Source organism: Luteibacter sp. KNZ12-1A, from assembly GCF_056755675.1.
Genome location: NZ_JBPGXU010000023.1, coordinates 1 through 48034 on the forward strand (window position 1 = coordinate 1; position 48034 = coordinate 48034).

Consider the following 48034-nt stretch of genomic DNA (forward strand, 5'->3'; position numbering starts at 1 on the left):
AGATGTGTATAAGAGACAGCTCTTTAGAAGCTCAGCATGCCCCAGAAGCCCACTTCGTTCGTCTTGTAGTGGTACGGGGTGGCCAGCGGGCCGTCCAGCTGGTTGTGCTTGTAGACGAGGGCCAGCTTCAGGTTCTTCAACACGTCGTACGAGATACCGGCGTTGTAGTACTTGTCTTTCAGCTCGCGCTCGACGTCGGTCAGCGTCGTGTACTTGTAGCTCACGTGGTCGTAGCGAGCGAAGACGGCGAACTGGTCGTAGAAGTGCCAGTCGGCCCACACGGAGTAACCATCGGCCTTGTCCTTGACCGAGAGCGGAGTACCGGTGCCCTGGTACTTCAGGATGTCGTCCCAGTTCTCGGAGTGGAAGTACTCCACGCCGGCGCCCCAGGTCTTGTCGCGCCAGGCCACCATGGCGTCGCCACGGCTGGCGGTACGGGTCGGCACGCCGTCCTCGACGTCGTTGCCGCGCTTGCCGGAGTAACCGCCCACGGCGATGACCATCTGCTCGATCGGCGAGTAACCGAAGCGCGCTTCCGTGTCCACGCTCTTCGAACGGCTCAGGTTGCGATAGCCGCGGCCGTTGACGACCGACACCTGGTAGTTGATCGAGTTGTCGCCGGTGGTCGCGCCCAGGGCATGGACACCCCAGTCGGACGAGTTGCCGAACGCGCCGACGCCGCCGGCGGTCGCGGTCGAGCCGCTGCGGCCACCCTCGAACGAGCGGTCGGTGATGGTGTTCTCGACATAGCGGTAGCCGTACCACTTCTCGACGAACGGAATCCACGGCATGTCGGCCGCGCCGAAGCGGACGGTGAACAGCTGGTCGAACTTGCCCTGCACATAGGCCTTCTTCACGAAGAGGCTGGTCTGCGACAGCGTCGACTGGTAGTTGAAGTCGGTGGTCAGGTTGGCCGACCAGACGTCGTCGAACTTGTGGTCGACGGTCAGGTAGAAGCGCTTCACGTCGAAGCCGGTGCCGTTGACGGCGCCATGGCCGTCCTTGTGCTGGCTCGGCTGCGTGCCGAGCTTCTCGGTGTGGCTCATGTTCGACACGTCGAAGAACATCGTGCCGCCGACATGGGTGTTGTCGACCAGCTTGTTCAGCGCATCGAGCTTCTTGGAGAGGTCTTCGGTCGGCTTGGTGGCAGCGACCTGCACGTCGTTGACGGCCTTGGCCGTTTCGATCTGCGCGTCGGCCTGGGCTTCCTGCTTGCTCTCCAGCTCGGAGACCTTGGCCTGGAGCGCGGCGAGCTGCGCCTGCAGCTGCTGAAGGGTGGCGGCGTCGACCGTGACCCGGGCCGGCTGCTGCGACTTGGGCGTCGCGGCAAGGGCCGAGAAGCTGGTCACGCCCAGACCGGCAGCGATGGCCACCGTGAGCAACTTGGAACGCATGGGATTTCTCCGCTTAAGGATGGATGTGTGTGGAACCCCTGACCCCTCCTGAGACTTTTCTGTCCGAAAATCCTCAAAAGGGCCCAACGGCGCGAAGAATGAGCCGTCGCCTTTACCGTTCCATGCCTTTTTTGTTACAGATCCGAGACACGCGCACACTCCCTTAACGCCCAGGTCCACCAGGGCGCGTGCCGGCGCGGGTCCCGGGCTGATATCCTTTAAGGATGGATACGACGAGTAACAGCACCGCTTCGAGCATGGCCGGGCGGTTCAGGGGATTCCTGCCGGTCATCGTCGATGTCGAGACCGGCGGTTTCGATGCCGAACGCGACGCCCTGCTGGAAATCGCGGTGGTGCCCATCGCCATGGAGTCCTCGGGCTTCCTGGTGCCGCAGGCGGCGGTCTCGGCGAACGTGGAACCGTTCCCCGGCGCCAACATCGACCCGCGCTCGTTGGAAATCACGGGGATCGACCCGGACCATCCCTTTCGTGGTGCCCTGCCCGAGCGCCAGGCACTCGATCATGTGTTCAATGCGATACGCGACGCGGTAAAGGCCGCCGAATGCCAGCGGGCGGTGCTGGTGGGCCATAACGCCGCCTTCGACCTGGCCTTCCTCAACGCGGCCGTGCGCCGCACGGGCCACAAGCGCAACCCGTTCCATCCCTTCAGCTGCTTCGACACCGCCACCCTCGGTGGCCTCGCCTACGGGCAGACGGTGCTGAGCAAGGCGGTGCTGGCCGCGGGTCTCTCCTTCGACACCCGGGAGGCGCACTCGGCCATCTACGATGCGGAGCGCACGGCGGAGCTTTTCTGCGAAATCGTCAACCGCTGGCGTCGACTGGAGCTTGCCGAGCGCGAAATGGCGGCTTCGATCGCGGTCTGAGACGTTTCGTAAGTTCCTGAATATGACACCAAAAAGGCGGGTGTCATACCTTTGCAACATTCGGTACGTCTCATTGCAACACGGCAGGGCTGGAATACAGCCCCGGGCGGGCCTCGCCCGACACTCATTCACCCGAGGAAAGCTCCGTGTTCACACACAAACTCCGTATTGCAGCGCTCGTCGCCGCGTCCCTTTTCGGCATGTCCGCCCAGGCTACCGACATCACGGGCGCCGGCTCGAGCTTCGTCTACCCGGTCCTGTCGAAGTGGTCGGCGACGTATGCTGAGAACACCGGCAACAAGCTGAACTACCAGTCGGTCGGCTCGGGTGCGGGCATCGCCCAGATCAAGGAAGGCACGATCGATTTCGGCGCCTCCGACGCCCCGATGAGCGCGGAAGACCTGACCAAGTTCGGCCTCGGCCAGTTCCCGGTCGTCGTCGGCGGCATCGTGCCCATCGTCAACCTGCAGGGCATCGCCCCCGGCCAGATCAAGATCGACGGCAAGCTGCTCGCCGACATCTACCTGGGCAAGATCGCCCGCTGGAACGACCCGGCCGTCGCCGCGCTGAACCCCGGCGTGAAGATTCCCGACGTCAAGATCACCGTGGTGCATCGCTCGGACGGCTCGGGCACCTCGTTCAACTTCACCAACTACCTGTCCAAGGTCAGCCCGGAGTGGGCGTCGAAGGTGAAGTTCGGCACGGCCGTCGAGTGGCCGGCGGGCGTGGGCGGCAAGGGTAACGAGGGCGTCGCGCAGTACGTGCGCCAGATCCCGGGCTCGATCGGCTACGTGGAATACGCCTACGCCACCAAGAACAAGCTCTCCTACGCGCAGATGCAGAACGCCGCCGGCCAGTGGGTACAGCCGAACGCCGACAGCTTCGCCGCCGCGGCCGCCACGGCCGACTGGAAGAGCGCCAAGGACTTCAACCTGATCATGACCAACGCCCCGGGCGCGCAGGCGTGGCCGATCACGGCGACGACCTGGGTGATCATGTACAAGAAGGCCAAGAACGCCTCGCACGCCAAGGTCGCCTTCGACTTCTTCAAGTGGTCGCTGGAAAAGGGCCAGGCGCAGGCCGCCTCGCTCGATTACGTCGCCCTTCCGGCGCCGCTGGTGCAGCAGATCGAAGCCTACTGGGCTTCCGAGTTCAAGAACTGACCCGATCTCGACAGTCCGGCTGACACATAGCGGGCCCAGAGTATCGTCCAAGGGGTCGCCGTTCCGACAGGGGCGGCGACCCACACGTCTGCATAGGCCCGGGAACCCGAACCATCATGCATGCCACCGTCAGCAACGCCGTCCCGAACGCCGATCGCGCGATCGAGGCGGGCCGAAACGCAACCGACGCACGCAACGACCGGCTTTTCGGCTGGGTCCTGAAGGCCTGTGCGCTGCTCGTCCTGATCACCCTGATCGGCGCGGCACTGTCCACCCTCTGGCTCGGCCGCGATGCCTTCGCCACCTTCGGCTGGGGTTTCCTCACCAGCGACGCCTGGGATCCTGGCAACAACCAGTTCGGTGCCCTGGTGCCGGTGATCGGCACCATCACCACCGCCGTCATCGCCCTGGTGTTCGCCGTGCCGGTGAGTTTCGGCATCGCCCTCTTCCTTACCGAGATCGCGCCCGGCTGGTTGCGCGGTCCGGTCAGTTCGGCCATCGAACTGCTGGCCGGCATCCCTTCGATCATCTACGGCATGTGGGGCCTCTTCATCTTCGCCCCGTTCGTCGCCGAGCACATCAAGCCCTGGCTGATGAACAACTTCAGCGCCGATCCGCCGGACGGCCAGGTCTCGTGGCTGGTCCAGCACGTGCCATGGATCGCCAAGTTCTTCTCCAGCGAGTACCCGTTCTTCGGCGCGGGCGTGCTCACCGCGGGCCTGGTCCTGGCGGTGATGATCATCCCCTTCATCTCCTCCGTGATGCGCGAGGTATTCCAGACGGTGCCGACACGCCTGAAGGAGTCCGCTTATGCGCTGGGTTCGAGCACGTGGGAAGTGGTCTGGGACATCGTGGTGCCCTACACCCGCACCGCCGTGATCGGCGGCATCTTCCTCGGCCTGGGCCGCGCCCTCGGCGAGACCATGGCCGTGGCCTTCGTACTCGGCAATACCTTCAAGTTCACCCCGTCGATCCTCGAGACCGGCAGTTCCATCGCCTCGACCATCGCCAACCAGTTCGGCGAAGCCGAGGGCTTGCAGAAGTCGGCCCTGATGGCGCTGGCCTTCCTGCTCTTCGTGGTGACCTTCATCGTGCTGCTCATCGCGCGCCTCATGCTCCGCCGGCTCGCCACGAAGGAGGGCAGGTAATGTCCGCCTCGCTCTACACGAAGCGTCGCATCAAGAACATAGCGGCGATGGCCTTCAGCATCGTCGCCACGGCCATCGGCCTGTTGTTCCTGGCCTGGATCCTGTGGGAAACCCTCAGCCAGGGCATCGCGGGCCTGAAACCACAGCTCTTCACGAAGATCACGGCTTACCGCGAGGAAGGCGGCCTGGCCAATGCCATGGTCGGCAGCCTGATCCTCAACGTGCTCGGCATCCTGATCGCCACCCCCATCGGTGTCGCCGCCGGCACGTGGCTGGCGGAATATTCGCTGCGCTCGCGGCTCGGCCCGACCATCCGCTTCCTCAACGACATCCTGCTTTCGGCGCCGTCGATCGTGCTGGGCCTGTTCGTCTACACCGTGATCGTGCTGCCGTCGAAGTGGCTGACCAACGGTGACGTGACGTTCTCGGGTATCGCGGGTGGCATCGCGCTGGCCTTGATCGCCCTGCCCGTCATCGTCCGCACCACCGACGAGATGCTGCGCCTGGTACCGGGCACGCTGCGCGAAGCCGCGCTGTCGCTCGGCGTGCCGCAGTGGAAGCTGACGATGCAGATCCTGATCCGCGCCGCGCGCTCGGGTATCGTCACCGGTGTGCTCCTGGCCCTGGCCCGCATCAGTGGCGAAACCGCGCCGCTGCTGTTCACGGCCTTCGGCAACAACTTCATGACCTTCAACCCGATCGACAAGATGCCGAGCCTGCCGCAGATCATCTACGAATACACCAAGGACCCCAGCCCGGACATCAATACCCTGGCCTGGGCCGGTGCCTTCGTGCTGACCATGTTCGTGCTGGCGCTCAGCCTGATCGCCCGCTTCATCTTCTCGCGCTCCAAGGTGTCCCATGACTAACATGAACGAAGTCGCCTCCCAGCCGGGCTTCGGCACGTCGCCGCACGCCTCGGGCGTCGACCTTGGCCAGGTGCCGGCGAAGATGACCGTACGCGACGTGAACTTCCACTACGGTGATTTCCACGCGATCAAGAACATCGCCATGGACGTGCCGGAGAAGAAGGTCACCGCGATCATCGGGCCGTCCGGCTGCGGCAAGTCCACCCTGCTGCGCATCTTCAACCGCATCTACGCGATCTACCCGAACCTGCGCGCCAGCGGCGAGATCGTCCTGGACGGCGAGAACATCCTCGATCCGAAGTACTCGCTGAACCGCCTGCGCAGCAAGGTGGGCATGGTGTTCCAGAAGCCGGTGCCGTTCCCGATGACCATCTTCGAGAACGTCGCCTATGGCATCCGTCACCATGAAAAGCTCTCGCGCTCGGAGATGGAAAGCCGCGTGGAACAGGCCTTGCGCGGCGCGGCGCTGTGGGACGAGGTGAAGGACAAGCTCAAGCAGAGCGCCCTCGGTCTTTCCGGCGGCCAGCAGCAGCGCCTGTGCATCGCCCGCGGCATCGCGCTGAAGCCCGAAGTGCTGCTGCTCGACGAACCGACCTCGGCGCTGGACCCGATCGCCACCAGCCGCATCGAGCAGCTGGTGGAAGAGCTCAAGAAGGATTTCACGATCGTCATCGTGACGCACAACATGCAGCAGGCGGCACGCTGCTCGGACATGACGGCGTTCATGTACATGGGCGAGCTGATCGAATTCGACCGGACGGAGAAGATCTTCACCAAGCCGGACAAGAAGCAGACCGAAGACTACATCACCGGCCGTTTCGGCTAAGCGCCCCCTACTCCGAGGTCCCGCGATGAACAATCCGCACGAACACATCATCAAGAGCTACGACAGCGAGCTGAAGCGTCTCACCGGCGAGATCGTCAGGATGGGCGAACTGGCGCTTGCGCAGCTCGAAGCGGCCATCGACGTGGTCGAGCGCCGCGACGAGCGTGCCGCCCAGCGCGTGGTCGACAACGACGACGCCCTGGACGCTCTCGAGCAGGAAGTGAGTCAGGACGTGGTCCGCCTGCTCGCACTGCGTGCACCGATCGCCGGCGACCTGCGCAACGTCTTCGCGGCCCTGCGCATCGCCGCGGACATCGAGCGCATCGGCGACTATGCCGCCAACGTGGCCAAGCGCTCCATTCCACTCAGCCGCGTGGCGCCGATCACGGCGGCGGGTGGCCTGGCCAACCTCGCCGAACTCGCCGCCGACCAGCTGCGCAATGTGCTCAAGGCCTACGACGAGCAGGATGCCGAGGCGGCTTATGAGGTGTGGAAGTCGGATGCGGACCTCGACGAGGCCTACACGGTGGTGTTCCGCGCCCTTCTTACCTACATGATGGAAGACCCCCGCAACATCACGCCGTGCACGCATCTGTTGTTCATGGCCAAGAACATCGAGCGCATCGGCGACCACGCGACGAACATCGCCGAGAACGTCTGGTTCGTGGTCCACGGTGAACCGCTGGTGGCCCCGCGCACGAAGCGCGACACGACGGCGAGCCCGGATTTCGACAAGCCCTGAGGGCATCGCCGCTGAAGCGGCTCCCACATTAAGCGGCTCCCACACAAAGACGGCCTGTAGCCTGTCTGGCCCGTGTGGGAGCCGCTTCAGCGGCGACAGGATAGCCCTCTCCCCCCAGCGATCCAGCGATTCAACCCGCCGAAGTCAGCTTGAGCCCGAGAATCCCCACCACGATCAACCCGACGCACAGCAGCCGCGACGGCTGCGCCGATTCACCGAAGAGCACGATCCCCATCGTGACCGCGCCGACCGCGCCGATGCCGGTCCACACCGCATAAGCCGTGCCCAACGGCAGTTTCTTGGTGGCGAACGCCAGCAACACGATGCTTATCGTCATCGCCGTGCCGGTCAACACGCTTGGCACGAGGCGGGTGAAGCCTTCGGTGTATTTCAGGCCGACGGCCCAGGCGATCTCGAACAGACCGGCGAGTACAAGGATGGACCAATACATGGAAGCGACTCCGCACAGGCGGGGTCGTCCCCGCGGAGATGATGCGCATCGCGGGGCCGTCCCCGCATGCGGACCGGCATTGCGCCGATCCGTCGAACATTCTACACAGCCCGTGTAACCCCCCGCTGACCCGAGCTAGCGACACACTTCGTGCAATCCTTTGCTGACCGAGCTAGCGATACACTTTGTATAATCCTTGACCCAGGCTAGCGACCACCGGGTGGGAGCCGACCTTGTCGGCGATCCCGCGGCAGCGGGCCAGTTCGAGGCAAGCACCCATCGCCGACAAAGTCGGCTCCCACATGGGCCTGAGGCAAGCACCCGTCGCCGACAGGGTCGGCTCCCACCCATATCCCTCCTACCCATATCCCTCCTACCCATATCCCTCCGACCTAGATCTCTCCACCCGGATCCCTACCAGGATCTTCCCGCCAAGATCGTTACAGCATGGGTGCCGCGGCCGCTTTCTTCGCCTTCACGCCGCGCACGATGCCGTACACGCTGATCAGGAACCATGCCATCTCCTGCAGGAACGCGGAGAGATTGAACGTACCGAAGATCAGCGAAAGAAGAATGCCGAAGGCGCCCACCAGGTTCATCACCTGGTACGGGTAACCCTGGCCCGACAGCTTGTGCGCCTGGAGCAGGAAGAACGCCACCAACACCAGGGTGACACCGATCAGGCCAGCCCAGTCGTGCCAGAACAGATTCATCGCTTGCCTCCTCGCTGACGCAACGCTTCGAACAAGACGATACCCGTGGCCACCGAGACATTGAGGCTTTCCATGCCCCCGGGCATCGGGATCTTCGCGACGAAATCACAGGTGTCACGGGTGAGACGGCGCATGCCATCGCCCTCGCTGCCCATCACCAATGCCACCGGGCCCTTGAGGTCGATCTCGTAGATGGACTGGCTGGTATCGCCGTCCAGCCCCGTGATCCACACGCCGGCGTCCTTGAGCAGGCGCATCGCGCGGGCGAGATTGGTCGCGGCGATCACCGGCACGAGATCGGCGCCACCAGCCGACGCACGACGAACCGTCGGCGTGATGCCGACGGCGCGATCCTTCGGCACCACCACGGCGGTCACGTTCGCGGCCGCGGCGCTACGCAGGCAGGCACCGAGGTTATGCGGATCGGTGACCCCGTCGAGCACCAGCACCAAGGCTTCGGACCCTGCCGCGTCGAGCAACGCTGGGAGGTCGTTCTCCCCACGCAGCGGCGGCGTCTCATAACGGGCGATCACCCCCTGGTGGCGTGCTTCGCCACCGAGCTTCTCGAGTTGCTCCTTGCCCACCGGCTTCACCGGCAGGCCGAGCTTGCGCGCTTGCGCGGCGATCTCGTTCACGCGCGCGTTCTTCGAATTCTGCTCGATCAATACTTCACGGACACGATCCGGGTCGTTGGCTAGCGCGCCTTCGACCGGATTGATCCCGACGATCCACGACTCACTCATGCTTGCGGCTTGCTCCTGGGTCTACGTCGCGCGCTCTTGGCCGCGGTTTTCGCGGGTGCGCTCTTCACTGGCGCCACCTTGGCCGCCGTCCTGGTTCCGGATTGTTTCGTGGGCTGGGCGTTCTTCGGTCCACGACCCTTCGCCACGTCGTTGCGCGGCGCATCGCCCTTCCTGGATGCAGGCCCCTCGCTCCCCGCGCCCTGCCGCCCCCGATTACCACCGCTGGAACGAGCCCCATCCTTCGGCGGCACGGCATCGCGACCCTGGTGGGAAGCGCGCTTGCGCCCGACACCCGCACCCTCCGTCTCGCCAGCCGCCTGACGAGCAGGCCGCGGATGATGCTCCGCCACAGGCTCGGCGACAACCGGCGCCTTGGTCTTCTTGCCGAAGATCCGCCCCACCGCCTTCTTCGCGGCACGACCGAACGCCTTCCCGGCCTCCGCCATACCCGAGCGAGACGCCGGCGCGGGTGCGGCAACGACCGGCGGAGGCGGCTTCGGCAATGCGGCCAGACGCGCCACGAGACGGAAATCGATCTTGCGATCTTCCAGGCTCGCGCGCAGCACCTGCACGCTCACGTAATCGCCGAGGCGATAGCTGGCTCCCGTCCGCTCGCCGGACAGCAAATGACGGACCGGGTCGAACTTGTAGTAGTCGTTCGGCAACTGCGAGACATGGACGAGACCGGATACGCGCGACGCCGCCAGTTCGACGAACAAGCCGAACGACGTGACCCCGGTGATCGTGCCGGCGAATTCCTCACCGACATGCTTCTCCATCCAGGCGCACTTGAAGCGCTCGTCGACATCGCGCTCGGCTTCTTCCGCACGACGCTCGCGCTGCGAGCAATGCACGGCCATCGAGGCCATCTGGCCCTCGCTGTACGTGTAGTCGGCCGGCTTGCCCTTGGTCAGCGCGTAACGGATGGCGCGATGCACGAGCAGGTCGGGATAACGGCGGATCGGAGAAGTGAAATGCGCGTAGGCATCCAGCGCAAGGCCGAAGTGGCCCTGGTTCTCCGGGTGGTATACGGCCATGCTCTGCGCGCGCAGGAGCACCGACTGGATCAGTTCCGCTTCGGGACGATCGTGCACCTTCTTGAGCAAGGCGGAGAAGTCGGCGGGAGTGACCTCGTCGGCGGGCGGCATCTTCAGCTTGAACTCGCGCAGGAACTGCAGGAGATCGTCGTATTTCTCCGCCGGCGGCGACGCATGCACGCGATAGAGCGCCGGGATCTTCCGCTTCGAGAGATACCTCGCCGCCTGCACGTTCGCGGCGATCATGCATTCCTCGATCAGCTTGTGCGCGTCGTTGCGGTCGCTGGCACCCATGGAGACGACGTCACCCGACGGAGCCAGGCGGAACTTCACTTCGGGTGTCTCGAAGTCGATGGCGCCGCGGCGCTTGCGCGCTTTCGCCATCACCTTGTAGAGACGATGCAGGGTCTCCACCTGCGGAAGCACGTCCGCGATCTCGTCGCGCACATCGGCGTTGCGCTCGCCCACGGCCTGCCACACCTTGTTATAGGTGAGCCGAGCGTGCGAGTACATCACCGCGTCGTAGAACTTCGACCGGACGACCTCGCCTTCCTCGTCGATCTCCATGTCGCAGACCATGCACAGGCGGTCGACCTTGGGATTGAGCGAGCAGATGCCGTTGGACAATGTTTCCGGCAACATCGGCACGACGAAACCGGGGAAATAGGTGGACGTGCTGCGATCGTAGGCTTCGACGTCGAGCGGCGTACCCACGGGCACGTAATGCGACACGTCGGCGATGGCGACGATGAGGCGGAAGCCGCCGCCCTTCAGCGCTTCGGCATAGACGGCGTCGTCGAAGTCGCGGGCGTCCTCGCCGTCGATCGTGACCAGCGGCAGCTTGCGGATATCGACGCGGCCCTTGCGCTCCTCGGCGGTGACCTTGGGCTCCACTTCCTCCGCCTGGCGTACGACCTGGGCGGGCCATTCGTGCGGCAGGTCGTGGCTGGCGATCGCCATTTCCACCACCAGCGACGGCTCCAGGCGCTCGCCCAGCACGGCGCGGATCGTGCCCATGGGACCGCGGTGCGGTGTCGGCGGGTCGGTGATCTCGACCACCACGATCTCGCCGGAACGGGCACCGGCGTCGCGGCCAGCGGGGATCATGATGTTCTGGTGCAGGCGGCGGTCGTCGGGCTCCACCAGGGTCACGCCGTTCTCGACGACCACGCGGCCGACGAGGCGCGGCGAGCGCCGCTCCAGCACTTCCACGATGGCGCCCTGGCGGCGTCCACGGCGGTCGATGCCGACCACGCTGGCGAGCACGCGGTCGCCGTGCAGCACGCTGCGCATCTGCGACGGAGAGAGATAGAGGTCTTCCCCGCCCTCGTCCGGACGCAGGAAGCCGTAGCCCTCGGCATTGGCGATGACCCGGCCGGGAATCAGGCTGAGCTTCTCCGCGGGGGCATAGCTTCCGCGGCGGTTCCGCAGGAGCTGGCCGTCGCGGACCATGGCGCCCAGGCGGCGGTCCAGCGCGTTGATCTCGTAATCGGTGAACAGGCGGAGGGAACGGGCGATATCTTCGGCCATCAGCAGTTCGCCGCGCTCCTCCAGCAGGGCCAGGATGGCCTCGCGGCTGGGGATCGGCTGGTCGTAACGCTGGGCCTCCCGGTCGGCATGGGGATCGACCACGGCCGGCCTGGCCTTGGGTTTACGGGGGCCGCGGTCGGCTCCCGAACCTTTCTGTTTCTTCGTCACGTAAGGACCTTTGAAGGGGGACGTGGAATAGTTTCACATCCGGGGGGCGAAATCGTTGACAAGTTTCCTCGACCTACCTAATCTACGCGGCTCACGGGACAGCGAAGCTGTTTCGAGACACCTGCCCAGGTGGCGGAATTGGTAGACGCACTAGTTTCAGGTACTAGCGGGTAAAACCGTGGAGGTTCGAGTCCTCTCTTGGGCACCAATTATAGACGAAGCCCCGCAGCGATGCGGGGCTTCGTTGTTTCCGGGGTTCAGAAAGACGCTACAACCCCGTCCGGAGAATCTCGACGCGCCAGCGCTGATCCTCACCGACCCGTTGGAACGAAGCCCATTCGGGCCCGATCTGCAGTGGCCGGCCGCCAAGCGGAGCGGGCTGCACATCGATGCCGGGACGGGGGGAATTGGGATAGTTCGTCCATGGCTCGAGCGGAGAGCCGTAAGGATTCACGGGATAATCCTCGAAGCGTCCCGCCGGTGCGTGATAGTGCACCGCGCCTCCTTCGACATAGAGGCGGTAGTTGCCGTGGTCCACCAGCGAGTGGAGTCGATCCGCCCGCCATTGCCACTGTTTCTCATAGGTGATGTTCTCGCAGGTATCCGTGATCACGCTCCGGGTGGCGGGCTGCACGGAAAGGCAACGGAGCGAGCCGCGATTGACGTAGCGGCTGGAGGCATCCAGCCCCCACATCTGTCGCCGGTCGGTCGCGTTGCAGGGGGCCAGGCCCACGCTGCCCTGGTTGTCGCGCAGGCAAGCGCCCGAACCGGTGGCGCTACGGATCAGCACCGTGATCTCCGCGGAGAGGTACGGGTCGGACATGTCCAGTACGAAGTCGGCGAACACGGACCGTGTATCCACTCCCTTGTCGTGGCGCACGTTGGTGCGCTCCCACCACCACGTTTTCGTGTCGAGGTCGTAGCCCCCGGAGACGGTTACCTTGGCCATGCCCTCGTAGTCACCCGGGAGCTTCCATTGGGATAGCGTGTTGAACGCCGCGGCACGCATCATCGATGTCATCTTTTCCTCGGTCAGCTGGGGCAGGTCGGCACCCCAGCGCTTGACGAGGACATTCACCAGCTTTGGCGCGATCAAGGCCTCCCATGACACCGAACCGGGTCCACCGGGAGCGGACAGCACCGAATAATCCTTGAACGTCATGCTGAGGCTCGTTTGCCACTTGTGCTCGTAACCGAAGGAAAGATTGAACGGGACCTTCGAAGCGAGCACGTCGTCGGGCTTGCCTGTCGAACTCAGCTCTGTCCCGGTGGAACCGCCGATGGTGAAACCGCGATTCTCGGTATCGACCTGCGTGTATTCGGTGCGGCCGTCCGTCACGGGAAAGTGATCCAGATAGGTCGGCGTGACACCATCCGCCGCCAGGTTGTGCTGAAGGCGGTATTTCAATGGCAGGTAGGCGCCCCACAGGTTCTTCCTATCCCGGCCTCCATCGACAATGCCCGCGCGCCTCGGCTTCACCGAAACCTTCGATGTCAAGGTGACGAGCTTGAGATCGGTCGAGCGGGTACGGCTACGCACGATGTCGATGCCGGTACCGCCCGTTATCTCACCGGAGGGATCGACGAAGTTGACGTCGAAATGCCGGGCGGGCAGCACCGCCGCACCCTCGGCCACGTCCGGCTCCGCCGCCAGGCGGTACTGCCCGCCCTCGGCCGGATCAGGTTGCCGCCGCACACCGGCCATCATGGCCGAGAGAAGATTCGCCACGCCCGCCTCCTGCCCTTCCGGTGCGGCGAATACCTCCACCCCGCCATCCGCGTTCCGATGGAACAAGGCGTCGCCGGCCGTCGGCGCGATGCCGAACAGCGACGTGATCAGGGAAGGAGCCGCCGGCGCTTGCCCGTCGCTTCGCAACAGGACGGGAACGCCAGCATCGAACAATCGCTTCAACGACACGGCCTGGTCTTCGGCAAGTGGAAGAACGTCCGTGTCCAGGACCGCCAGCACGTCGCCGGGCGCCAGGGACGACAACCGGTCGATATCGTCCGACAGAAGGCTGGCGGCGGACATCGTCGCGGCGCCCCGGTTGTCCGGCCGCGAAGGGCCGACCGGCGAACCGAAAGCCACCAGCGTCGCCGATGACGGCAGGGCGGGATTTCCGTTCGCGTCCTTGGTGGAGGCGGCAAGCCGGGTCGAGACCGCCGTCAGGTCGGACGCGGCCGCGTGAAAGGCCAGACCGAAACCGATGGCCAGCGTGAGGGAACGGATAGCAAGAGTGGGGATTCTCATGGGGGACCTCCTTGTGCGTAGTCCGGTTTCGACGTTAGTCCCGTCTGGCCGCTACCCAGTGAGAGCATTCTCACTCCAGCTCACCTGCTCAACGGGAAGAAACGCACATTTACCCGCCGTTCTCCACACGATGAGCGAAGATGTCGACACGGCCACTCCGCTACGGCAGGAACTTCCGTGCGAATCGCCGCCGACACCCACAGGGACGCGGGGCATCGCCTACGCGGGCCCTGGACATCTGCCCGTTTCCTCCCGGCCTCATCCATCGACGGCCCTCTTCCCTGCCCTCCACCCCTGTATAATCGGTCGGGTAATGCACGGTGGGAGAAGCGGAAGGACCCGCTGCCGAAGGCGCAACGCCCGTAATCGCTCAGGCCCCAAAACCACCGCGCGGTCATCACTCTGGAGAGACCGGTTCGATCCGGCGCCGAAGGTGCAAGAGGCTCCGCCTCCAAACTCTCAGGCAAAAGGACAGAGGGGCGCCCCACGTGCCGGCACGGCGCGTTATTTCGGATGCCTCCAAGCCCATGAGCCATAAAACCTCTCCTTCGCTGCGCGACCTCGAGAACCACGGCGCCTTCATCGAGCGCCACATCGGCCCCAACGACACCGAGATCGCCGAGATGTTGCGCGTGGTCGGCCACGACACGCTCGACGCGCTCACCGACGCCATCGTTCCCGGTTCGATCAAGTCGCCTGCTCCGCTCGCCCTGCCCGCCGCGATCACCGAGGAAGAGGCGTTGGCGAAGATCCGCGCGATCGCCGACCGCAACACCGTCTTCCGCAGCTTCATCGGCCAGGGGTACTACGGCACGCTCACGCCGAACGTGATCCTGCGCAACGTGCTCGAGAACCCGGCGTGGTACACGGCGTACACGCCGTACCAGGCGGAGATCTCGCAGGGCCGCATGGAGGCCCTGATCAATTTCCAGACGATGGTCGCCGACCTCACCGGCATGGACATCTCCAACGCGTCGCTGCTCGACGAAGGCACCGCCGCGGCCGAGGCCATGGCGCTGGCCAAGCGCTCCGCCAAGTCGAAGTCGAACGTGTTCTTCGTCTCCCGGGACGTGCATCCGCAGACGCTCGAAGTGCTGCGCACCCGTGCCGATGGCATCGGCATCGAACTGCATGTGGGCGACGACGGCGAAGGCGCCACGGTGGACAGCTTCGGCGTGTTGCTGCAGTACCCGAACACCTTCGGCCGCATCAACGACTACAAGGCCCTGGCCGATGCGACGCACGCGCGTGGCGGCGTCGTCTGCGTCGCCACCGACCTGCTCGCGCTCACCCTGATCGCCGCGCCGGGCAGCTGGGGCGCGGACATCGTGGTGGGCAACACGCAGCGCTTCGGCGTGCCCTACGGCTTCGGTGGCCCCCACGCGGCCTACCTCGCCTGCCGTGACGCATACAAGCGCTCGATGCCGGGCCGCCTGATCGGCGTCTCCGTGGATACCGAGGGTAAGCCGGCCTATCGCCTCACCTTGCAGACGCGCGAGCAGCACATCCGTCGCGAGAAGGCCACGTCCAACATCTGCACCGCGCAGGTGCTGCTCGCCGTGATGGCCAGCATGTATGCCGTGTACCACGGTCCGGAAGGCCTGGTGCGCATCGCGCGCCGCACGCACCGCCTCGCGGCGATCCTCGCCACGGCGCTGCGCAACGCCGGTGTCGCCGTCGGCGGCGACTTCTTCGACACGCTGCATGTCACCGGTGTCGAGGCCGCGGCGATCCACGCCAAGGCCACCGCCGCTGGCATCAACCTGCGCGCCATCGACGCGTCCAGCGTCGGCATCAGCCTCGACGAGACCACCACCCGCGCGGATATCGTCTCGCTCGCCGGTGTCTTCGGCGCCAGCGTCGGCGACATCGACGCGCTCGACGCCGAGGTCCACGACGCCCTGCCGAAGGACCTGCTGCGCGAGGTCGACTTCCTCCAGCATCCGGTGTTCAACACGCATCACAGCGAGCACGAACTGCTGCGCTACCTGCGCGGCCTGGCCGACAAGGATCTCGCGCTCGACCGCACGATGATCCCGCTGGGCTCGTGCACCATGAAGCTCAACGCCACCGCCGAGATGATCCCGGTGACGTGGCCCGAGTTCGCGAACATCCATCCGCTGGCCCCGGCCGACCAGGCGCAGGGCTACAAGCAGCTGATCGACGAGCTGGAAGCGATGCTGGTGGAATGCACCGGCTACGATGCCGTCAGCCTGCAGCCGAACTCAGGCGCACAGGGTGAATACGCCGGCCTGCTCGCCATCCGCGCCTACCACCGCTCGCGCGGCGAAGGCCATCGCGACATCTGCCTCATCCCGGAATCGGCGCACGGTACCAATCCCGCGTCGGCGCAGATGTGCGGCATGACCGTCGTCGTCACCCGCTGCGACGCGAACGGCAACGTGGACGTCGACGACATCCGCGAGAAGGCCGAGAAGTACGCCGATCGTCTCGCCGCGATCATGATCACCTATCCCTCCACGCACGGCGTGTTCGAGGAAGACGTGGTCGCCATCTGCGAAGCGGTGCACAAGCACGGCGGCCAGGTCTATACCGACGGCGCCAACATGAACGCCCTGGTCGGTGTGGCCAAGCCGGGCAAGTGGGGCTCGGACGTCTCGCACCTCAACCTGCACAAGACCTTCTGCATTCCCCACGGCGGCGGCGGTCCGGGCGTCGGCCCGTGCGCGGTCAAGTCGCACCTCGCTCCCTTCCTGCCCCGCGCGTTCGGCGGCGAGGGTGAGGTCGGCATGGTCAGCGCGGCGACCTTCGGCTCTGCGTCGATCCTTCCGATCTCCTGGATGTACATCACGCTGATGGGCACGGAAGGCCTGCGCAAGGCGACCCAGGTCGCCCTGCTCAACGCCAACTACATCGCCAAGCGCCTCGCGCCGCACTTCAAGACGCTGTACACGGGCCGCAACGGCCTGGTGGCGCACGAGTGCATCCTCGACCTGCGTCCGCTCAAGGACGCCACCGGCGTGGGCGCGGAAGACGTCGCCAAGCGCCTGATCGACTTCGGCTTCCACGCCCCCACCCTGAGCTTCCCGGTCGCCGGCACGCTGATGGTGGAGCCGACCGAAAGCGAATCGCAGCACGAGCTCGACCGCTTCATCGACGCCATGATCCAGATCCGCGACGAGATCCGCGCGGTGGAGGACGGCCGCCTGGACCGCGAGGACAACCCGCTGCGCAACGCCCCGCACACGGCCACCATGGTCACGGGCAGCGAGTGGACCCACGCCTATCCGCGTGAACTTGCGGCCTTCCCGCTGCCGTCGCTGAAGCTGTCGAAGTACTGGCCGCCGGTGTCGCGCGTGGACAACGTCTATGGTGACAAGAACGTGATGTGCGCCTGCATCCCGATCGATGCGTACAAGGAAGACGTGGAGGCGTAAAACCGCCTCCTTGGGGAGCCGGCTTTGCCCTAAACTGCGCTCCTGGCGCCGCCCGGTTCGGGCGGCGCGATCTTCCAAGGTGACCACATGACCCAGGAAACGCCGCGCGACGATAGCCTGCTAGGCCTGCTGAGGGGTGTCGAGGACTTCAGCCACAAGGTCTTCCCCGAACGACAGCACCTGTTCGACGAGCTGGCCGAAGGCCAGAGCCCGCACACACTGTTCATCACCTGCGCCGACTCCCGCGTGGTGCCGGAGATGATCACCCAGACCCAGCCCGGCGAACTCTTCGTCTGCCGCAACATCGGCAACATCGTGCCCGGTTATGGCGAGATGCTCGGTGGCGTGTCCGCCGTGGTCGAATACGCGGTGATGGTGCTCGGCGTGCGCCACATCGTGATCTGCGGCCACACGGATTGCGGCGCCATGAAGGGCCTGCTCAATCCCGATTCCACCAAGGACCTGCCCACGGTCGAGGCATGGCTGCGCAACGCGCAGGCGGCCAAGAGCGCCGTGTTCGCGCGCAAGCTGGAAGGCGCCGAGGCCATGCAGGCGGTGATCGAGGAAAACGTGCGCCTGCAGCTCACCCACGTGCGCACGCACCCGGCGGTGGCCGCGGCCATGGCCAACGATGCGATCACGCTTCAAGGCTGGGTCTACGACATCGGCGACGGCACCATTTCGATACTCGACGAGGCGGCCAACCGTTTCCTCCCCCTGTCCGAAGCGATCAAGCGAGAGCACGGCGCGTGATCCTCCCGGGGCGAGCCCACCTCGGGCATATCCTGCGCTACGTCGGACGGCCGCTCATCTGGCTGCTGGCCTGGGATGTCGCGGTCACCGCCCTGTGGTATTTCATGCATCCTCGCTGGACGGCGGAATTCCCCGCCCTGCCCCTCACCCTCCTCGGTTCCGCCGTGGCGGTGTATCTCAGCTTCCGCAACACCACCGCCTATGCGCGTTGGTGGGAAGCGCGGACGCTGTGGGGCGCGATGGTCAACGCCTCGCGGACGCTGGGCCGCGAGGCGGTCACGCTGCTTGCCGACCGGACGGTCGCCGCGACGGTGGTGCACCGGCAGATCGCGTACGTGCACGCGCTACGCCTGCACCTGCGCCGGCAATCGCCGTGGGATGAGCTGGGCACGCGCCTTCCCGCCGAGGAAATCGCCTCGTTGCGCGGTGTCGCCAACGTGCCGAACGCCATCCACGCGCGCACGGCGACATTGATCGGCGAAGCGCGTCCCGAACCCATCCTGCTCGCGGCCATCGCACGCACCTTGTCCGACATTTCCAATGCGCAGGGCGGCATGGAACGGATCAAGAACACGCCACTGCCGCAGCAGTACGCCACGTATCCAGCCATCTTCACGCACGGATTCTGCCTGCTCCTTCCGCTGGGGCTGGTCGAGACACTGGGCCTGTACACGCCGCTCGGTTCCACCGTGGCCGGCTTCCTGTTCCTGGCCCTCCTGCAGATCGGCAACGACATGCAGAACCCCTTCGAGAACCTCGAGGACGACGTGCCGCTGACGACGCTCACCCGCGGCATCGAGATCGACCTGCGCGATTCCCTCGGCGAAGCGCATGGCCTGGAGCCGGTGAAGCCGGTCGACGGCATCCTCTGGTAAACCGTTCGAAGCATGACCGTTGGCACGGGACAACCGGTCGCCGAGCGATTTCAATCGAGATAAATCCCGGCTTCACGGAGGTCCACCCTTGCGCGCCTTTCGTCCGATCGTCCTCGCCTCCGCCCTCGTCCCCGCGTTGGCTGGCGCCGTTACCGGCCCAGCCGCCCTGGTGAACCCGCTGATAGGCACCACGAACGGAGGAAATGTCTTTCCGGGTGCGGTGGTTCCGTTCGGCATGCTCCAGTTCAGTCCGGAAGCCTCGCCCCTGCCGGGCAAGAAGGCGCCCATCGCGGCACCCGGCGGCTATGAGTACCGCGCCGATGCCATCCGTGGTTTCAGCCTCACCAATGTGGAAGGTTGGGGTTGCGCGGGTGGCTCGGGCGACGTGCCGATCATGCCGGTGACGGACGAGATCACCGTCTCGCCATCGACGGACTTCCGCCATGCGTACGCAGCGAAGTTCTCGCACGCGAACGAAACGGCGAAAGCGGGCCACTACCATGTGACGCTCGACAACGGCGTCGCCGTGGATCTTACCGCCGCGTTGCATTCGGGCGCGGCACGCTTCGCCTTCCCCGCCGGCAAGCCGGCGAACGTGCTCGTGCGCGCCTCCGATTCCGAGGTCGGCTCCGAGAAGGCGAGCGTCACCGTCGACAAGGCCGGAAAGCGCATCATGGGCGAAGTGACCAGCGGCAACTTCTGCGGTTACATCAACGAAGCCGATCGGCGCAGCTACTACACGCTCTACTTCGTCACCGAATTCGACCAGCCGTTCGCCTCGACAGGCACATGGCAAGACACGAGCGTGCAGAAGGGCGGCATGCACGCGGAAGGCGGTACCGGCTACGGCGAGAAAGGGTTCCCGGCGACGGGCAAGGGCTCCGGTGCGTGGGTCGGCTTCGCCAAGGGAACCGGCACGGTGAACGTTCGCGTCGGCATCTCGTATGTCAGCCTCGCCAACGCGCAGGCCAACCTCGATGCCGAGAATCCGAAGGGCACGACGTTCGAAGCCCTGCGCGACAAGGCCGTCGACGCCTGGAACGCGCGGCTCTCGCATATCGACATCGAAGGCGGCACACCGGATCAGCGCACGGTGTTCTACACCGCGCTGTATCACGCCTTGATGCATCCCAATGTCTTCAGCGACGTCAACGGCGAGTACCGCGGCTTCGACAACGCGGTGCATCGCGTCGCAGGAAATCAGAAGGCGCAGTACGCCAATTTCTCCGGCTGGGATGTCTATCGCTCGCAGCTACCACTGGTGGCGTGGCTGGAACCGAAGACCGCCAGCGACATCGCACAGAGCCTCTACAACCAGGCGCAGCAGAATAATGGCGTGTGGGATCGCTGGACGCATAACAACGGCGGCACGCATGTGATGAACGGCGATCCGTCCGCCGCCGCGATCGCCGGCATGCATGCCTTCGGTGCACGCGATTTCGACGTCAAGGGCGCTCTCGCCTCGCTGGTACACGCCGCCGACAATCCGACCGCTCTCGATACCTCGCACGATGGCTGCGAGGTCGAATGCGTGGGTCAGCGCCCCGGGCTCGACGCCTGGTTGAAGCTGCACTACATCCCCGTCGGCGCACCCGCCTGGGGGCCTGCCGCCGATACGCTGGAAACCGTCGCCGCCGAATTCGGCATCAGTGCGCTCGCGCAGCGCCTCGGCGACACCGCCACCTCAGCCCGCTTCCTCGAACGCGCGCAGTACTGGCGCAACCTCTTCGACCCGAAGGCGACGCCGGAAGGCGGCTATATCCGCAACCGCAACGCCGACGGCAGTTGGGCGCTGGTAAAGGACGACGACAAGGAAACCCCGCACGCGTTCACACCGTCCACGGAAGACGGCTTCGTCGAAGGCAGTGCCGCGCAATACGTGTGGATGGTGCCGTTCAACGTTGGCGGCCTGTTCGACGCCATGGGTGGACGGGACAAGGCGCGCAAGCGGCTCGACGCCTTCTTCTACCAGCCGGACGGCAGCTTCGCCGTGACCAGATCGGGGCCATTGCACGCCGAGTTGGACAACGAACCTTCCATCGGCACGCCCTGGCTCTACAACTACGCCGGACAGCCGTGGAAGACGCAGGAACTCGTCCGCCGCGTGCTCGATACGATCTGGCTCAACGCACCCAACGGCATTCCCGGCAACGACGATCTGGGCGAAATGTCCTCCTGGTACGTGTTCGCCGCGCTCGGCGTATACCCCTCGATTCCGGGTCGTGCGGAACTGGTGATCGGCAGCCCGCTGTTCACCCGCGCCGTCGTGCATCGCGAGAACGGCGACGTGACGATCGAAGCGCCGAACGCGGGCATCGGCAAGCCCTATGTCACCGCGCTGAAGGTGGACGGCAAGACGTCCACGCGCGCGTGGCTACCGGAGTCGTTCGCGCTGAAGGGCGGCAAGCTGGAATTCGACCTGTCGGACAAGCCGAACACCTCATGGGCGACGAAACCCGCGGACGCCCCACCCTCCTTCGACAAGCACTGACCGGCTGTTCGTGGGAGCCACTTCATTTGTAGAAGCCACTTCATTTGTGGGAGCCGCTTCAGCGGCGATCCCGCGGCAGCGGGCAAGGTCGGCGCGAGCACCCATCGCCGCTGAAGCGGCTCCCACATAAAAGGGCCCCATAAGAAAAGGCCCCACAAGAAAGAGGCCCCACAAGAGCCCGCACCTCGAGTCGAGGTGCAGGCTCTTCGTTTAGAGTGCACCGCGCCGCAGGCGCAACGCGTTACCCACTACCGATACGGAACTCAGGCTCATCGCCAGCGCGGCGATCATCGGTGACAACGTCACCCCCAGCAACGGATACAACACACCCGCCGCCACCGGCACGCCCACCGCGTTGTAGATGAACGCGAAGAACAGGTTCTGCCGGATGTTCTTCACGGTGGCTTCCGACAAGGCCCTCGCCCTTGCGATGCCGGCGAGGTCGCCTTTGAGCAAGGTCACCGACGCGCTCTGGATCGCGATGTCGCTGCCGTTGCCCATGCCGATGCCGATGTCCGCGGCGGCCAGTGCCGGCGCGTCGTTCACGCCGTCGCCCGCCATCGCCACCTTCAAGCCCTTCGCCTTGAACGAGGAAACGAGATGGGCCTTGTCCTCCGGTGACGCACCCGCATGCACCTCGTCGATCGGCAGTGACGCGGCCACGGCTCTCGCCGTGACTTCGTTGTCGCCGGTCAACATCACCAGCCGCACGCCCGCCGCGTGCAAGGCGTCCAATGCGGGCTTCGTCGAAGGCTTGATCGCGTCGGCAAGCGACAGCAGCGCTGCCAGGCGGCCATCGATGGCGAGGAACATCACCGTGGCACCTTTCGCGCGTGCTTTGCCAGCCGCTTCGTGCGCGGCACTGGCATCCACGCGCTCCTCTTCCATCAGCCGCGCATTGCCGATCGCGACATCGCGGCCGTTCACACGTCCACTCACGCCGCGTCCCACCGCCACCTGGAACCCGGAAACCGCGGGGATATCCAAGCCCTCGTCTTCGGCGGCGGCGACGATGGCGGCGGCCAGCGGATGTTCGCTCGGACGTTCCAGTGCCGCCGCAAGCGCCAGCGCTTCCGCACGATCGGGACCGAAGCTGCGCAGCTCGGTCAGCACCGGCCTGCCCTCCGTCAGCGTGCCGGTCTTGTCGAACACCAGCGTGTCGATATCGCGCAAGGTCTCGATCGCCGCCGCATCGCGGAAAAGCACGCCCGCCTGCGCACCGCGGCCACTGGCCACCATGATCGACATCGGCGTCGCCAGGCCCAGGGCGCAAGGACACGCGATGATCAGCACCGACACCGCCGCCACCAGCGCATGCGCCAGCGAGGGCTGCGGGCCCACCGCCCACCAGGCGGCGAAGGCGAGTATCGCCACGATCACCACCACGGGCACGAACCACTCGGCGACCTTGTCGGCCACGCGCTGCAAGGGCGCGCGCGAACGCTGCGCCTCGGCCACCATCGCGACGATGCGCGAAAGCACCGTGTCCGCGCCCACGTGATCCACGCGGATCGTCAATGCACCGTGCTGGTTCTGCGTACCGGCCGTGACCTTGTCGTGCATGCGTTTCGCCACCGGCATCGCTTCGCCGGTGAGCATGGATTCGTCGACATGGCTCTCGCCATCCAGCACGCTGCCGTCCGCCGGAACCTTTTCGCCCGGCCGCACCCGCACATGGTCGCCGACTCGCAGGCTGTCCAGCGGCACGTCTTCCTCGCGACCGTCGCCGGCCACCCGGCGCGCGGTTTTCGGCACCAGCCCGAGCAAGCCGCGCAAGGCCTCGCCGGTCTGGCGGCGTGCGCGAAGTTCCAGGAAATCGCCCAGTGTCACCAGCGTGACGATCACCGCGGCCGATTCGAAATACACGTCGACCATGCCGTGCGCGTTGCGCATGGTGGGCGGGAACAACGACGGGAAGAGAAGTGCCACGGCGCTGTACAACCACGCCACGCCCGTACCCAGCGCGATCAACGTGTACATGTTCGGCGACCACGGCACGAGCGAACGCCAGCCACGAACAAAGAACGGTGCGCCGCCCCACAGCACCACCACGGTCGCCAGCAAGGCCTCGCCCCAGCGCGCCAGCGACGACCAGGGTTCGGGCCACATCGTGCCGAAGAGATGCGGTCCCATCGCGACGAGGACCACCGGGACCGTCAAGGCCACCAGCAGTCCCAGGCGGCGGCCGAGAGAACGGACTTCACCGTCGTCGTCATCCAGTGTCGGCATCGCCGGTTCCAGCGCCATGCCGCACTTCGGGCAGGAACCCGGGCCGACCTGGCGTATCTCCGGATGCATCGGGCAGGTGTAGATGGTGCCCGGTGGCGCTACCGGTTCGGGCTCCTTCGGGCCAAGGTACTTGCCCGGTTCGGCGACGAACCGCTCGCGGCAGCGCGCGCCGCAGAAGTGGTAATCGTGGCCTTCATGCATGGCGTGGTGCGGCGTGGTCGCCGGGTCCACCGTCATGCCGCACACCGGGTCCTTCACCACGTCGACCTGTGCGCCGGCGTCGTGTGCACAGCAAGCGCGGCTCACGCGTTCGGCTCCGCCAGCGCCTTGAGGATCGGGCAATCCTCCGGCGCGCCATGCCCCGGACAGGCGTCCACCAGCTCGGCCAGGCCATCGCGCACACGCTGCAATTCCGCGATGCGCCCGTCGATCGCCCGCAAGCGGGCCGAGGCGCGCTCGCGCACGCCTTCCACGCCGCCATGCCGGTCGGCCGACAGGGCCAGCAGTTCGCGGATTTCCTCCAGGGTGAAGCCCAGGTCCTTGGCCCGGCGAATGAACCGCAACCGCGAAACGGCGCTCTGGTCGTATTCGCGGTATCCCGAGGGCCGTCGCCGGGGTTCGGGCAGGAGCCCTTCCCGCTCGTAGAACCGTATGGTGTCGATGGCGACGCCCGCGCTTTGCGCGATGCGGCCGATGGTGAGGGCGGTTTGAGTGTTCATGAGGCCAAGTCTAGACCCTTGATCTAGGTCTAGAGTCAAGAGACTGTAAGTGGCGACGCTTCCGCGTTAACCAGGACCGTCGTGGCGCCAGCGACCTCCATCGTCGGGCGAGGCTCTGGCAGGGGTACGATTTCTTCAATCAGCCATTCCATGCCGACACTACAGTTAGACCGACCATCGCTGTCCTTCCAGGTGCGGACGTGAACACCATCGATCCAAACGATCCCTATGCGCGGACGGCGCAGATCTTTCCACGCCTCGACGAGTCCATGATCGACACGGCGCGTCACTACGGCGTCGAGCAGGATTTCCAGGCGGATACGCTTCTGTACGCGCGTGGCGAGCGCGCGGTGTGCTTCTTCGTTGTCGTGGCGGGTACCGTCGAAGTGTTCGATCTCGACGCCTCCGGCCAGCCCGTCGTCTTCGCGACCCATACCCATGGGCAATTCACCGGCGAACTGGATCTCCTGAACCAGCGGGAAGTCCTGGTCTATGCGCGAGCCGGTGCCGGAACGCGCGTCATCAAGATCGAGCGCGACGCCCTGAAGCGCATGCTGGCGGCCGAACCGGACATCGCCGAAATCGTCATGCGCGCACTGATCCTGCGCCGTGTCGGGTTGATCCAGAACGGTACCGGCGGTGTACTCATCGTGGGCGGTGCACATGAAGCCGCGACGCTCGCCCTGCAGCGCTTCCTCACTCGCAACGGCTATCCGCATCGCCTGATCGATACCTCCGATGCCGGCGCCGAAGACCAGGTGCTCGAAGGCATGGGAACCACGGCTGAGCAACTGCCGGTGGTGATCTTCCCCGATCAGAGCGCTCTCAGCCGGCCCTCCACCGCCGAACTGGCCGATCGTCTCGGCCTGACCGAGGCATTCGACGGCGCGCTGGTCTACGACGTGGTGGTGGTGGGCGCCGGTCCGTCGGGACTCGCCGCCGCCGTCTATGCGGCTTCCGAAGGCCTGAACACCATCGTCATCGAGGGCCTTGCCCCGGGTGGCCAGGCCGGCACGTCGTCACGTATCGAAAACTACCTGGGCTTCCCTACCGGCATCTCGGGACAGGCACTGGCGGGACGCGCCCACATCCAGGCGCAGAAATTCGGGGCGCGGCTAGCCATCTCTCGTTTCGTCCGTTCCCTCGAATGCGACGAGCATCCGTATCGCCTGAAGCTGGAGGGCGGCGAAGAAGTGCGCACACATGCCATCGTCGTGGCCACGGGGGCACGCTACCGCAAGCTTTCCGCCGTGGACTACGGACGATTCGAGGGCAGTGGCGTGCACTATGCCGCGACGCCGATGGAGGGGAAGTTGTGCCAGGGACAGGAGGTGATCGTCGTGGGCGGCGGCAACTCGGCGGGACAAGCGGCCGTCTTCCTCTCGCGCACGGCGTCGATGGTCCACCTACTCGTCCGTGCGGACGGCCTGGCGGCGACGATGTCCAACTACCTGATCGAACGGATCGCGCATTCCGCGCGAATCACCCTGCACGTCCGCAGCGAGATCGTCCGTTTCGAGGGCGACGAGCACCTCGAATCGGTGGCGTGCCGTCGCCGTGACACCGGCGAAGTCGTCGTTCATCCGGTCGGCAACGTGTTCGTGATGATCGGTGCCGATCCCAATACCGACTGGCTCGGTGATTGCGTGGGCATCGACGCGAAGGGCTTCGTGGAAACCGGTCGGGCCTGCGCCGGCGTACCCGCGGCCTCGCCCTATGCCACCAGCCGCCCCGGCATATTCGCCGTGGGCGACGTGCGCTCAGGATCGGTGAAACGCGTCGCATCCGGCGTCGGAGAGGGATCGGCCGTGATCCAGGCGGTGCACGAATACCTCGCGTCGATCCGCCACGACTCCTTGCCCACCGCCATACCCGCCTCCCCTGCCGCCATGGCCTGAGCCATCGGCCGCAGCAAACACTTTCTTCCTGGAGACACCCATGTTCGTCATCCGCCACGCCTCCGAACGCGGCCACGCCAACCACGGCTGGCTCGATTCGCATCACAGCTTTTCGTTCGCCGACTACCGTGACGAAGACCACGTCCACTTCGGTCCGCTGCGCGTCATCAACGAGGATCGCGTCGCCGCCGGAGCCGGTTTCGGCACGCACTCCCATCGCGACATGGAAATCATCAGCTACGTCCTCGAAGGGGAACTGGCGCACAAGGATTCGATGGGCAATGCCGTCGTGATCCGGCCTGGCGAAGTACAGCGCATGAGCGCCGGCCATGGCGTGACCCATTCGGAGGAAAACAACGCGGTCACCGAAACGCATTTCCTGCAGATATGGATCATCCCCAACCAGCTGAACCTGGCGCCCGGCTATGAGCAGAAGTTCTTTCCGGATGCGGAAAAGCGCGGCAAGTTGCGCCTGGTCGCGAGCCAGTCCGGCGAACACGGATCGGTGACGGTTCACCAGGATGTCCGGATCTACGCGGGACTCTTCGGCCCCGACGAAACCGCGCATCACACGATCGATTTCGAGCGTCTTGTGTACGTGCATGTGGTCCGTGGCAGCGTGCATGTGAATGGCCATCCGCTGTCCGCGGGCGACGCTGCCAAGATCACCGGCGAGGAGCGCGTCGTGCTCTCCGATGGCGTGGACGGCGAGGTGCTGCTGTTCGACATGGGCGAGTTGCAGCCGCCTCGCTAAGTCAAATCGCGCCGATCTGGCGCATGAAGGCGAGGTTGTCTTCGAGGTGCCAATTGTCGGTGATCCGACCGCCACCGACACGCAGGATATCGGTGGCGATGAAGTCGATCGGCTGCCCTTCGCCCTTCCGCCCCATGAACTCACCACTGAAGTGGCCGGTAAAACGTAGATGACTGACCACCCGGTCGCCGACCACCAGGCGCTGTACCACGGCCACCTTCAAGTCGGGAACCGCGGCGAGGAACGCCTTCGAGGCGACCATGGGACCGGTCGGGCCCTGCGGCCTGCCGGATGGCAACGTGTGGTCGACGAACGAAGGCGACAGCGCCTTGGAAAGTAGCTGCGCGCTGCCGTTGTTCCAGAAGCCGTAGAACGCATCCACGGGAGCCAGCAAGACGTCCACGGACGTGGATGAAAGGCTCTTGTCGACGATCAGCTCCTGGGGTTTCGCGATGGCGACCGCCGCGCGGTCGTCCACCTGCGCGGCGAAACAGGACGGGGCCGCAAGCGCCAGGGCAATGGCAAAAAGAGTACGCATGAATGGTCCTTCGTTCGGGTTTCAGGGGGCGGCTTGACGCCCAGGGGCCTTGCCGCCGGGCGCATGCCAACAACATAATCATTTCCTGAAAGACATGTAATTACGCGACCATCTGAGTCAGTCTCAACTGCGAGGCAACATGCTCGACGATCTCAACGAACTTCGAACGTTGCAGCAGGTAATGGCATCTGGTTCGCTCACAGCCGCCGCGAACGCCATGGGCGTCAGCCTCGCCGTGGTGAGCAAGCGGCTCGCCACGCTGGAGCGGCGCACCGGGGTGCGCCTCGTCAACCGGACGACGCGCCGCCTCTCCCCGACGGAAGAAGGTGCGCGCCTGATGGTCGAGATAGATCGCGCCCTGGAAGCGATCCGCCAGGGCGAAGAACTGTTGGCGACCGGTCGCGACGAACCGGTTGGGACATTACGAGTATCCGCTCCGGTATCGTTCGGGCGCAGGCACGTGGTGCCCATCCTGGGGGAACTCACGCGCCGCTATCCGCAGCTCGCCATATCGCTGTCCCTCGACGACAAAGTAGTGGATGTCGTGGGTGGCGCGATGGACGTGGCCATCCGCATCGGCGGCGGACTCGTGGACAGCAGCGCCGCCATGCGCAGGATCGCCGACAACTCGCGTGTCCTCGTCGCCGCGCCCGCCTATCTCGATCGCCACGGACGCCCTTCGACGCCGTCGGATCTGCGCAACCACGACCTGCTGCGTTACGGCGATTCCGTCGCGCCGTGGCGCCTGCACGGCCCCGATGGCACGACGGAATCGATCCCGGCACCGGCCCGCATGCGTGTCGACAATGGCGATGCCTTGCACGACTGGTGTGTCGCCGGGCTCGGCATCATGTTGAAGTCGATCGTCGACGTCACCCACGACCTTGCGTCGGGACGGCTGGAACGCGTGCTACCCGATTGGAATGGTGGCGACCTGCCCATCGTCGCGCTGTTCCCCGATCGGACGAACATGCCGCGGAAGGCGCGTGTATTCCTGGATGCAATGGTGAATACGTTCCGGGGCGACCTTCGGAAGTAACCGAGGCTGGCCCCTCACCGTCGAGAGTTGCCGGCAAGGTCCGGCTCTTCACGGTGGCAAGCAAGACATGGCACGTAGCGACGCGGTCGCGTTTCCCGTTCAGGCATCCAGGTGCGGCTGCATCAACGCTTCAAACCACTTCTGGAAAACCGCCAGCCGACGCGACCGCTGCCGTCGATGCGGGTACAGCAATGACACCGGCATCGGAGCCGCACGATAGCCTTGCATCACCTCGACCAGGTCGCCCGAATCCAACAGGTGCTGGACGTCGAAGCGCGGAACCTGGATGAGTCCAAGGCCGGCGAGGCAGCAGGCGATATAGCTTTCCGCATTGTTCACGACGACCCTGCTGGATATGTCGGCCAGCTGCTCGCTATCGTCGTCGGACAGGTACTCCCACGGTAATGCCCTGCCCGACTTCGGCGACGCATAGCCTACGGCCGAATGTCCGTCCTGCAGCTCGTCAGGCCGAGTCGGTTCGCCGTGCTCACGCAGGTAAGCCGGGCTCGCGCAGTTGACCAAGGCGATATGACCCAGCGGACGGATGACGAGGCTGCTGTCATGCGGCGCGCCGATGCGTACCGCGCAGTCCACCCCTTCCTGCACGAGATCGATGACACGGTCGGTCGAGCCCAGGACCAATTGAAGGCGTGGATGGCGACGCAACAAACCAGGCAATGCCGGGGCGATCAGGCGGCGGGCGATGCGACTCGGTGCATCGACGACGAGTCGTCCCGACACCTGCCGCCGACTGGCCTGGAACAACTGATCGATGTCTTCGACTTCGGCCAGCAACGGCCGCACGCGGTCCAGTAACTGTTCCCCATCGGCCGTCAGCCGCACCTGCCGCGTCGTCCGATGCAGCAAGCGCACGCCCAACTGGGCCTCCAACCGCTGGATGGCCGCGGACACCGACGCCCGCGGCACATCGAGGGCATGCGCCGCCTTGATGAAGCTGCCCATCTCCGCCACCTGGGCGAACACGCGGTACTGATCGAATCTGTCCATGCACCTGACCTGTCGAATACCCGTGCCCGACCCCGAAGTCAGCCCGCGAGCGAGGTCCCCGTGCAGCCGCCTTCACGCATGGCGAAACCACCACAAACCCCAGGCGAATAGTACTGGAACACCGAACAGGGCAAGGTGGATTGGCAGTTCCTCAGACAAGCTGTAGCCGTGGGCCAGGCCGATGCGCAGGTTCCACGCCGAGACGGCAAGCCATATCAAGGTGAACAAGCTGGCGGCCAAGGTGCGGTGCGATGCGGACATCAGCCGCACGAACAACGCAGCCAGCACCAGACCAATGGCGATGACAATCACTGTGCGCACGGTTTCCTCACTTGGTGGTATAGCCACCATTGATGAGAATGGTCTGGCCGGTGATCCACCATCCATCGCTGACCAAGTGGCGAATGAAGGGGACGACGTCCTCGATATCCGTGAGGCCGGTCTTGCTGAACGGGGAAAGTGCCGCGGCCGTCTTGTGATACGCCACCGCGTCGGCACCTTCGGCCGGATAGAAGAATGGCGTATCCATCGGACCCGGGCCAACCGCGGTCACCGAGATGCCACGCGCGCCGAACTCCTTGGAAGCCGCACGGGTGTAATGCTCCACGGGCGCCTTGGTTCCGGCATAGGCGGCATAGAACGGGGTGAATGCGCCCAGCAGCGAGGTCACCAGCGTGCAGACCTTGCCGTTGTCGTTGACGTGCTTGCCGGCTTCCTTGAGGAAAAAGAAGGCGGTCTTGGAATTGACCGCCGTCATCTCGTCGTACTCGGACTCACTGATCTCGGTGAACGGCTTTTTCAGCACCTTGCCCACCGTGTTGATGGCGATATCCGGCCGACCGACCGCGGCGATGGTGTCGGTGAAGAGCTTCTCGACAGCGGCGGCCGTCGTCAGGTCACCCTGCAAGGCCACGGCTTGCGCTCCGCTGGCCTGTATCGCCTTTACGGTCGCATCGGCGTCTGCCTTGGAAGCCGCGCTGTTGTAGTGGATCGCGACGGCCTTGGCCCCTTGTCCGGCCAGGTCGCGGGCGATCAGGCCGCCGAGGTTCTTGGCGCCGCCAGCGATGAGAACGACCTTGCCTTTGATGGAATGGTCTGCCATGGGATATCTCCTTCATGAGCCGATGGAGGTTCGAGCTTAGGCCCCTTCATCCCGCCGATAAACGACCCACGGCTGGATGAATCATCCAGGAAAACCACCCAATCGGATGCTCATGAAGGACACGGCGCAGGAGATTCCCTCAGGCAGGAAGCCTCCCGTCATACTCCTCCTTCAACCGTAACCACCCATCCCAGAACGGCCCGGTCTGGGTACCTTCCATGCGCGCCACCAACACGTCGAGGTGCATATGCCAGCCCGCGCTGACGTTCAATCGCATCGTACGGTCGAGCACGCGGCTGTGGATCAGCGTCAGGAGGACCTGGTCACCTCTGGGCTCCAGTTCGAAGCTGACGCCACCCGTGCCTCCCCAGGTGATCGCCAGCTTGCGCGGCGGATCGACCTCCGTGATGGAGCCTTCCATGCGATGCTCACTGGAAAATCCGGGTGGCCGCTGTCCGGGCGGATTCGTCAGTTCGTCGTTGCGCCAGACGAACTCGAAGGTCGATCCCACCTTCATTTCCATCTCGCCGCTCGCCAGCCACTGGCGACGCAGGTCGCCCTCGGTCAGGTAGGCCCAGACCCGCTCTATCGGTCCTGGCAGGACGCGTTGGATCTTCAACGTGGTGGGTTCGATCAGCGTGCCATAGGTATCGGGGGTGGCCAGGTCGGTCATGACTTGTCTCCTTTGGAGGTCGGGGGCTCGTGGGCGTCGGCTTGGCGCAGGAGCCGGTCGAGCACGCCCAGACGGTCGGTCCAGAAGCGCTCGTAGAAGGCCAGCCACTCGCTCACGCTGGCCAGGGGGCCAGAGTCGAGTCGGCAGATATGGACACGTCCGCGTACCTCGCGGCGGATCAGGCCCGCGTTTTCCAGCACCTTGATGTGCTTGGAGGCGGCCGCGAGCGACATCGCGAAGGGTTCGGCGAGCTGGCCCACGGTCCGCTCGCCAGCGGCAAGCTCACGCAGCATGTGCCGCCGCGTGCGATCGCCGAGGGCGTGGAAAACCGGGTCCAGTTGCGGGGCGTCTAATTCAACCATGAGGTTGAATGTACGCGTGGACCACTCGTTAGTCAACCACTTGGTTGAATTATTTTCAGGCGTCGTGCACGGGATGCGGTGCCGGCCGGTGCAGCATCCGCGAGATCAGCGCGACGACGGCGAGGCCTCCACCTAGCACGCATACGCCCAGCCATCCTGCCCGTCGCCACGCCTCGGCGGCGACGAAGGAACCCGCGGCACCACCGAGGAACATCGTCGTCATGAAAAGCGTATTGAGCCGGCTCTTGAACTCCGGGTGCAGGCCGTAGATGAGGTGCTGGTGCGAGACCAGCGCGATCTGCACGCCGAAGTCGAGCAGGATCACGCCGACGATGAGTCCGGCAAGGCTCGTCCACAGAGCGAAGACGGCCCAGGCGACCACGGTCGCCGCCGCGCCCATGGCGATCACCAGCCAGGGACCGCGACGGTCGGCGATGCGTCCCGCGACCGGCGCCATCGCGACACCCACCGCGCCGACGATGCCGAACAGACCCGCGGTCGCCGCGCCGAGATGCAGGGGTGGTTGTTCCAGGCGCAGCGCCAGGACGGTCCAGAACGCCGAGAACGATGCGAAGATCACGGCCTGGGTGAGCGCCGCGCGGCGCAGCAACGGTTCGGCGCGCCACAGCCCCACCAGCGAGCCCAGAAGTTCGCGATAGGGCACGCGGCGCGCGGGCCGATGCTCGGGCAGGCGCGTCGCCATCAGCACCGCGCCGATCAAGGCCACGGGAACGGCCAGCCAGAACATCGCCCGCCATCCAGCCATGCTGGAGACGAAGCCGGCGATCGTACGACTCAGCAAGATGCCGGTGAGCAAGCCGCTCATCACCGTGCCGACCGCGGCACCCCGTTTCTCCGGTGCGGAAAGGATCGTGGCGAAGGGCACGATCTGCTGCGCCACCGTCGCGGCCGCGCCCACGACCACCGAGGCCACCGCCAGCATGGCGAGCCCCGGGGCCATGGCAGCGAGTACCAGTGCAAGCGACAGCACGATGAACTGCACGGCGATGAGCCGGCGCCGTTCCAGCGCGTCGCCCAGCGGCAGAAGGAACAGAAGGCCCGCGGCGTAGCCCAGCTGGGTCAGCATCGGGATCCACCGCTCCACCGCGCCGTCGTGCAGATCCCTCGACATGATGCCGAGCATCGGCTGGTTGTAATAGATGTTGGCGACCGCCAGTCCCGCCGCCAGCGCCATCGCATACAAGGTGGCGCGGGGAAGGCTTGCCGGCTCGGCGATGGATGGTGGCATGAGGGATTCCTGACGATGGGGTTATGCGAAACACATGATCGTAGTGTCCGACAGGAAGGCCACGTGCGCTTGTGCAATTGGTCCCTCCTTGCACGCGCCGCGCCAGCCATCGTCTATGCTGGGCTGATGTCCACGGCATGCGCGGAGCAATGACTTGAAGACGATCGGCCTCATCGGCGGCATGAGCTGGGAATCCACCCTACCCTACTACCGGACCATCAACGAAACGATCCGGGACGCGTTGGGAGGCCTGCATTCCGCGCGGCTCCTGCTCCATAGCGTGGACTTCCATGACATCGAACGCCTCCAGCACGCCGGTGACTGGAACGGTGCCGGCGAAGCCATGGCGACGGCGGCGCGTTCGCTGGAAGCCGGCGGCGCGGACTTCCTCGTGCTGTGCACGAACACGATGCACCGGGTGGCGGACGCGATCGAGCGCGCCACCCCGTTGCCCTTGCTACACATCGCCGACGCCACCGCCGATGCCCTCTCCGATCACGCGATCCGCCGCGTGGGCCTTCTCGGCACGCGCTTCACCATGGAGCAAGCGTTCTATCGCGACCGCCTGTCCGCTCGGGGGTTCGACGTGGTCGTGCCGGACGACGCCGACCGCGACGACGTGCACCGGATCATCTACGACGAACTGTGCCAGGGCATCATCCGCGACGAGTCCCGCGACCGTTACCGGCAGGTGATGTCCCGGCTGGTGGACGACGGCGCCGAGGCGATCATCCTCGGTTGCACCGAGGTCGCCCTGCTGGTGGAGGGCGACGATGCCAGCGTGCCGCTGTTCGATACCGCCGCCATCCATGCGCGAGCCGCGGCACGCCACGCGCTCGGCTGAGCGGCCTCAACGCGTCGCGAGCCGGTCGAGCCGGAGCCGGCCCCGGTTATCGGTCAATCGCGCCGCCGCGAGGTATACCGCCACCATCGACGCGAGACAGCTGCCGCCAGCGAGCAGGAACATCAGCAGGATCTGGTATTTCACCGCCTCCATCGGATCGAGACCGGCGAGGATCTGGCCGGTCATGATGCCGGGCAGCGTCACGACACCGGCGGCGCTCATCTGGTTGACGATGGGAATCATGCTGCGGCGGATGGCGTCCCGGCCCAGTTCGGCCGTGGCGGCGCGGTAGGTATCGCCGAGCATCAGCCGCGCCTCGATCGCCGACGCTTGCACGCCGACGCCATCGAGCACGCCGCTGAAGGCGATGCTCGCCGAGTTGAGCACGTTGCCGAGGATGATGCCCGCCAATGGGATCGCGTACTGCGGTGAAAGCAGCGGGTGCGGACGAATGGCGGTCAGCAGCGCGAACAGGCACGTCAGCAAGGCCGGCGTGGCGACGCTGGCGAGACTGATGAGAAAGCCACCACGTCGAAGACGATGCACGGGCCGCGCCGCCGCTTCGCGCGCGGCCACCAGCACCATCGCGACGATCACCAGCAGGGTCAGCCATGCTTCGCCCACGGCGAATACGTAGCGGAGCACGAAACCCACCGCGACCAGCTGCACCACCATGCGCAACGCCGCCAGCAGCAACCCGCGATGCAGCCGCAGGCGGAAGACCAGCGAGAGCGCCGCGTCGAGCAGGATCAGCGTCGACGCCATCGCGAGGTCGTAGGGATGCAACGAAATCACGTTCATGCCGGAGTGAGCCTTCCCTGGTTCATGGTGAATGTCCGGCCGGCCATGCGCCGGGCCTGCGTGGCGTCGTGCGTCACCATGACGATGCCGACGCCTTTCCCGCTGCACTCGACCAGAAAGGCTTCCACGGCCGCGGTCGCCGCGGGATCGAGCCCGCTGGTCGGCTCGTCGAGCAGGAGCACCTCGGGCCGCCTCACCCATGCCCTGACCAGGGCCAGGCGCTGCCGTTCGCCGGTGGATAGCACGCGGACCTCGCGTTTCATGATGTCCTGGGGAAGCAGGAGGCGCACGGCCATCGCCATCGCCGTATCCATCATCGCAGGCTCGAAATGCCCGTCCACCGTGGGAGCCCACCAACCCGCCTGCGCGGGTACCAGCATCACGCGTTGGCGCCAGTTCGGAGCCGCTATCGTCTCGCGTGGCTCCCCGGCAAGGACGACTCTTCCTTCGCCGGGGTCGAGGTCGGCCAGCAAGCGCAGCAGCAGTGATTTTCCCGCACCGGACGCGCCCATGATCGCCACCCGTTCGCCCGTGGCAAGGGTGATGGACACCGGGCCGACGCCGAATCCGTTCAGTTCCTCGACAGAAAGTAATTGCGGTTGGGGCATCGCGGTGCGTCATGTTCCTGCGGATGAAGGTGTCGTGCCCAAGGCGCGACATGGTGGCGATGACCGCTTTCGCCAGCCAGTCGCGGCCATGTTGCCATGGTGTTACCAGCCGCTTAGCTCATGCTTTGGACCGGAATGCGCGCTGTAAGCACATCGTCATCAAACGGACAGCTGCATCTAAGCTGGCTTTGGCATCGTAGCGGGAACGCCCGGATCACGGGGCATGCACGAGACCCTTCATGTCGACGGTCGTTTCAGCCAAGCGAGTAGAACCGGTCGTGGCGCGCACACCGCTGCACGGTAGGGGCCACGCTTTCCGGCGAAGCGTCGTGGCATGGCTGCTGCGACACCTCCTGCCGGCACGGAACAACGTCGTGGGCCACGGGCAGCTGCCGCGCATCGGCATCCAGCGCATCCTGGTCTGCCGTCCGAATCACCGCCTGGGCAACACGGTGTTGCTCACGTCCCTGATGGGCGAGATCGAACGCCACTTTCCGGGCGCGGAAGTCGACGTGCTCGGCTCCGGCGAGGCGACCCGCGGCATACTCGGCGGCTTCGCCACGATCGGTGAACTGTTCCTCATGGACCGTCGCGCGTTGCGGCGCCCGTTGGCCACCGTGCGGACGTTGCGCCGGCTCGCCAGCAAGCGCTACGACCTGGTCATAGACGCGGCTTCGGGATCGTCCTCCGGGCGTATCGCCGCCGGCATGGCGAAGGCGCGTTATCAGGTACGCGTCGAGGGAACCGGCGGCGACGCGCCGGCACATTTCGCGGCACGGCCGGTGCATGCGCTTCGGCGGGCACTGGGCGAGGCAAGGCTCGACCCCATCCCCACGCTCGACCTCCGGCTGTCGGCAGCGGAACGCGAACGTGGCGCGGCCACGCTGCAACGCGTCCTGCAAGGCACGCCTGCCAACGGCGCTCCGACGCTGACGATCTTCCCGAACGCGACGGGCCGCAAGCGACTCGATGCCACGTGGTGGCAAGCCTTCGTCGATGAACTCGCCGATCGTGCCGGGCCGTTTCGCATCGTCGAACTGGTGGCGGCCGATGGCCAATCGCGCACCGGCAATGCCTACCCGACCTATTTCACCAGCGATCCACGCAAGCTCGCCGCGTTCATCGATGCCGCCGACATCTACGTGAGCGCCGATTGCGGCGTAATGCACCTGGCGGCGGCGACCCGTGCCACCACGATCGGCATCTTCGGCGCCACCGATCCCGACCGCTATGCGCCCTTCGGCGGACGCAACATGGGCTTCCGCAGCGATGAAGGCTGTCCACTCGCCGCGGCGATACGCGTCGCCGCCCACCTGCGTCAAGGCATCGCCATGTAGCCGAAGCCACGCACGGTACGGATCGCGCCGGGCCCCACTTTCCTTCGCAGGCCATGCACGAGGACTTCGAGCGCGTTCGGGCCGACCTCCGCGTCGCAACCATAGATCGATGTCTCGATCACCTCGCGGCGGACGATGCGTCCCGCCCGTTCCACCAGCATCTGCAATAGTGAGAACTCACGACGGGTGAGTTCGATTCGCCGCCCCCCGTAGGTGACTTCCAGGGAGCAAAGGTTCATCGACAGGTCCCCCAGCTCGATAACGTTATCGGCGAACCCACGGGCACGGCGCGCAAGGCAGCGGACACGCGCCGTGAGTTCATCGAGGTCAAAGGGTTTGGTGAGACAGTCGTCGGCACCGGCGTCGAGAATGGCGATGCGCCTTTCGACCACCTCGCATGCCGTCATGACCAGCAGCGGCGTACGAATGCCGAGGCGACGGACCTGACGCAGGATATCCAGGCCATGGTCCCGTGCCATGTCGACGTCGAACAAGGCCAGGTCGACATGGCGCAGTCGAAGTGCTTCCAACAATTCCGCGCCGCACCGTAGCCACGTCACCGTATACGTCATCTGTCCGAGCACGCGAGCCATGGCGGCACCGAGCGCTGGATCACCTTCGACGACAATAATGTTTATGACAACCTCCATCTGCGTCCACGGGCGAATCCCGGGGCCGGATGATCGCAGGTTGGAGTGTCCGATACGCCTACCGTCCCGGCAAATCTCCAAGGCATCACGCCGATGCCCCGTCGATTCAACGTTCGAGCAGGTCTTCGTGCTGGTTCAATGTCGGCGCGGCGAAAGGGTCCGGTGCCGGCGTACGGCTGAAATGGATGGGATGATTCACCCCGCGATACTGGCCCACCACGGGATGTTCGAACGTGGCGACGAGGCCTTCCGCGGCCACCTGCGGGTGATCGAACATGTCCTCGATACGACGGGCCGCGGCGCTGGGCACGGCGTCGCCGAAGATCGTCTCCCATTCGAGCGCACTGTGCGCGGCGAGCGCGTCATGCAACCGTGGCACGATCTCGTTGTGGTGCTCGGCCCGCTTGCGCACGGTGTCGTAGCGCTCGTCATCGTGCAAGGCCTGCAAGCCGGTGCGCTCGCACAAGGCCTTCCAGAAGTGCGGCGTATTCGCGGATATATAGATGTAGCCATCACGGGTAGGATGGATGCCGGTGACGCCACCGGAACGCATGTCGCGGCCGATGTCCAACGACTCCCCTTCCGCCCATATCATCCGCGCGGATTGCATGGTGAGCGCGCTGCGCAGCAACGAGATGCCGACGTACTGGCCGAGGCCGCTGCGCTCGCGCTCATACAGCGCCGACGATACGCCCGCCGCCAACAGCGCGGCCGCGTAGTAATCCACCACCGAGCCGTAGATCACTTCCGGCGGACCGTTGCGCTTGCCCTGCAAGGTGCACATGCCGGTCATCGTCTGCAAGACCTGGTCGTAGCCGGCCTTGTCCTTCATCGGGCCGGATTCACCGTAGCCGGTGACCGCGCAATAAATAAGGCGCGGGTTGATCAGGTTGAGCCGTTCGTGGTCGATCGCCAGCCGCTTCGGCACGCCCGGCCTGAAATTGTGCACGAGCACGTCCGCCTCGCGCACGAGGCGCAACAAGGCGGCGTGATCGGATGGATTCTTCAGGTCGAGCACGATGCCGCGCTTGCTGCGGTTCACGCCGAGGAAGGCCCGGCTCTCGGCGGCCAGCGTCGACGGATACTGGCGCAGGTTGTCACCGCCGGGCGGCTCGATCTTGATGACGTCCGCGCCCTGGTCGGCGAGCAGTGTGCAGCCGTAGGGGCCGGCGATATAGGCGCTCAGGTCCAGCACCTTCACGCCGGCGAGTGGGCCGGACGCCCGGCGGGGGGACGATGTCGACGTTTCCATGTTTGCCTCGGTATCCACAGTTGCCATGTCCCGTTTCCGCGAATCACTTTGCCGCAGGCGGGATGCCCGAAACAGCCCGCCCCGATATGTTCTGGCAGCAGAAAATATTGCTTGAAGGTGCAATCAGTCCGTCGGCGCCAGGCCTAGCCATGTGAGCCGCCAGGCCCTGTCGTGACGGCCTCCCGTGGCGAAATACGGGGTGAACCGCAGCGGCGGCCGGTACCCGGGATCGAAGCGCAGCGTGGGCATGCCGTCCTCCCCCCGCTCACATACGAGCCAATCCTCAACCGGCCCCTGCGGCAACTTCACCATCTCGCTGGTCTTGAAGCCGTCGACGCGTTCCGTGGCATAGACCAGCGGACCGCAGGTGAAACCGACGTAATCGAAGCGCAGCACTTCCTGCCGCACCGCGCCGCCGTCGGGAGCACGCGATTCCTGCACGTTGCGGTTCGTCGCGCGATGCACGATGGGTCGGGCGGGAAACCGCGCCAGGACGCGGTCGCCGGTGCGCCACTCGCGCTCGATCGTGGCGTAGCTACCCGGCACGACAGCCACGCCGATCGCCGCTCCGTTGACCAGCACGGTGGCGCCCGCCGCCCAGGAAGGCACGCGAATCCTCAGCCTGAAATGCGCCTCGCGTTCCACTTCGAGATCGATGCGCACGTCATCGGGATACGGCCAGGCCGTGGCCTGCCGAAGCGTGACGCATCCCGGGGCTTCCAGCGTGGCCGTCGATTCGCCGGCACCAAAGAGGTTGACGTCGAGCGTCGCCGGATCGCGCATGCCCACGGCGATGTCGGGCAGCTCCTCGACGGCCATGGCGCCGCTGGACTTGCAGCAGCGCCAGTAGGTGGTATGCACGCGACGGCCGTTGGGAAACACGTAATAACACCAGTCCTCGCCATCGGGCGCCTGTGCGGCGAGGAGGTCGTTGTACGCGGAGCGTTCGATCTCCTCCGCGTAGCGCGCCTCGCCCGTGATCGCGAGCAGCTCCCGGTTGAGCTGGATCCAGGCCAGGGTCGAACAGGTCTCCACATAGCCTTCCGGGCTGAACGCGCCAGGGGCATTGAAGACCTCGCGCGAGCGATGTGCCACGCCGCCCCAGGGTCCGCCGCCGAGCGTGAGGTGGTGGTCGCGAATACTGGTCCAGACATTCTCCACCGCGCGCAGCAGGTCGGTTTCGCCGGTGACGCGATGCAGCTTGGCCATGCCGACCATGTTCCAGGCCAGTTGATAGGCCTTGCCCGTGCCGATGAAGGCGGCATCGGTGCCGGCGAGGCTTTGCTTCAGCAGTGCGAGCGGCGGGTTCGCGTCCGCCTGGTCGAGCACGCGCCGGGCCAGTTCGAGATAGCGGGGATCACCCGTGGCGAGGTGCAGTTCCACGGCGGGATCGAGCAACACCGTCGCCGACATGCCGAAATGGTTGCCGAGATCCGTGATGTCGATGCCGCCTCCGCTCAGCGTGTGCAGGCACAGGTCGCCGATGCGTCGTGCGCTTTCGAGGTAGCGCTCGCCACCCAACTGACGGTGCACCTCGATGAGGCCGAGCATCAGGTAGGCATGCGTCCAGATATCCCACGTACGTACGCTCGGTGCGCCGTCCCAGCTCACCGGCTTCGGTGGTTGAGGGCGCATGAAGCGGCGAGACGGCGCGTAGGTACCCAGGTAACCGTCCTCTTCCTGCACGGAGACCAGATAATCGGCCACGCGAAGCACGCTGGCACGCAAGGCCGCGTCGCCGCTGCGCGCCGCGGCGCGCGACGCGGCCACCAGCCACTTGCCCGCATGCTCGCCATACCAGTCGCCTTCCTCGTTCGATGCGCGGCGTTCCGGCGCGAACAAGGCGATCGCGGGGCTCGTTTCATCGACGATGAAATGCGACAGCCGGCCGCGAAGGTTCGCGGCCAGGGCCTCGCCGAGAAGGCCATCCAGGCGGGTACTCACCTTCATGCGGCGTCGACCACGCAACGGAAGCCGATGCAGCCGGAGCGGTCCTTGCACGGGGCCATCAACAGGTACTTTCCATGCTGGTCGAGGCGATACGCCTGCGGGAAGTACCAGTGCGACGTCTGTGGCTGATAGGAACTGCCACCGCGCAGGATCGCGCTCCTCGTATGTTCATCCTCGTATTCATCCGTCCACTGCCAGACGTTGCCGACGAGGTCGAGCACGCCGAACGGGCTGGCCGCCGCGGGAAACGCATCGACGTTCGCCGGCGCGCGCAACGTGCGCCCGCGGTTCGGCACGGGTACCCGGTCGTCGCGCCAGTCGTCGCCCCAGGGATAGCGCCGGCCGTCGTCGCCCTGGGCGGCGTACTGCCACTCCCATTCGTGCGGCAGCCGCTTGCCGGCCCATGCGGCGTACGCGCGTGCATCCTCCAACGCCACCCAGGTGACGGGCTTGTTTTCCCAACCGGCGGGCGGCTTCCCGTTGCGCCAATGGCAGAGGAAATGGTGTTCGTCGGCCGGTGCCCAGCCACTTTCAGCGAGGAAGACGGCGAATTGCGCATTGGTGACCGGCGTGCGGTCGATGTGAAACGGCGCGATCGACATGCGGTGGCGGTGACCGCGGCGGGGGCTCGATTCCCAGGGATACTGGACATCGTTGCCTTCCCACGTTTGCCCTTCGATTTCGACGCCGCCGACGACGAAGTCGAACACGCCGCCCGGCACCGGCACCATGCCGTGCGGTGGGGAGGATTGCGGCAGTGTCCGGGCGATGGGGACCTGGCGTTGCGGCAGGCTGCGCCAGGTGGATGAGAGCGAGGCCAGTGGCGTGGCGGCAGCGGCATTCATGGCCGCGAGGAAGTCGTCGAGGCCATCCACGGAGGCGCCCGCGCGCAAGGCCAGCACGGCGCCAAAGCCGCGGCCTTCGAGGGCCATGCCCAACACCGCCCTTCCCCCGTCCATGCGCGGCGTCAATGCGACGCCATTCCACAGGTCGTAGTAGCGCGTTCCCTCGGCATGGGGAAGCGCGAGTTGCTCGCCGTCGACAATGTACTCGTTGCGATTGACGACCGTCCACACCGTATAGCCTTCCACCGGGAAGCGGCTGGCGAAGACACCCGCTTGCAGGGTCCGTTCGTAGGGCCGCCAGTCCATGCTCACCATCGCGGGGGCGAAGCGGCGTTCGATGCGGGCGATGCGTCGAAGCGATTCGGCATCACGAGGCGTGAACTGGTTCCAGATGCCCCAGATGTTTTCCCAGGCGTTGTAACCGATGCCGTTGAAGAAGATGTATTGCAGGTCGTGGTTGCGGTCGCGGCCCCAGCGGTTCTCGTAGTTGATCATGTGCCGCGGTTCGAGCCACTTGAACTTGGCCACGGGAGGAATAGCCTCGTTGGGTGCCTTCTTGCCCCAACTCTGCACGTTCCAGATCAACTGTTCCTCGGCACTGATCGTCGATTCCGGCTGCAGTACGACAGGATGGCCCACGGCGTCGCAGGCATCGAAGAAAGCACGTGGTACGCCGTTGTAGGTATCGCCGTTGACGCCATCGGCACCCACCGCTTCGACCAGCCCGGCCATCGTCCGCCAATCGTTTTCTTCCGGAGGCCGCGTGCCGTGATCCCAGGGCATGGTGGGAAGGAATACGCGCACGCCCCGCCGGTGGAAGTCATCCACCGCGGAGCGCAGTCCCTCCAACCCACCGGGAAGGTCGAAGGCGAGATCGGTCTTGTTACGGTCGTCGATGCCGATGTTCGGATAGACGAACCAGATCAGCACGCTATCGATGCCGCCGAAGCGTGCCTCAAGATCGTCCAGGTAGCGGTCGACGGTATAGCGCCCCGCCACCGGGTCGTAGAAATAGCGGTCCTCCACCATCATCTGCGCGTGGACGAAGTTGCGCTGTGCCCACTGCAATTCAGGACGTCGATAGTTGGTGTCGTCGTAACCGATACGCACCAGGTGCTCGCGGCGCCAGTCGGTCAGTTCGCGCACCCAGTCGTCCGCGCTGCCATCGACATCCATCTTCCAGTGGCCGATCTCGGCGAACGGCCAACCAGGCGCCTTGCCCGGCGTGGGCAAGTAGCGGCCCGTGGTGACGTGGGAAAACTTGAACTCGTGCGTCACCCGGGGGGCGTCGTCGCGGTCGTCAGGCGGTGGATTCATGGGCGGTGGCGGCGTGGAGGTCATGGAAGGGCATGGTAGACGAGGTCGTAGAAAGGCCGCGCGAGGCGCGGGAGGTCCTTGCCGCCATCGTCGCGGGGAAGGTGCTGCAACAGGAGGATCGCCACGAGATGCTCGTGCGGGTCGATCGTGTAGGTGGTGGAGGCGGCGCCTGTCCAGCCATATTGGCCTACCGAGCCCAGCTGGCCACGCCGGGCCGGATCGATCACGACGTAACCGCCGATGCCGAAGCCCTCGCCTGCGTTGAACTGGGTGACCGGCGGATCGAGCATGCCCAGGTGGTTGCTCATCATCAGCTCCACCGTCTTCCTTCCCAGCAGGACACGATCGCCCGCACGGCCGCCATCGAGCAGCATGCCCGCGAAGCGGGCGAAATCGTCCACCGTGGAGTAAAGGCCACCCGCCCCGCTCGTGTAGCGGTTCAGTGGCTCGCCGGGATGGCGGGCGCTGTAGCTCGTGTCCAGTGCGAGCCGGCCGTCGTCGCCCATGCGGGTCAGGTCCACGATCCGGTCGCGCTTGGCGGGTACCACGGAAAACGCGGTATCGCGCATCTCCAGTGGGACGAAGATCCGCTCGCGCAGGAACTCGGCGAAGGGCTTTTTCGCCACCACCTCGACCACCCGGGCGACGAGTTCCAGCGAAGCCCCGTCATAGCCGAAGCGCGTACCGGGATCGGCGGCGAGCGGTACCCGGCTCATCCGGTCGGCGAAGCCGGCCAGGTCGTTGGCGGCATGGGGGTCGATGCGTTCCATGGTCGCGACGGCGAGACGGTCGCCTGGCAATCCGGCGGGATACCCGGAGGTATGCGTCAGCAGGTCGTGCAGGGTGACACGGCGCGAGGCGTCCCTGAGCGTAGGTGCCTCGGCACTGCCGCCCGTCATCACCCTTGGCGTGTCGAATCCCGGCAGGAAATCCGACACCGGCTGGTCGAGCGATACCTTGCCCTCCTCCACCAGCATCATCAGTGCGACCGACGTCACGGTCTTGGTCATCGAATAGATGCGGAAAATCGCGTCACGCCGCATCGGCCGGTGGCGGCCGAGGTCTTCGTAACCGTAGACCCCGGCTTCCACCACCTGTCCGTCGTGGACGATGAGGCTCACACCGCCGGAATAACCGGCGTTCGACGTCGCGTCACGCAAGAAGGCGTGCAGCGTCTCCAGTCGTTCCGGCGACCACGCTTCGCCCGCCCATGCCGGAGCACCGGCGAGGAAACCAGCCAGCAGGGCCGCCCGAACGGCACGGCCCCCGTGGAAACGCCATCGCCTCACAAGGTGATCGTGTAGGTGAGCGAGGTGACCCGGCCGCGGCCGGCCCAGTAGTTCTGGTAACCCGCCAGCTGCGACCAGCTGAGGATGTACTGCTTGTCGAGCAGGTTCTCGACACCGAGCGAGAGCTTGCCGTAGCGCTCCAGGCTGTAGTTCACGCCCAGGTCCCACAAGGTATAGCCGTGTGTCCGCTCGTCATAGCTGAAGGTCGCGCCGTCATAGGCGCGAACGTCGTGACCGGATACATGGCGGCCGAACAGCGAAGTGGCGCCGAGAGTGGCGTCGCCGCGCGACGAGTAGTTCCATGTGACCGAATAGGCCAGCTTGTCCGGGTTGATGTCGAGCACGCCCAGGGGCTTGTTCAGGCTGCCCGCGCCGAATCGCCCGGCGGGGTCCGCCGACCAGAAGGCGGTGCGGCCGGAGATGTGCGAGTAGATCCCGTTCACTTTCCAGGCGTCGTTGAAGCGCCACTCGCCGGTCACCTCGGTGCCTTCGATACGCACCGGTGCTCGCGATAGGATGAAGTCGGTGGTGTGCGGGTCCACCGCGAGCGAGGAACCGAATGGCGACTTCGAGATGTAGTGCGTCGCGCCGAACGCGCCCTTGTCGCCGCGCCAGTTGAAGCCGAATTCGTTGTTCTTGTAGATGATCGGCTCGAGGTCGCGGATGCGGCTGACCGACTGGCCCGGCGTGCTGATGTTGCGCAACGGGATACCGATGTTCGGCAGGGTGAACCCTTCGCTGTACGAGGCGAACACCGACCATTCGTCCCCGATACGCCAGATGCCACCGATGTTGCGCAGGTTTTCCTTGTAGTTGAGCTTGCCGCCCTGTACGAACACGCGGTTGCGGTAATAGGTGGTGGTATAGCTGTCGACCGTGAGGCGATCGCTTTCCCGGCGATAACCACCGCTGATCGTCAACGGCCCGATGTCGTAGGACAGCTGCGCATAAGGCGCCACGCTGTTGTAGATCATCGGCGGCACCCAAAGGCGGCCGGTCAAGGCCAGGCGTTGCTGTGCCTCGTCACGCGCCACGTCGACACCCGTGTGCAGTTCGAGACCGGTCACCAGGAAATCCGGGCGCGTCCACGAGGTGCGGATGCCGCGCTTCTTCGCCGTGATCTCGGACTGGTCGTACAAGGTGTTCAGCGGCGCGATCAGCGGGTCCTGCTTGTCCTCGGTGTTCTCGGGCAGGTAGCGCATGGCCTGGTCGGCCTTGTACACGTTGATGTCCAGCGAGCCGCCCAGTACGTTCTTGTTGGTGTATTCGAACGAGTACTGCTTGAAGTTGTTGAAGGCGTCCTTCGAACCGAAGATGTGGCCCTTCTCGGAGGTGTTCGTCCGCGGCACGTCGCACGGCGGGTCGTCGGTCGGGCCACGGCAGCCCAGCACCTGCACGTAATCGCCCTTGCCCTGGATCTTGAACTTGCTGAAGGTGGCCTGGATGCGCTGGTCATCGTTCTCGCCGAAGTTGTAGCCGAGCTTGGCGAACAGGTTGCTCGACGTGGAATCGGCGAGCGAGCCCGAGGTGTTCAGGCCGATGCGCCGTCCGTTGCCGTCGTAGGTGATGCCGCGATCGATATACGAGCCGGAAAGCAGCATGTCGTAGCTGCCCTGCTTGCGGGAGAAGGTCACGCCGGTCTTCCAGCCACCGCTGTCCGACTTTCCCTGGGTCTGGTAGCGCGTGGTGATCGTCGTCTCGTTGCCTTCCTTGGTCGGCGTCTTCGAGATGTAGTTGATGATGCCGCCCGCCGCACCGATGCCCTCCGAGGCGGATGGCCCGTTGATCACTTCCACGCGGCCGACGATGCCCATGTCGGTGAAGGTGCCGTTGCGCGTACCCTCGCGCAGCGGAGAACCCTGGGGCACGCCGTCGAACAGGCGCAGCGGAATGCGGCCACGCAAGGTCTCGCCCGTGTTGCTCATCGCCTGCGACGACTCGGCATAACCCGGCACCGAACGCGCCAGCACCGCCGTCGCGTCCTCGGTCACCAGCAGCGTATGCGCGATCTCTTCCTTGTTCACCACCGTGATCGCACCGGGAATCTCGTCGACCGCCTTCGGCGTGCGCGTGCCGGTGACGATCACCTGGTCGAGATCGGTCGGCTCGGCGGGCTTATCGGATTTCTTCTTCGTGGCCTTCGGCGCCTCGCCAGCGGCCGGGGCCGTGGCATCCTGCGCAAGCACGCTGGTGGCGAACAGGGAGACCAGCAGGATGCTGCCGATCGCGGCGGAAAGTGGTTTGATCATGTCGGGTCCGTGGATGCCGTTGGAACGGATCGCCCAGGCGGGCGAGTGCGGCGCGAGCGCCGATGACGACGCGCCTGACGGTAGCTGCTGTTGCGGTTGGCGACGCCCTCCCCGGCGTCCCAATGACCTGGGTTTCGTTGATGGCGAATCTATGCGCTTCGCCCTTGCCGAGAAACCGACGGCGGGTATGTTCAGAGACTAGTTTTTGTTGCTTACGAACCAAGCAAAACTATGCGGCGGCGCAACATCGCCGACATCTTCATCGTGCAGGCGATGACGCCGACGCCATGGCCTTGCGGCCTTCCTGCAGCAACACCGTGACCAGCCGCACGCGCACGCTCGAACGCGACCACACGATGCCGATGCGCCGGGGCTCCGATGGTTTCGGCAACGGCAGGCGCACGAGGTCGAGTCCTTCCGGCCATGGCTGTGCCCAGTCGGGCACCAGCGACACGCCCAGGCCACGGTCGACCATCACCGCGATCGCGTTCAACGCGTTCAACTCGAAGCGCTCACGCGGCACGATGCCGTTCGCGCGCAGGTAGTCGTCCGCCTGGCGGCCGCCCCACTGGTTGCGGTCGTAGCGGATCAGGGGTTCGCTGGCGAGAAGGTCGTGCGGATCGCGCGCCGCCATGGAGCGCGGCGCCAGCACCACGAGCGGTTCCTCGCGCAGCAACTGCCATTCACAGGTCTTGGGCAGCGGAAACGGCGCCTGCAAGACCACGGCCGCATCGAGGTCGCCCGCTTCCACGTCGCGGTACAGGTCCACCGAATACCCCGGCTTGATGAACACGTTGATCCGGGGAAAGGTCTCCACCATGCGCGCGAGGATGTCCGGCAGCATGCCCGCCAGCGCGGTCGGGCACGCACCCAGGCGCAGCTCGCCCGATACCCCGCTCTCGTTGGCGACGCTGCGCAGGTCGGCGACGTTGCGCAGCAGGTCGCGCGAGCGCTGGAGGATGCGCGAGCCTTCCTCGGTGACGCTCACCGTGCGGCCTACGCGGGCGATCAGGGTGGCGCCGATCTCGCGTTCCAGCGTGCGGATTTGCTGCGCCACGGCAGCGGGCGTGATGTTCAGCAGGCGCGCCGCCGCCGCCATGGAACCGTGGTCGGCCACGGTGATGAAGGTGTTGAGGAACTGGGTCTCCACGGGATCTCGCCGGCGCTGGTCAGGGTGGAGCCATGGTAGGTCATCCCTCCCGGGGTTCGCGATGGATCGTCAGGCCCTTGAGCGAGCGGGTCGGCGCGGGGAAGAACAGGCTGGCCACGTAGCCGATCACGATGCAGAGGAAGATCGAGATCGCCAGGTAGAAGTACGGATGCACGAGCCGGAACGCCCAGGCCACGAGGGTGAGCGCGGTGCTGCCGGCGATGCCGATCGCCACCCCCGGCGAGTTGGCGCGCCGGGTGAACATGCCCAGGGTGTACGCGCCTGCGAAGCCACCGCCCAGCAATCCGGCTAGTTCGATCGACACGTCGAACAGTGAATGCACATCGAAGCGCGACAGCAGCAAGGCCAGCCCGATGCCGACCAGGCCGACCGCGATCGTGCTCACTTCGGCGAAGACCACGCTTCGCTTGGGCGATGGGTTCTTCACCAGGCGCTCGTAGAAATCCACCGAGACCAGTGTCGCCACGCTGTTCATGATGCCCGATAGCGTCGCCATGGCCGCCGCGAAGATGCCCGCGACGATGAGGCCGGTGACGCCCATCGGCAACTCCGCGGCGATGAACAGCGGGAAGGTCGCGTCGATCGGCAGCAGCGGGTTCATCCGCTCGGGGTGGGCCTTGTAGTAGACGAACAGCGCGGTACCGATCATGTAGAAGACGAAGCCACCCGGGATCATGATCGCCGCGAAAGCCCAGATCGATCGTCCCGCCTCCT

General features: G+C 65.5%; 40 protein-coding genes, 1 tRNA gene and 1 riboswitch. Of the genes, 16 read left to right on the forward strand and 25 right to left on the reverse strand.

The window, feature by feature from the left end:
• Positions 1-23: 23 nt before the first annotated feature.
• On the reverse strand, positions 24-1394 hold the full coding sequence (locus ACR9ZJ_RS07230; protein ID WP_481279970.1) for a porin: 1371 nt from the start codon (positions 1392-1394) through the stop codon (positions 24-26).
• A 224-nt stretch (positions 1395-1618) separates the two neighbouring features.
• Between ACR9ZJ_RS07230 and rnt the strand changes: the two genes are divergently transcribed.
• The 6 genes from rnt (at position 1619) to phoU (ending at position 7026) form a co-directional block, all read left to right on the forward strand.
• Positions 1619-2278, forward strand: a complete 660-nt coding sequence (rnt, locus tag ACR9ZJ_RS07235; RefSeq protein ID WP_481279969.1) for a ribonuclease T — start codon at positions 1619-1621, stop codon at positions 2276-2278.
• Between the two features lie 146 nt (positions 2279-2424).
• The gene (pstS, locus tag ACR9ZJ_RS07240; RefSeq protein ID WP_481279968.1) at positions 2425-3441 is read left to right on the forward strand and encodes a phosphate ABC transporter substrate-binding protein PstS; all 1017 of its coding nucleotides are present in this window, start codon (positions 2425-2427) and stop codon (positions 3439-3441) included.
• A 116-nt stretch (positions 3442-3557) separates the two neighbouring features.
• On the forward strand, positions 3558-4589 hold the full coding sequence (gene pstC / locus ACR9ZJ_RS07245; protein WP_481279967.1) for a phosphate ABC transporter permease subunit PstC: 1032 nt from the start codon (positions 3558-3560) through the stop codon (positions 4587-4589).
• Positions 4589-5458, forward strand: coding sequence for a phosphate ABC transporter permease PstA (gene pstA / locus ACR9ZJ_RS07250; RefSeq protein WP_481279966.1), 870 nt, complete (start codon positions 4589-4591; stop codon positions 5456-5458). Before pstC ends, pstA begins: the two co-directional genes overlap by 1 nt.
• Position 5459: 1 nt before the next feature.
• Positions 5460-6284: a phosphate ABC transporter ATP-binding protein PstB gene (gene pstB, locus ACR9ZJ_RS07255; RefSeq protein WP_426287916.1), complete on the forward strand. Its 825-nt coding sequence runs from the start codon at positions 5460-5462 to the stop codon at positions 6282-6284.
• 25 nt (positions 6285-6309) lie between these two features.
• Positions 6310-7026 (forward strand): phosphate signaling complex protein PhoU, encoded by a 717-nt coding sequence (gene phoU / locus ACR9ZJ_RS07260; protein ID WP_306850567.1) that lies wholly within the window; start codon positions 6310-6312, stop codon positions 7024-7026.
• A 130-nt stretch (positions 7027-7156) separates the two neighbouring features.
• Here the strand turns inward: phoU and sugE are convergent, their stop codons facing one another.
• From sugE to rnr, 4 genes are all read right to left on the reverse strand, one after another.
• Complete coding sequence (gene sugE / locus ACR9ZJ_RS07265) at positions 7157-7477, reverse strand: quaternary ammonium compound efflux SMR transporter SugE (RefSeq protein WP_481279965.1); 321 nt, start codon at positions 7475-7477, stop codon at positions 7157-7159.
• Between the two features lie 440 nt (positions 7478-7917).
• Positions 7918-8190: a CBU_0592 family membrane protein gene (locus tag ACR9ZJ_RS07270; protein ID WP_481279964.1), complete on the reverse strand. Its 273-nt coding sequence runs from the start codon at positions 8188-8190 to the stop codon at positions 7918-7920.
• Complete coding sequence (gene rlmB, locus ACR9ZJ_RS07275; RefSeq protein WP_481287354.1) at positions 8187-8933, reverse strand: 23S rRNA (guanosine(2251)-2'-O)-methyltransferase RlmB; 747 nt, start codon at positions 8931-8933, stop codon at positions 8187-8189. The genes ACR9ZJ_RS07270 and rlmB overlap by 4 nt, the downstream gene beginning before the upstream one ends.
• Positions 8930-11668 (reverse strand): ribonuclease R, encoded by a 2739-nt coding sequence (rnr, locus tag ACR9ZJ_RS07280; protein WP_481287355.1) that lies wholly within the window; start codon positions 11666-11668, stop codon positions 8930-8932. Before rnr ends, rlmB begins: the two co-directional genes overlap by 4 nt.
• 123 nt (positions 11669-11791) lie before the next feature.
• Here rnr and ACR9ZJ_RS07285 point away from each other — a divergent pair.
• Positions 11792-11876, forward strand: a tRNA-Leu gene (locus ACR9ZJ_RS07285).
• 60 nt (positions 11877-11936) lie between these two features.
• On the opposite strand, the gene ACR9ZJ_RS07290 is transcribed toward ACR9ZJ_RS07285, so the two are convergent.
• Positions 11937-13919: a ricin-type beta-trefoil lectin domain protein gene (locus tag ACR9ZJ_RS07290; RefSeq protein WP_481287356.1), complete on the reverse strand. Its 1983-nt coding sequence runs from the start codon at positions 13917-13919 to the stop codon at positions 11937-11939.
• Between the two features lie 392 nt (positions 13920-14311).
• Positions 14312-14404: riboswitch (glycine riboswitch) on the forward strand.
• A gap of 42 nt (positions 14405-14446) precedes the next feature.
• Here ACR9ZJ_RS07290 and gcvP point away from each other — a divergent pair.
• The 4 genes from gcvP (at position 14447) to ACR9ZJ_RS07310 (ending at position 21436) form a co-directional block, all read left to right on the forward strand.
• Positions 14447-17317, forward strand: coding sequence for an aminomethyl-transferring glycine dehydrogenase (gene gcvP, locus ACR9ZJ_RS07295; RefSeq protein WP_481287357.1), 2871 nt, complete (start codon positions 14447-14449; stop codon positions 17315-17317).
• Between the two features lie 87 nt (positions 17318-17404).
• The gene (locus ACR9ZJ_RS07300) at positions 17405-18070 is read left to right on the forward strand and encodes a carbonic anhydrase (RefSeq protein WP_448098206.1); all 666 of its coding nucleotides are present in this window, start codon (positions 17405-17407) and stop codon (positions 18068-18070) included.
• Positions 18067-18945: a bestrophin family protein gene (locus tag ACR9ZJ_RS07305; RefSeq protein ID WP_481287358.1), complete on the forward strand. Its 879-nt coding sequence runs from the start codon at positions 18067-18069 to the stop codon at positions 18943-18945. Before ACR9ZJ_RS07300 ends, ACR9ZJ_RS07305 begins: the two co-directional genes overlap by 4 nt.
• Positions 18946-19033: 88 nt before the next feature.
• A complete protein-coding gene (locus ACR9ZJ_RS07310; RefSeq protein ID WP_481287359.1) occupies positions 19034-21436 on the forward strand; it encodes a GH92 family glycosyl hydrolase in 2403 nt (800 codons plus the stop codon).
• A 210-nt stretch (positions 21437-21646) separates the two neighbouring features.
• Here the strand turns inward: ACR9ZJ_RS07310 and ACR9ZJ_RS07315 are convergent, their stop codons facing one another.
• The gene (locus ACR9ZJ_RS07315; protein ID WP_481287360.1) at positions 21647-23971 is read right to left on the reverse strand and encodes a heavy metal translocating P-type ATPase; all 2325 of its coding nucleotides are present in this window, start codon (positions 23969-23971) and stop codon (positions 21647-21649) included.
• Positions 23968-24384, reverse strand: coding sequence for a heavy metal-responsive transcriptional regulator (locus ACR9ZJ_RS07320; protein ID WP_481279956.1), 417 nt, complete (start codon positions 24382-24384; stop codon positions 23968-23970). Before ACR9ZJ_RS07320 ends, ACR9ZJ_RS07315 begins: the two co-directional genes overlap by 4 nt.
• A 200-nt stretch (positions 24385-24584) precedes the next feature.
• Between ACR9ZJ_RS07320 and ACR9ZJ_RS07325 the strand changes: the two genes are divergently transcribed.
• A complete protein-coding gene (locus ACR9ZJ_RS07325; protein WP_481287361.1) occupies positions 24585-26282 on the forward strand; it encodes an FAD-dependent oxidoreductase in 1698 nt (565 codons plus the stop codon).
• A gap of 40 nt (positions 26283-26322) precedes the next feature.
• Positions 26323-27036 carry a pirin family protein gene (locus ACR9ZJ_RS07330; protein ID WP_481287362.1) on the forward strand — a complete coding sequence of 238 codons (714 nt, stop codon included), beginning with the start codon at positions 26323-26325 and terminating at the stop codon, positions 27034-27036.
• A 1-nt stretch (position 27037) separates the two neighbouring features.
• Here the strand turns inward: ACR9ZJ_RS07330 and ACR9ZJ_RS07335 are convergent, their stop codons facing one another.
• A complete protein-coding gene (locus ACR9ZJ_RS07335; protein WP_481287363.1) occupies positions 27038-27574 on the reverse strand; it encodes an ester cyclase in 537 nt (178 codons plus the stop codon).
• A 139-nt stretch (positions 27575-27713) separates the two neighbouring features.
• Between ACR9ZJ_RS07335 and ACR9ZJ_RS07340 the strand changes: the two genes are divergently transcribed.
• Complete coding sequence (locus ACR9ZJ_RS07340; protein ID WP_481287364.1) at positions 27714-28613, forward strand: LysR family transcriptional regulator; 900 nt, start codon at positions 27714-27716, stop codon at positions 28611-28613.
• 99 nt (positions 28614-28712) lie between these two features.
• Here ACR9ZJ_RS07340 and ACR9ZJ_RS07345 read toward each other — a convergent pair whose 3' ends face one another.
• From ACR9ZJ_RS07345 to ACR9ZJ_RS07370, 6 genes are all read right to left on the reverse strand, one after another.
• Complete coding sequence (locus tag ACR9ZJ_RS07345) at positions 28713-29621, reverse strand: LysR family transcriptional regulator (protein ID WP_481287365.1); 909 nt, start codon at positions 29619-29621, stop codon at positions 28713-28715.
• Positions 29622-29693: 72 nt separating this feature from the next.
• Entirely contained in the window at positions 29694-29933 is a 240-nt protein-coding gene (locus ACR9ZJ_RS07350; protein ID WP_481287366.1) for a hypothetical protein, read from the reverse strand.
• A gap of 16 nt (positions 29934-29949) precedes the next feature.
• The gene (locus tag ACR9ZJ_RS07355) at positions 29950-30723 is read right to left on the reverse strand and encodes an SDR family oxidoreductase (protein WP_306850547.1); all 774 of its coding nucleotides are present in this window, start codon (positions 30721-30723) and stop codon (positions 29950-29952) included.
• A 139-nt stretch (positions 30724-30862) separates the two neighbouring features.
• Complete coding sequence (locus ACR9ZJ_RS07360) at positions 30863-31396, reverse strand: SRPBCC family protein (RefSeq protein ID WP_481287367.1); 534 nt, start codon at positions 31394-31396, stop codon at positions 30863-30865.
• On the reverse strand, positions 31393-31758 hold the full coding sequence (locus ACR9ZJ_RS07365; RefSeq protein ID WP_481287368.1) for an ArsR/SmtB family transcription factor: 366 nt from the start codon (positions 31756-31758) through the stop codon (positions 31393-31395). Before ACR9ZJ_RS07365 ends, ACR9ZJ_RS07360 begins: the two co-directional genes overlap by 4 nt.
• Positions 31759-31813: 55 nt before the next feature.
• The gene (locus ACR9ZJ_RS07370; RefSeq protein ID WP_481287369.1) at positions 31814-33007 is read right to left on the reverse strand and encodes an MFS transporter; all 1194 of its coding nucleotides are present in this window, start codon (positions 33005-33007) and stop codon (positions 31814-31816) included.
• Between the two features lie 154 nt (positions 33008-33161).
• On the opposite strand from ACR9ZJ_RS07370, the gene ACR9ZJ_RS07375 reads away from it, so the two are divergent.
• Positions 33162-33851 carry an aspartate/glutamate racemase family protein gene (locus ACR9ZJ_RS07375; protein WP_481287370.1) on the forward strand — a complete coding sequence of 230 codons (690 nt, stop codon included), beginning with the start codon at positions 33162-33164 and terminating at the stop codon, positions 33849-33851.
• A 6-nt stretch (positions 33852-33857) separates the two neighbouring features.
• Here the strand turns inward: ACR9ZJ_RS07375 and ACR9ZJ_RS07380 are convergent, their stop codons facing one another.
• Together ACR9ZJ_RS07380 and ACR9ZJ_RS07385 are read right to left on the reverse strand one after the other, a co-directional pair.
• Positions 33858-34652 carry an ABC transporter permease gene (locus ACR9ZJ_RS07380; RefSeq protein ID WP_481287371.1) on the reverse strand — a complete coding sequence of 265 codons (795 nt, stop codon included), beginning with the start codon at positions 34650-34652 and terminating at the stop codon, positions 33858-33860.
• Positions 34649-35260, reverse strand: coding sequence for an ABC transporter ATP-binding protein (locus ACR9ZJ_RS07385; protein ID WP_481287372.1), 612 nt, complete (start codon positions 35258-35260; stop codon positions 34649-34651). Before ACR9ZJ_RS07385 ends, ACR9ZJ_RS07380 begins: the two co-directional genes overlap by 4 nt.
• Before the next feature lie 329 nt (positions 35261-35589).
• On the opposite strand from ACR9ZJ_RS07385, the gene ACR9ZJ_RS07390 reads away from it, so the two are divergent.
• Positions 35590-36597, forward strand: a complete 1008-nt coding sequence (locus ACR9ZJ_RS07390; protein WP_481287373.1) for a glycosyltransferase family 9 protein — start codon at positions 35590-35592, stop codon at positions 36595-36597.
• Here the strand turns inward: ACR9ZJ_RS07390 and ACR9ZJ_RS07395 are convergent.
• The 8 genes from ACR9ZJ_RS07395 to ACR9ZJ_RS07430 all read right to left on the reverse strand — a co-directional run.
• The gene (locus tag ACR9ZJ_RS07395) at positions 36579-37247 is read right to left on the reverse strand and encodes a response regulator (protein WP_481287374.1); all 669 of its coding nucleotides are present in this window, start codon (positions 37245-37247) and stop codon (positions 36579-36581) included. The two genes, ACR9ZJ_RS07390 and ACR9ZJ_RS07395, sit on opposite strands and share 19 nt — an antisense overlap.
• A gap of 106 nt (positions 37248-37353) precedes the next feature.
• Positions 37354-38499, reverse strand: a complete 1146-nt coding sequence (locus ACR9ZJ_RS07400) for a CaiB/BaiF CoA transferase family protein (protein WP_481287375.1) — start codon at positions 38497-38499, stop codon at positions 37354-37356.
• A gap of 123 nt (positions 38500-38622) precedes the next feature.
• Positions 38623-40449 (reverse strand): glycoside hydrolase family 127 protein, encoded by a 1827-nt coding sequence (locus tag ACR9ZJ_RS07405; RefSeq protein WP_481287376.1) that lies wholly within the window; start codon positions 40447-40449, stop codon positions 38623-38625.
• On the reverse strand, positions 40446-42611 hold the full coding sequence (locus tag ACR9ZJ_RS07410) for a formylglycine-generating enzyme family protein (protein WP_481287377.1): 2166 nt from the start codon (positions 42609-42611) through the stop codon (positions 40446-40448). The genes ACR9ZJ_RS07405 and ACR9ZJ_RS07410 overlap by 4 nt, the downstream gene beginning before the upstream one ends.
• 20 nt (positions 42612-42631) lie before the next feature.
• Positions 42632-43900 (reverse strand): serine hydrolase domain-containing protein, encoded by a 1269-nt coding sequence (locus ACR9ZJ_RS07415; RefSeq protein ID WP_481287378.1) that lies wholly within the window; start codon positions 43898-43900, stop codon positions 42632-42634.
• Positions 43897-46149 (reverse strand): TonB-dependent receptor, encoded by a 2253-nt coding sequence (locus ACR9ZJ_RS07420; protein WP_481287379.1) that lies wholly within the window; start codon positions 46147-46149, stop codon positions 43897-43899. Before ACR9ZJ_RS07420 ends, ACR9ZJ_RS07415 begins: the two co-directional genes overlap by 4 nt.
• Positions 46150-46408: 259 nt before the next feature.
• Entirely contained in the window at positions 46409-47299 is an 891-nt protein-coding gene (locus ACR9ZJ_RS07425) for a LysR family transcriptional regulator (RefSeq protein ID WP_481279936.1), read from the reverse strand.
• Between the two features lie 40 nt (positions 47300-47339).
• Positions 47340-48034, reverse strand: a 695-nt coding sequence (locus ACR9ZJ_RS07430) for a sodium:solute symporter family transporter (protein WP_481287380.1), incomplete at its 5' end; no start/stop codon positions are given.

Bases quoted from the DNA above. Each gene is read 5' to 3' on its own strand.
- rnt (WP_481279969.1), top strand. From the start codon at position 1,619: ATGGATACGACGAGTAACAGCACCGCTTCGAGCATGGCCGGGCGGTTC.
- ACR9ZJ_RS07270 (WP_481279964.1), bottom strand. From the start codon at position 8,190: ATGAATCTGTTCTGGCACGACTGGGCTGGCCTGATCGGTGTCACCCTG.
- ACR9ZJ_RS07335 (WP_481287363.1), bottom strand. From the start codon at position 27,574: ATGCGTACTCTTTTTGCCATTGCCCTGGCGCTTGCGGCCCCGTCCTGT.
- ACR9ZJ_RS07365 (WP_481287368.1), bottom strand. From the start codon at position 31,758: ATGGTTGAATTAGACGCCCCGCAACTGGACCCGGTTTTCCACGCCCTC.
- ACR9ZJ_RS07330 (WP_481287362.1), top strand. From the start codon at position 26,323: ATGTTCGTCATCCGCCACGCCTCCGAACGCGGCCACGCCAACCACGGC.
- ACR9ZJ_RS07395 (WP_481287374.1), bottom strand. From the start codon at position 37,247: ATGGAGGTTGTCATAAACATTATTGTCGTCGAAGGTGATCCAGCGCTC.
- pstB (WP_426287916.1), top strand. From the start codon at position 5,460: ATGAACGAAGTCGCCTCCCAGCCGGGCTTCGGCACGTCGCCGCACGCC.
- pstC (WP_481279967.1), top strand. From the start codon at position 3,558: ATGCATGCCACCGTCAGCAACGCCGTCCCGAACGCCGATCGCGCGATC.
- ACR9ZJ_RS07370 (WP_481287369.1), bottom strand. From the start codon at position 33,007: ATGCCACCATCCATCGCCGAGCCGGCAAGCCTTCCCCGCGCCACCTTG.
- ACR9ZJ_RS07420 (WP_481287379.1), bottom strand. From the start codon at position 46,149: ATGATCAAACCACTTTCCGCCGCGATCGGCAGCATCCTGCTGGTCTCC.
- ACR9ZJ_RS07290 (WP_481287356.1), bottom strand. From the start codon at position 13,919: ATGAGAATCCCCACTCTTGCTATCCGTTCCCTCACGCTGGCCATCGGT.
- sugE (WP_481279965.1), bottom strand. From the start codon at position 7,477: ATGTATTGGTCCATCCTTGTACTCGCCGGTCTGTTCGAGATCGCCTGG.
- ACR9ZJ_RS07320 (WP_481279956.1), bottom strand. From the start codon at position 24,384: ATGAACACTCAAACCGCCCTCACCATCGGCCGCATCGCGCAAAGCGCG.
- ACR9ZJ_RS07405 (WP_481287376.1), bottom strand. From the start codon at position 40,449: ATGAAGGTGAGTACCCGCCTGGATGGCCTTCTCGGCGAGGCCCTGGCC.
- ACR9ZJ_RS07385 (WP_481287372.1), bottom strand. From the start codon at position 35,260: ATGCCCCAACCGCAATTACTTTCTGTCGAGGAACTGAACGGATTCGGC.
- ACR9ZJ_RS07230 (WP_481279970.1), bottom strand. From the start codon at position 1,394: ATGCGTTCCAAGTTGCTCACGGTGGCCATCGCTGCCGGTCTGGGCGTG.
- ACR9ZJ_RS07345 (WP_481287365.1), bottom strand. From the start codon at position 29,621: ATGGACAGATTCGATCAGTACCGCGTGTTCGCCCAGGTGGCGGAGATG.
- ACR9ZJ_RS07400 (WP_481287375.1), bottom strand. From the start codon at position 38,499: ATGGAAACGTCGACATCGTCCCCCCGCCGGGCGTCCGGCCCACTCGCC.
- phoU (WP_306850567.1), top strand. From the start codon at position 6,310: ATGAACAATCCGCACGAACACATCATCAAGAGCTACGACAGCGAGCTG.
- ACR9ZJ_RS07410 (WP_481287377.1), bottom strand. From the start codon at position 42,611: ATGAATCCACCGCCTGACGACCGCGACGACGCCCCCCGGGTGACGCAC.
- gcvP (WP_481287357.1), top strand. From the start codon at position 14,447: ATGAGCCATAAAACCTCTCCTTCGCTGCGCGACCTCGAGAACCACGGC.
- ACR9ZJ_RS07340 (WP_481287364.1), top strand. From the start codon at position 27,714: ATGCTCGACGATCTCAACGAACTTCGAACGTTGCAGCAGGTAATGGCA.
- ACR9ZJ_RS07300 (WP_448098206.1), top strand. From the start codon at position 17,405: ATGACCCAGGAAACGCCGCGCGACGATAGCCTGCTAGGCCTGCTGAGG.
- ACR9ZJ_RS07360 (WP_481287367.1), bottom strand. From the start codon at position 31,396: ATGACCGACCTGGCCACCCCCGATACCTATGGCACGCTGATCGAACCC.
- pstA (WP_481279966.1), top strand. From the start codon at position 4,589: ATGTCCGCCTCGCTCTACACGAAGCGTCGCATCAAGAACATAGCGGCG.
- ACR9ZJ_RS07355 (WP_306850547.1), bottom strand. From the start codon at position 30,723: ATGGCAGACCATTCCATCAAAGGCAAGGTCGTTCTCATCGCTGGCGGC.
- rlmB (WP_481287354.1), bottom strand. From the start codon at position 8,933: ATGAGTGAGTCGTGGATCGTCGGGATCAATCCGGTCGAAGGCGCGCTA.
- ACR9ZJ_RS07380 (WP_481287371.1), bottom strand. From the start codon at position 34,652: ATGAACGTGATTTCGTTGCATCCCTACGACCTCGCGATGGCGTCGACG.